The organism is Streptomyces yongxingensis (genome assembly GCF_055597465.1).
The window spans coordinates 11,241,656-11,297,431 of the sequence record NZ_CM145717.1 but is presented as its reverse complement, the minus strand read 5'-3'; the positions used below and the strand labels follow the sequence as shown (position 1 = coordinate 11,297,431).

Genomic DNA, 55,776 nt, shown 5'->3' with positions numbered 1-55,776 from the left:
GCCACGGTGGCAGTCCTCTCGGTGTGGAGTGTGTCGGCACCGCGAGAGCATTATCACGCCGTGATAATCCCCCGGCCTACGTTCTGCCGTGCGTGGCTGTCCCCCGTCTTAAATGATCTGGCTCCGAGTCGGGCTCCTGACCTGCGGCGACCAGTTCAGCTGAGACGCGGAGATGCTGGGAATCTCAGGTGATGTGGTCCTGGGCGGGTGAATGCCGGATGCTGTCTCAGCCGATCTGGTCCGGCTCCGCCGTTTCGAACTGATACCACGCCTGAGTCGTCAGCCACGACTGGTAGTCCCTGAAGGTCCTTGCGAGGCCGTCGGACTGTTCTCGCGCGTCGAAGAACCCGCTGAGGAGCCGGTGGAGCGCGGTCACCGCTGCGGTGTCGGCCTGCTGGGTGAGCGGGTGGACCCATTCCCCGGGGGCGAGGTGGCGGACGAGGATGGGCCAGGTCTGGTCGTGTCCTGTGCCGCGGCGAACTACGAGCCATTCCTGGAAACCTGCGAGCATGTTCCAGTTGCTTCCGGCGTCCAGACAGCTCCGTCCGCGTCGATGAACCGAACCTGGACGTCCGACGCATACTCCCAGGCGGGTAGCGCCTTCGCTGGCTCGCCCACGAGCACCTCCCCGCCGCCCTCGGCCCTGCACTGTGAGGGTGGGGCACCCAGCGGGGTCCCGTGCCCCGGACGCGGAAGGCGTCACCCCAATGAGCGACATCCCTGTGAGAGTCGAGCCGGGCGCTGTTTTACTCGGCCTGGTTCGAGGTCACGCGTCTTGGCCGGCTTCCTGAGCTGCACGCTCCAGCCGGCTTCGGTGGTTCGCCCACCACGCCGAGTCGCCCGGCGGCATGCTGTCGTTGCCCTTGTTCATCCCGACGGCACCGTCTATGAGCTCCCGGAGGATATCGGCGTGCCCGGCGTGCCGGTGCGTATCAGCGATCACTCGCACCACGGCATGATGCAACGTCACCTCGTCCCTGCCGTCGGGCCACCAGGGCACCCTGCCAGTCGTGTCCAGCGCCAGCGCGTCGATTGTCGCGTCCGCGTGCACCCACGCCCGGCGGTAAAGCTCCACGATGTACTCGCGTGACTCATCGGCGGTGGCCCACATATCCGCGTTCGACTCCGCACCGTCATCGAGCCAGGGCAGCGGCTCGCCGGACGGTCGCCCGAAGGTGTCGCCGAGGTAGCCCAGTTCCACACTGGCCACGTGTTTCACCAGGCCCAGGAGGTTCGTGCCGGTCGGCGTCAGCGGGCGGCGGATGTCGTACTCCGAGAGCCCTTCGAGCTTCCACAGCAGGGCATCACGGGCGGACTGCAAGTAAAGGTGAAGGTCAGCCTTGGCATCTGATGCGGTCATGCGGCCAGTCTGCCGCCCGCGCGATCTTTGTCCACCGCCTTTTCCACCGCTCGCGGCGAACCAGATCATCTGCCACGACGAGCGAATCGGACCAGATCACTTGAGACAGGGACCAGATCGACAGAGACGGGACAGTGGCTATCACGGCGTGATAGTTGGGAGCGCCTGTGACCTGTCTCAGTAGACGTGGGCCATCGTGAAGCCGTGACCTGGGGTGGTTCAGGTTGAGCGAGACGGCGAAGGATGGTCTGTCTCACTCAACCTGAGCAGTTGGCGCATGTTGGTTATGCGCCATTGTCGTGGCGGTGAGCGTGCCAGAGGTGTCTCAGGGCTTCGAGTTCGGTTCGAGGAAAGTGCTCGCCCCATTTCCCTCGGTAGGTGCTCTCGCCGTAGGTCCGACACACATCGTCGAAGCAGCGGACCACAGCCCAGGCGAGTGCATCGACGGGGAGTTGGGACGACCAGATCTCGGTGCCCCTCTTGTCGTGGTCGCTGCCGCGACGTAGTTCCAGCAAGCGGATCCAGACATCCGCAGCTGCACGGTAGAAGATCCACCGGTAAGCGGTCGGCTCGGCTTCAAACTGGGCGCGGGTTTCCGTCTCGCCCGCGACGAGCCGGGTCACCGCCATCAGGAAATCTTCGGGTGCGTTGTTGATGGAGGACGCGGTCAGCTCCGCTTTCGCTTGGTGATCCTCGACGACGCAGTCGGCCCACCCATGTGCCCCCAGCGTCCAGGTGATGCGCATGCTGGCTGTCACCGCGGCTCCCTGGTGAGAAAGTGCCGGACATCGGCCGCCAGGGAAGACATCTGCTCACCGGCCTCCAGCCAGGTGGTCACCGAGGCGCTCCAGCCGCCAGCGGCCCTCGGCCACGGCCGCGAAGTCCAGGTCAGCCCGACGTGGCCGCCGGACCGGAAGACGGCTGACACTGCGAGGTCACGGTCGTTGGTCTGCCAGCTCCGTTCGCCGTCCCATCCCTGGTAGTCGGCGGCGAGCTCTTCCAGGAACAGGACCAGATCGCTGTCCCAGAGCCAGGCGACGACCTCATTGACTCGGGCGGCCAAGCCTGGAGCCTGCAGTTCGACGGCGTAGTGCACGGAGTCTTCGTCGAAGCTGAACCGATCGCAGAACCTCACACCGACAGACGAGTTGTCCTGGCAGCGGATCGTCACGCCGGTCTCATCGCCGGTGCTGGTATCTGAGGTGGTCATGGGCGGAACGCTAGGTCAGCAGCACGTTTGGCGTCACTTGGATTCGCTGTCGGTGGGGTGGAGAACGGCTTCGGCGACTTCCTGGACACGCTCCATAGTGATGCCGATCCGCTGTTCGACTGCGAGAGGGTGGTCGGTCGGCTCCAGCTCGATGAAGGGACGCTGTCCGATGGGGCGGGTGTGGACGTGGGTCTTCAAAATTGACGGTGCTGGGCGGATAGAGGAAGAGGTCGGTGGACAGCCAACCGAAATACGGGCCCCGCCAACAGACCCCGAGGCCGGGCGAATGCCACCCGCAACTCTGCTGCCACCGGATCTCGCCGCACCCGCGGATGCCGGTAGCCCGACAATCAGCGCAGATTCGCCGCCAGCACCGGATCGAGCACTCCCACCCGCTCAAAGCCCCAGCCCACCCGTGCGCAGGCCGCTGCCGTGACCTCGAACTTCACCGCATCCTCGGGCTCTATCCGGTCGTCGGGACGCACGTCCAACACCGCACCGGTGCCGTCCCGACGGCGCACAAAATAGTCCGGAGTGTGGCTGACCCGTCGGTTCCGGCCGTCAGACCGCCACGAGAGCCGGAACGGCTGCGACGCCATCGCCACCACGCCCGGATCACAGTCCAGCCGCATCAGCTGACCGAGCTCTACCCACGACTCGTAACCCACCAACTCGGCACCTGTGGCAGCCCAATACCAGCCGGGGAAACTGCGCTGACCCCGGTACGACGGGAATGCCCGCACCTGCCTGGCCGCCTCGAAAGGCGCTGGCCACATCACCTCAAGCGGTCCCTCATGCAGCTCACCGCGAGCGTCGACGTACTCCAGCCGGAAGTCCTCAGCCTCCACCAGCCACCCCCACCCCGCGCTGACCACGTACAACGACCTGTGACTGAATGCTTGAGTCGGCCCCGCTGAACGTCGTCGTGGCCCGCTCGGCGATGTTCGGCTCTCACCTGTGTGCTGATAGGACGTCGCGGAGAGCAAGAGGGGAGCGGCCGGTCAGCTGGGTGTAGTCGTTTCGGACTCGATCCCAGCGCTGTTGGCGCACCGAGGCGAACATGGACGAAAAGGCGTAGAGCCACCAGGGATCCAGTCCGGTCGCCGCCGTCTCGGCAGAGTAGGTGCCAGCCGGGATGTCCACGTAGGCGACAGGCGTTTCCCACACCTCCGCCGTGATCGAGGCGATGCCTGCCAGGTCCACCGACTCGGGTCCCGTGATGTCATGGTGACGGCCGGTCGGCTCACCCACCGCGAGGGCTGCGAGGGCGCGTGCCACGTCGTCGCGCGCCACCAGGGAGACCCGGCCATCCGCTGCCGGAAGCCTCAGCAGCCCGGTCGCGCGCGCCTCGGTGAGCCAGCCTTGGAAGAACTCGATGTACAGCGAAGCCCTGGCGATCGAGCACGGCACGCCGGAGGCCAGAAGCAGATCCTCAGTGAGCCGGTTGACCACGGCGTAACAGAACGGGGACGCCGTGTCGGCGTCGACGCTGCTCAGCGCCGCGACATGGCCGACGCGCTCAGCCGCCACGGCGGCGACAACGTTGCGGTGGTGCAGCAGCACCCGTGCATCGGGCCCGTCACTGGAGACGAAGACCAGAGTGTCCACGCCCTTCAGCGCCGCACGCAGAGCGGGCGCATCGGCGTAGTCGGCGACGGCGACCTCCACCTGCTGCGGAAACGCCTCGGCGGGCAGCTTCCGCCTGGTCATCGCTACGACGTTCACGTCGGCCCGGTCCGCGAGCAACTGCACGACCCGCCCGCCCAGGCTGCCTGCCGCCCCCGTCACCGCGATGCGCATCGTTGCCCCCGTCGCCTTGTCACCAGTCGCACACCCGTAGGCAGTCAAGCGCGGCAGCGGCTCAGAAAGAGCGAGACAGAACAGCAGATGGCCAAGGGTGACTGAGACGCAGGGGTAGATGGCTCAGATAGACCGAGACTGGCCCACCTTCAGCGAGACAGGTCAGCCTGGCTCGGATCCGAGGAAGAAGGAGCGTGATTATCACGCCGTGATAGCTGAAGCCCACTGACTCTACCTAGGTAACGTGTCCGTGCTTGATTCCATCATGCTCGTTAGCAAGGTGTCAGGCATGGCTTCTCCTGCTTCCGCTGGCGACCGCGAGAAGGTCGTCTCCAAACTCCCCGGGTGGCTCCGCCAGGACCTCAAAGTCCGTACCGCCCAACTCGGCACCGAAATCCAGACCGCCGTCACGCAAGGCATCACCTACTGGTGCGACCTCGCATCGACCCCGCCCACTGTCGACACCTCCGGCGCCGACTCCTTCTCCACCTGGCTCCCTACAGGCCAGTGGGAAACCTTCAAGGCCACGGCATCCGACCGCAAGGTCTCGATCATCCAGGGCCTCGCCCAGGCCGTACAGCTCTGGCTGCAGAAACACCCCGCGCCCACCGTGCAGAGACCAGAGATCCCTCGCCGCATCATCACCTGCAACCAAAAAGGCGGCGTCGGGAAGACCGCTGTCGCCGCAGGCACCGGCGAGGCCACGGCGGAAGACTCGAACGCTCTCTACCCGGTGCGCATCTCCAAGCACTTCGCTGCAGCGCTGCTCAAGGAGAGTGCGAGCGACACCAGCGACAACGGTTCAGACCCGCTGGCCATAGAGGACCGGCCCGGCCTCGGCCTGCGCGTCCTGCTCGTGGACTTCGACCCCCAGTGCCACCTCACCCAACAACTCGGGCACACTCCGCTGCCCATGGACGGTGACAGCCTCACCAAGCACATGGGCGGCGAACCCGCCGGCAAGCTCCGCGACCTTATCGTCCCTATCGAAGTCGATCAGTTCGGCGACCGCCTGCACCTCCTGCCCAGCTGCAACGACGCCTTCCTCCTCGACGTCAAACTCGCCGGCGTCCGCGCACGTGAAGCCGCCCTCGAACGAGCCCTCGCACCGATCGAAGCCGACTTCGACGTCATCATCGTCGACTGCCCGCCCAGCCTGGGCCTGAGCATGGATGCCGCCGTCTACTACGGCCGCCGCCGCGAGAACGAACCTCCAGGCTCCTCCGGCGCCCTCGTCGTCGTCCAGGCAGAAGACAGCTCAGCCGACGCCTACACCCTCCTGACCACCCAGATCGAAGACCTCGGAACCGACCTCGGCCTGGACATCGACTACCTCGGCATCGTCGTCAACCACTACGACGCCCGCCGCAGCTACATCGCCACCTCCTCCCTCCAAGCCTGGATGGACATAAGGGACCCCCGAGTCGTCGGCGTCATCGGCGACCTCAAGGAACAAAAAGAAGCAGTCCGCGTGAAACGCCCCCTCCTCGCCTACTCCCCCAAGTGCGACCAGGCAGTCGGCATGCGCGCACTGGCACGGGAGATCTCATGAGCAGCAAAGCCTCGAAACTCGGAGCGAGCGCCTCATTCGGCCAGGCCCGACCCGTCAGCGCCCGCCGCGCTGCGATCAGCGCAGCCACCGGAGCACGCACCGAAGGCGTACCCGACCCCACAGAGCTGCCCGTCGACCAGATCAGCCAGAATCCCGACAACCCCCGCGACCACCTCCGCGACCTCGAGGACATCACGCAGAGCATCAAGGAACTCGGCGTCATCAACGCGATCACTGTCGCCAGCATCGACGCCTACCTACAGGAACGCCCCGACCGCGCCGACGACCTGGACGAAGGCGCCAAGTACGTCGTCGTGGACGGCCACCGGCGCCTCGAAGGTTCCCGCCGCGTAGGCAAGGACACCATCAAAGTGATGGTCGACGACGCCCGCGTGGCAACCGATGAGGCCCTCCTTGAGGCCGCGTTCGTCGCCAACTTCCATCGCGACGACATGACCGACCTCGAGCAAGCCCACGTCCTGGAATCGCTGGTTAAGTTCTACGGCAGCCAGACCAAAGCCTCGCAGCGGCTCGGCCTCCCCCAGGCGACAATCTCCTCCAAGCTGTCACTGCTCAAGCTCTCCCCCGACTCCAGGCCGAACTGGTCAGCGGCCAGCGGCAAGTCGAACACGTCCGGAACCTTGGCAAGCTCAGTCCCGAAGAACAACGGGCTGCGGCGGACACCCGAGCCGCAGAAGCCAAGCGGCGCGCAGAACAGAAGCGAAACAACCAGAAGGCGGCAACACCAGCCGCAACCCCCGGCTCTGCCCCAAAGCAGAAGACTGACGACTATCACGCCGTGATAAGTCAGGACGCAGGCCAGACAACCACAGAGGCATCAGAGGAGGGAGCAACCGCCCAGGCCCCGGCCAAGACGGCGACTGGTACAACTTCCGCCACCGTGCCGGCGCAGCCCGCCGAGCGGGGAAGGAACTCCACGGATCGGAGCGAGGGGCAAGACACTGTCCAGACGGTGCCATGGCGTGATGTACCTGCGGTCGCCAAGCTCATCCACGCTCACATGACGGACGAGGAACGTCGTGAGTTGGTCGCCCTGCTCCAAGCTTGAACCATTGGCACAGCCAGGGAGAAGCGACCTCAACGGCATCCCAGCCGTCCGGATCCGGCGCCGGACGCAGAAGAGTAGCGAGGTGCGCCAGTGCGGCAGACAAACCTCAACCTGGCGACGGGATCGTGCACTCTGGTACGCCGTGGTGCGCACCGATTGACTCGGTGCGCACCACCCGTCCCTTCCTTTGGGAATCAGGCGGGACCGCCTCCCGCGAGGGGAGCGTCGGTGAGGAACGCCTGGCGCCTCACCGGCCGACCCTGCAGGCCATTCCGCTCAAGGTCTCGCTTCGGCTGTTCTTGAGGAAGACGACTCTTTCTGCGCCAGCGTGGGGCACGCTTGGCCGTGGAGGATGTCGCATGTCTGGTACCACGCTCCCGAGACCTTCACAGCGTAGGGGCACTCGGACTTGGCGTACTGGTATCTCCAGGCGCTCTGGTTCGTGCTGCCGTCTTTGCACAGGGCTGTTGTCCGCACATACAGACCGGTGCCATCGCAGTTGACGTGGAAGCGCTCCGCGCCTCCGGGACCTTTCTCATCGAACCATGACGTGCACGCAGCCGCTTGGGCCGAAGCCGGTGTGCTTGCTGCAGCGGGGACCGCAGCGAATGCGGAGCAGAGCAGCGCGGTAGCAGCCAAGCCAGCTGCGATGCGGTGATTCATTCTGTTTCTCCCCTTTGCCTGATCTTTGGCCGGTGAGCGGACCCGGCCCGACATGTACCTGCCTGATCGGCCGGACTTCGAGCGAATGAGCATCGCCATCAGAATGTCGGGGGGATGCTGAGAAGTCCTTGTGCATCCGTGCACGGTTATTGACGATGCGTGTCAGGCCAGCAGCTGTGATGGTCGCTCAGCGTAGATCCCAGCGACCGTACGCATCTGTAGGTCAATCGGGATCGGCAGTGCCCTCCGCCTCCGGCCCGCTACGACGCTGACCTCTTCCGAGGGGGTCTCTTGGTGGATGTTTCTTTCCCGCTGGACGCGACACGGCGGACGGTAGACGCTTCCCCTCGCTCTCCGGCGTCAGCTGCCTGCGGGTTCGGGCTGGGCAGGCTGTACACGCTTCACTGCTCGGCTGGGCGAGTTCGCGTAGCGCCCGGTGGCGGGTGAGGTCCGCGTCGTCGGTCGGTAACCAGGCGGCGTTACCACCACCCTCGCAGCGAACGGTTCCCCCGCCCTGTTCAACAACCGCCTCCAGGCGCTCGCCCCGTGACGTGCGCGGCATCGCTGTCAACGTGCGTTCACACTTCCGCTGCGCGCCCTGCAGCGTGGGAGCTGTGAAAGCCGCTCAGTGCCGATGACCCGTCCCACGGGGTGCTACCCGGAGTCGGCTTTCCGCTGACCTGGTAAGCCGTTAGTTGTCCAGCGGGCAATGAGCCGACCAGGCAGCCTGCGCTAGTTCCCGAGCACGTCTGGCTCACAGACTCGGGAGCGATGCCGTAGAGCGAACGTCAAGAAAGCTGCCACTGAAGGTCAATGACACCCGTAGTCAGGATCCCGCAGGATCAGAACCAGGTGAAACCGGGGAGGAAAGCGAGGAGCGCGTGCTTAAAACACGCATCAAGATCGTTCTTGCCGCTGCGGCGGCCACAACACTTGGCGGCCTCATGTTTCCGTCCCCCGCGTTCGCGGGGGAGAACGGACCGCGTATCTGCACCGCCACTGTCGCGGGTAAGTCATGCCGCGGATACGCAGAATTTCTGCACAACGGGGACAAGTTCCGAGTGGTCGACCAGGATGCCGACGGCCTCGGTGTTGTCCTTTTCTACTGGACCAACGGAAGCGGCTACCGCTACGACTACACAGGCGGTAAGGGCGAGCGAATCTACATTGTTCCCAGGCCGGAGGGAACCAAGATCACCTATCGGGTCGGTCTTCTGAAGAAGGGCGGCATCGTCATCAGCGAGTCCCTCTCACGTGTGGTTTCCGGCGTAGCCTGAGCGCATCTGTTCGAAGCTTCCTGAGGACTGACGTGAGCTGAGCAGGGATAGATGGAGGGCTGGTTTCTTGAGCTTGAGAAACCAGCCCTTGTCCTCACCCGTATGGAACGCTGATGATCTGCCCGAACGAGGCCCGACCGCCGGCCGTGCGCGAGCGGTGCTACCCCACCGACACTACGGACGCCGAATGGGCCGTCCTCGAACCGCTGCTGCCCGTCCCGGCCTGTCGGCTTCCCGCGGGCGGGCGCCCGGAGAAGCATCCGCGCCGCAACGTGGTCGATGCCATTCGCTACGTCAATGACAATGGGATCAAGTGGAGGGCCGTTCCCGTCGACTTCGGGATCCCCTGGCGCACGGTCTACGGGTTTTTCCAGCGATGGCGGGCGAGCGGGGACCTGGCCGTAGACATGCGCGGGATGGCTCTGGCCGTCATGGTCACCCCTGCATCCCCGCACGACAGTATCCCCGCGCGCGATCAGCTTTTCCGTCTGCGTCTGACCCATTCCGAACTCGCCGTCGCCTGGGCGGACTCCGCCTACGGTGGAACCCTCGTCGACTGGTCCCACACCTTTCTCGGGATCACCCTCAAGACGGTGCCCCGCCGCAAGGACCAGGACGGCTTCGCCGTCCTTGCCAAACGGTGGCGTGTCGAGCGCGCGAGTTCGTGGATCATGAGAGCCCGCAGAAACGTGCGCGACTACGAGCGGCTCATCTCCCACAGCGAGGCCCACATCACCTGGACCTTCATCACCCTCATGGTCCGCCGACTCACCCGCCCTCCCCGGCCGCCCCGGACCCAGCCGCACCCCGTTGAACCGGTGGAAGCGGCCGGCAAGCCCATACCCATCCGCATCAGGATGCAGCAGCCACAGACGATCCGATTGGCCCGCACCGCCTTGCGCTGATCGTTGCTTTCAGCCTGCCTCGTGATCGACCCGCCAACTTGTTCAAGTCCGGCTGGATCTCCTTCAAGGAAACAGAAGTGGCCGCCGGGGAGTCTGTCAGCTGTGGATCAGCAAATCCATGATCCCCCAGGTCTCTTTCGATCAACGGGACCGGCGGGTGCAGGGTGAGAAGACGATCACTCTCCAGGAAGGGCCAGCGTGGCGACGGCTTCCTGGAGAGGACCGCTGTCCGCTCCTTGGCGGAAGGCGGCCGTGGTCGGGCCGGCGGCGGGGTCAGATGGCGGGTCCGTCGAGGTAGGTGTAGGTGCTCTGGGAGCTGCCGCCGAGGGTGCTGACGATGATGGTGATTCCGCCGGCGGGGTGGGGCGGGGCGGCTGCGGTGATCATCTGGTCGGAGATGACGGCGAAGGGCGCGGGAGTGTTGTCGAAGGTGACTGCCTGGGTGGTGGCGAGGTTGGCGCCGGTGATGGTGACCTCGGTGCCGCCGGCGGTTGATCCGGTGTCGGGGCTGACGGCAGTCAGGGAGGGGGTGTCGAGGTAGGTGAAGGTCAGGCCGTTGGCGTTTCCGACGGGGGTGATGACGGTGACGGACACCGGGCCGGTGGATGGAGCGCCGGGGATGCCGACCGTGACGGCGGTGTCGGTGACGGACTGGATGGTGGCCACTCTGGAGCCGAAGCGCACCGAGGTGGTCCCGGTCAGGTTGGCTCCGGTGATGACCGCGGTGCCTCCGCCGGCAACGGAACCCATGGTCGGGGTGATCCCGGTCAGCAGTGGGGTGGGGCGGTAGTAGAAGGTGCCGAAGACGCCGGTGCCGCCCGGGGTGGTGACGGTCACGGGGACCGCGCCCTGTCCGGCGGGGGTGCGGACCGTGACCGAGGTCGCGGTGTTGGCCAGGATGGTGGCGAGCCTGTCGCCGAAGTGCACGGCGGTTGCGCCGGCCAGATCGTGGCCTCGAATGGTCACGATGATGCCACCGGCGGTGGTGCCCTGGCTGGGTACGAGCGTCAGGGCGATCACGCTGACGGCGTTGTCGGCGTTGTCCGTCACGTACAGCCGGTTCCCGGCAGGGGTGACCGCGACGCAGACGGGGCCGTTGCCGACCGGGATGCTGCCGGTGGCGGTGTTGGTGGCGGTGTCGATCACGCTCACGGCGTTGTCGGTGAAGTCGGTGGTGTAGACGGCGGTCCCGTCCGGACTCACGGCCACGAAACGCGGCAGGGTGCCGACGCCGATGGTGGCGATGGCGGTGGTGGTGGCGGTGTCGATCACACTGACGCTGTTGCTCCCCGCATTGCAGACATAGGCGCGGGTGCCGTCCGGGCTGAAGGCGACGATCACCGGCACGTCGCCGGCGGTGAAGCTGCCCGTGACGGTGTTGGTCGCGGTGTCGATCACGCTGACGGAGCTGTCGCCGACGCAGCAGACGTAGGCGTGGGCGCCGTCGGGGGTGACGGCGACGCCGACCGGCATGGGGCCGGTGGTCACGGTAGCGGTGACGGTGTTGGTCGCGGTGTCGATCACGCTAAGGGTGTTGGCGCCCTGGCTGGTGACGTAGGCGCGGGCGCCGTCGGGGGAGAGCGCCACCGCGACGGCTGCGGCACCGACCGCGATGGTGGCCGTGAGGGTGTTGGTGGCAGTGTCGATCACCCCGAGGGTGCCGTCGTCGAACAGGGTCACGTAGGCGCGTGTGCCGTCCGGCGAGACCGCCGTGAGGAACGGGCCACCGCCGGTGGTGATGGTCGCGGTGACGGAGTTGGTGACGGTGTCGATCACGCTGATGGTGTTCGATGCCCGGTTCGCGACGTAGCCGCGTCCCCCGTCCGGAGTCAGTGCCACCCCCAGTGGCGAGTTGCCGACGGGGATGGTGGCGTCAGCCGGCGGCAGCACCGTGGAGCGTTGCCGAGGCAGCGCGACGGCGGCCAGCAGGGGATCAGGTCGGGTCAAGACGGTCATGGCGCAGCCTTTCTGAGCGCGTATCGGGGAACCGCAGCCACTGCCCGGGCGGAGACGCAGTCCCGGGCAGGGACGTCGGTTGATGCCACTGCGGGGTTCCGCCTGCGGCAGCGCGGCCCGCGCTCCAGGCGGCAGATGGCCCTCATGGCCGAACGACCACGCCAAAAGAACCGCGGCAACCACCTACAGCACGTTCCCCGGCAAAGGATGGGCGGCCCACCGCCGGCGTCGGGTGTGATGGCCAGGCCCACCGGACCATCCCCCACCGGCACGGTGACGGTGGCCAGCGGCATGGTCCGGGCCGTTGGCGACCAGAGCCTGGGAGGTTGGTGCCCGGCCGCACAGGCGGCTCCCCCCAGGGCTTCCGCCGGCAGTGATGCCATCTGTCACTCTCCCCCTTTGGAGTAAACCGGCTCCCGGAACGTGGCGAGCGACGAGGGCCGCAGGACCCTTAGATCCCGGGTGCCGCCACACGGGTGTAGACGACGTTGTTGCTGGTGCCGCCGGGCGTGGTGACCGTCACGTTCACCGGTCCGGCGGGCCCGGCCGGGGCGAGGGCGGTGACCCAGGTGTCGGAGACGACGGTGAAGGAGGCGGGTGTGGTGCCGAAGCGCACCGAGTTGGTCGTGGTGAGTCCGCTGCCGAAGAGCGTGACCGTGGTCCCGGCGTCGAGCGGCCCCTGGGTCGGCGACAGTCCGGTGAGGACGGGCGTGGCGATGTAGGTATACGGGATGCCGTTGCTGGTGCCGCCCGGGGTCACCACCGTGATCTGCACGGTGCCGGTGCCCGGCGGCGCCACCGCCGTGATCTGCGTGGCCGAGACCACCGTGAACGACGAAGCGGACGCCGCACCGAAGCGTACCGCCGTCGCACCGAGGAGGTTGGTGCCGGTGAGGGTGACGGTGGTGCCGCCGGAGACAGGACCCGTGGCGGGTGAGGAGCCGGTGAGGGTGGGGACGCCGACGTAGAAATACGTGAGCCCGTTGCTGGTGCCGCCCGGTCCGGTCACGGTGATCTGCACCGGCCCGGCGGCCCCCGGCGGGGCCACCGCGCTGATCTGGCTGGCCGAGACGACGGTGAACGACAAGGCGGGCGTGGAGCCGAACGCGACGGCCAAGACGCCTGTGAGGCCGCTACCGCTGAGTGTCACCGTGTTCCCGCCTCCGAGGGGGCCCTGCCCCGGGGAGACAGACGTGAGCACGGGCGCGGGCGCGGATACATAGCTGTATGCCATGCCGTTGCTGGTGCCGCCCGGTCCGGTCACGGTGATCTGTACGGTGCCGCTGCCCGGCGGCGCCACCGCCGTGATCTGCGTAGCCGAGACCACCGTGAAGGAGGTGGCGCTGACGGCTCCGAACCTGACCACCGTCGCACCCAGCAGATTGGTGCCGGTCAGCGTGACCGTCGTACCGCCCGAGGCAGGACCCGAGGCGGGCGAGACTCCTGTGAGAGCGGGGGCGGGGGTGGCGGCATAGCTGTATGCCACGCCGTTGCTCGTCCCGCCCGGCCCGGTCACGGTGATCTGCACGGTGCCGCTGCCGGGCGGGGCCACCGCCGTGATCTGCGTGGCCGACACCACGGTGAACGATGGAGCAAACATCTGGCCGAAGCGGACCGCCGTGATCTGGGTGAAGTTGCTCCCGGTCAACGTGACCGGGGTCCCGCCGCCGGGGGAACCGGCGGCGGGAGTCACGGAACTGATCACAGGAGGGGACGCCACGGCCGTCGAAGGACCGGTGCCTGTACCTGCTTGAGGCGTGTTCAGGATGGATCTCCTTCTGGCGCGTCGTACCACGGTGTGATCAGATCCCCGGACTGGCCAGGTACTGGAACGGGGTCGGGGATGTCGCGCTGCCAGCCACCGTGGTGACCGTGATGTCGGCGGGCCCGGGCGCCCCGTCCGCGGTGGGCGGTGAGACCGCGGAGACGGTGGTGTCGTTGATGACGGTGAAAGGGGCCGGGATACCGCCGAAGGTGACCGACTGGGTGGTGGCGAAGCCGGTGCCCGGGATGGTCACCGCGGTGCCGCCGGAGGCGGGTCCGGAGGTGGGGGTGGCGGTGCCGATGGTGGGCGTGTCGACATAGGTGTAGGAGAAGCCGTTGTTGGTGCCCCCCGTGGTGGTGACGCTGACCCCGACCGCTCCGGCCGCCGCACCCGCCGGTACCGCAACGGTGATGCTGCTGTCGGAGACGACGGTGGGCGTCGCGGTGTTGGCGCCGAAATGCACCGCTGTGGCCGTCGACAGCCCGGTGCCGGTGATGGTGACGATGTTGCCGCCCGCCAGCGGACCGGCGGTGGCGCTCAGAGCGGACTTGAAGGGCGCGCCGACGTAGAAGAAGTTCAGCGGGTTGCTGGTGCCGCCCGGGGTGGTCACGGTCACCGGTACCACTCCGTTGCCGGCCGGTGTGGTGACCGTGACCGAGGTGGGGGTGTCGCCGGTGATGGTGGCCAGCTTGGAGCCGAAGTGCACCGCCGTGGCTCCGCCGAGGTTGCTGCCGGTGATAGTGACGGACTGACCGCCACCACTCGATCCTGAGCTGGGGTTGATGGGCATGACTGCCTCCATGGTCGATCGGGTGGAGCCGCACAACGACGCCCCCTGGGGACCAGGCCGGATACCATCACGGTGCGGATCACAGTCCTCGGCGATGCCGAGTCAGCCGGTGAAGCCGCAACCACGGGCTGAGCGCACAGCGGGTGGTCAGCCGGTACCGCCAGCGCACGTCCGCGCGAGGATGGCTCGGTCCCGAGGGTTGTCGCCGATCGCGGTAGTGGGGCGGGCGCTCACAGCCCGCCGGGAGAATCCACGGCGTCACCGCCGCCGGTACGACGCCGATCAGGCAATACGGCGTCAACCGTCTCCGGGGAAGGGCAACCCACCGGATCGGACGATTCCAGTAATCCATCCGGGTAACCCTGTGCCAATACCCTTGTACTGACAGTCACCCCAATGGCCGGGCGCGCGCATCGCTGTCCGCCACGCGTCACACGCCGGGCTCACAGCCGCCACCCAGGGCACACAGAACGCACCATACGTCTTGCGATCACGCCCTCATGGAGCATCGGCTTCAGCTGAATGATCAAAGAATCAGACGGCGTCGCACACTCCGGCCCTGAGTTCGCAAACAGCTTCCCACTGATCCCGTTCCGCACAGGGACGCCTCCGGAGCCATTCACTCCACGGCGATCGCCGCGTCCTGACGCTCCGAGTTCCGGCACCCCACACGCCCACCAGTTACGTAACGTCACAGATCACCGGTTCTGACACAGCTTCTGAGCTGGTGGAACCAGTGCTGAGCCTCGCGGTCCTCGCCGAGCTCGTAGTGGCGCAGGTGGAGGCAGTAGGCGGCGGCGCGGTGGCCGGCGCCCGCGGCCAGCTTCCACCAGAACTCGGCACTTTCGGGGTGTCCGGTCAGATACAGCAGACAGCCGAAGACCAGGGCGCCGTCGATGTCCAGCTGCTCCGCGACCGCTACGGGGTCCGGCTCTTCCCCGGCCTGGGCGGGATCCTCGGCCAGGCGGTCGACGTGACTGGCAGCCCCCGGCTCGTTGAGGACCCAGCGCGAGACCACGCTCAGGCGCTGCTGGGCCTGGGCGGCCCGGGCGAGGCCCGGGTTCGGGGAGGTGAGAGCGGCGTCGGCGGCCAGTCGGCGAAGACCGGCCGCGACGTCGAAAGACCGGGAAGACGTGGGAATGGCGACCTCGGCCAGGAGAGCATCGAGAGCGGTCACTGTCCGTTTCCTTCCTTGGCTTCCTGGGATTTGGCGGGGAGTCCCAGCTGCACTCGCAGACGTTCCTTGGCTTTGCGGCAGTGGTAGTCCACGGTGCGGTCGCTCAGGCCCATGAACCAGGCGATCCGGGAGGTGGGGTATTGCAGGATCGCTTCCTCCGCTGCTCGGCGGCCGCCGAGCTGGGTCTCGGCGTAGTCGTGGAAGAGCTCCTGGTGTCCGAGCGAGGTAGAAGGCCTCGAAGTCCAGCGGGAGCTGCAGCGGAGTGCGCACCGGCTGAGGCGCTCCTGCGTCCGGAGACGCGGCGCTTTCGGAAGTGCTGTCACCGATCACATCGGCCTCCCGGCAGCGTCACGCATCGCGGGGACATCCATCGCACGGTTCCTCTTCGCCGAGGTTGGGGTGGACACGACGCACAACAGGTGTACGTCGAAGGCTTCTTGGGCCTCGTGTTCCACCTAAGCGATTTCCGGGCCGAACCACGCATCCGCAACCCGAGAAAAACTACTCAGTGATCTCTAACCGGCACGGTAAGTAATTTTATGTGAAAGTACATGACACGTGATCAAATCCCTGACCAGCGCAAGTGCAGACACGCCATCCACGGGGACGGCCAGGGTCGACCACGTAGGTGGCCGACGTCACACACGAGCAGGCGTCGCGCAGACCGGAACGAACGGCCCCGTCACGCCGGGCGACAACGCCGAGCACGAGGCGTGCATCGCCCGCACAGAGGGAGATGGTCTCGGTTGGGGTGGCGCGTCGAAAGGGTTTGTCACGCGGTCGGATGTCGACGATGATCACCTCATGACGACCAGAAAGGGCCATGCCGTCTAGGCGCCCCGCTCCGCTCTCCACCGCTCGCGCGCCGCCGATCGCCACTGACCGCAGTGCCCGATGGCCGTGACCGCCCACCCAGGAGAGCCCGCCCGTGCAGAAGACCGCCCTCGTTCCCTACGCCCACCTGCCCCGAGCGCACCACGGTCGCCACGTTCTGGCCAGCACCATCGACATCTTTGGCGCCGCACACTGGCTGCTCGCCGAACGTGCTCCGGAGCCCGGCGGCGATGTCCTGCCCTTCGACGCGCTGGTCGTTTCCGTCGGTCCGGGCGGCAACGTCGAACTCACCGAGTTGAGCGCCGTACGGGCCCGCTGGCCGCACCTGGACCGCCTGCCCGACGGCGGGTTCGTTGTTGCCGCGTCTCGCTCCCGCCGGTACGAGGACGCGGACCAGGTCCAGGTCTTCGACGCGCTCGGCCGCGAGACCTCATCCTTCTCCGTCGGGGACGCCATCGAGCACCTGCTCGTGGACGAATCCGCCCATATCTGGGTCGGGCACTTCGACGAGAACCCGGCCGGAATCCGCCGCTGGAGCGCCACAGGCCGGCTCGCCTGGACCTCAGACGGCGCCCGCATCCCCGGTCTCTTCGACTGCTACGCCCTGAACGTGTCGGGCACCGCCGCCTGGGCATGCCCATACACGGACTTCCCACTCGTCGAGATACGCCCCAACCGCCCCGACCAGCCCGTGAGAGTGTGGACGAACCGCGTACGGGGCGCCCATGCGGTGGCCGTCCACGGCGATCGGGTCGCCTTCTACGGCGGCTACGGCGAGGAGCGGGACCGACTCGCCCACGGAGAGCTCACCGAAACATCCGTGGAGCCGACGGACGTCGGCCTGCTCGCCCTGCCCGATGGCGCTGCCCCCGGCCGCCGGCGGGTCGTCGGCCGAGGAAGCAGGATCTACGTCCAGGCCGAGCACGTTCACCGCGTGGGGGGGGTGTTCGACCTCAGCAGCTGATTTCCAGCACCGGAAAGACCATTTCTACCCGGTAGCCGACCATCAGACGGCCAGTCCTGCAAGCAGCTTGCCGCAGCGCGGGCCGACGAGGACCAGACGGTCTTCGACCAGGTGATCGAAATCTTCGACGAGCAGGTGCCCGGCGCTCTTCTGCTGCGCAGGTCTCCTCACGCCGGGGCGGGACCCACGGCCCCGGCGCGGGTTCCACCACCCGACACGAGCAGGCGCGCTGGCTTGCGCCCGGCGTCGGTCAGGCCGATTCTGAGCACCAGAGCTGTCCATCCGGGCCAGGTGCCGCGCTCAGTCACAAGTCACCGGGCATCCCAACCAGCCGGTCCTACAGTCAGGCGGGCTGATCCGAGGAGCCGAGCACGCCACGCTCGCGCAGTTGGGCAATGTGTTCCAGTCCGCCGGGCCGGTACAGCGGCGCCGCATTGATGTCGGCCTCGGCGACGCTCATCCGGCGGACGCTGCCCGTCTCGAGCCGGGCAGCAGCAGGAGGCTGTGGCTGCGGGCCGTGGCCGAGCGGCCGACGCGTGATGCTCATAGCAGCTGATCGTATGTCCACGCACCGGCTCGACCGCGCCGTCGCACACAGATCCGCGCACTGTGTGCCCACCGGCCCGGAGCGGCGTCCGAAGCCCGCGGCTTCACCCCCGAGACCAATACCGGGAAATCCACGGGGTGTTGTCTCCTTACGACGCTGTCAGGTGTCGCTGGCCATGGCGTCGGCGTGCTCACCCGGCGCTCGTGCTCCGGCTTTTGGCCGGTGGCCCGTCTCGACGCACTATCCAAGCCGAGCCAGCCATCTGGTGTGGCCGGATGCAGCCGAATGCTGATCTTCTGCTGCGCTGGCCGGGCACGCCGGGATGAAACTTCCGCTCCCCGAGGACTGATCGGCGATCATCTCCGATGATGGGGACCGCCCCGGGGCAATTGGATCAAGCAACGCTGGGAGTACGTTCATGGCGGTAGAGGCCGGCGCATGGCAGGAGGACCGCGTCGCGGGGCGGGTATGGACAGTACGCCTGGACCCCTACGGCCGCCCTTCCGCCGGCTCGGTCCGGCTCTCCTGCTCCCGCCCGGCCTGCGCCGATCAACGCTTTCCCGGCTCTGCTACGGGACGCAAGGCCGCGGTCGAACACGTCAACATGCACCTGGCCCGCATTCGCACAGGCGGCGGGCCGCGCAGCGAGGCGTGGTGTGCCTGCCGCGCCGCCGACTGCGCATGGCACACCCCCACCGACACCGTCGTCGGACCGCGCGGAGGGGTGCGGCCGGTGGTGGAGGCGGTGCGGTGCGGCGGTCCGATGGTCCTGACGGTGTACGCGGACCGTGCGGGGAGGCTGTGGCGGATCGCGGAGATGTGCGCGCGGTGCGCGGCCGCCACGCCCGGCTGCCGTGTCCTGGACACCGCCCCGCCGGCCCGTACCGCCCCGGCCGGGACGGACCAGGCGGCCGGGAAACCAGCCGCGGAAGGGGATCCCTCGGGCGGCACGGTCGGTAATGGTGCGGCGGCGGTCTTCTCCGACCATGGCCCCTCCCCCGCCGCCGGCGCTTCGTCTCCGCCAACGTCGGTCCCTCGTGCCCGCGCCGCCTCACCCAGGGCGTCCCGGCGGGCGAAGCGGTGGGGGAAGATCGCGCAGCGGATCGTGCCGCACGACCTTCAGCCCGACGCTCTGCGGATGGAGCTCATCGAACTCGGGGACGCGTTCCGCGCCTACCAGCAGCGCACGAGCCCGACCTCGCCCTCCTCGCCGGACTCCACGAGCGCAAGGCCCGAGCCTTCGCCTCCTGGGCCGACGTCAGTGGCGACGGCTCCCTGCGCCACGAGGCGAAGCGTGCCGAGAAGGCCGCGCCGACCACCCGCGAGATGCACGCCAACCGTGGCTGGCCAGACCGTCGGTGACACGGCAGGCAGCAACCAGCTGGCGGTCGGTGACAGGGTGAGCGGCAACCAGCTGGTGGAACGGCTGCTGACCCGGCAGCAGGCCGCCCACGCCCGGGCCGTGCTGGACTACGTCGCCGCCCACTCCCACCCGGAGGCCGAGGTGCGCCTGGCGGTGCTCATGCTCACCCTGCGGGCCGCGCGCGCCGGCACCGGGAACGTCACCGGCCAGGACTTGACCGGCTGGCTCCAAGACGATGCCGAGCGGGTGCTTGGGCAGCTGGTCGCGGACGGCTGGCTGCGCCTGCCCGGCACCGTCGCCGCGGTGATGGCCTCCCGCCCCGAGGACCCCGTCGAGGTCACCGTCCCCACGCTGCTGCCTGAGCAGCCCCGCCCGTTCACTTTCGGCAAGACCATCCGCGCGAGGATCTCCGGCTGGGCCCAGAAAGTCGTGGGTGACCGGAAGATCCGCAAGAAGAAGCTGGGCGCCGCCACCCGGCTCCTGGCCCTGTACACCGCCGCCCACGCCCGCCCCGAGGGCCGCCTCGGACGCGCCGAGGACGGCAGGCCGCACCTGGACCAGGCCGCCGCGTTCACCGCCCTGCCACCCGAGGAAGTCACCGAGCACGCCGGACTGCTGATCACTGCCGACTGGCTCGCCGAAACCGACACCGCCGGAGACCGGCTGCGCGGACAGCTTGCTGAGCACGTCCTGCCGCTGGGAGGGCTGCTGTAGCCCGCCGAGGTCTCCGCCCCCGCCCCACCTCTCGCGCTCGACCGCCCCGGGGCTCCACGTCTTCGCCGCGCTCGCAGAGTTCATCCGAGAACTGATCGTGCAGGGCACCCACGAGGGCCTGGCGGCAGCGCGGGCCCGGGGGAACGCATCGGGCGGCCGCCAGCCATGGATGCGGAACAGATTCGGCACGCCCGCGCGCTGCTCGCGCAGCCGGACAACACGATCATGTCGATCGTGAAGCTGCTCGGAGTCTCCCGCACGACGCTGTACAAGTACGTGCCGGAGCTGGCCACAGGGCGGGGCTCCCTCATCGCTGGTTCGGCGCCAGCTCTCCCCTCTCCTCGCGCCTGACACCGCGCAGCCTCCGCACGGGGCCCGGCTTGTTGGCAGGGCCCCGTGCGCCTACGGGCTCTTCTCCCGTTTCCACAGCAGTGATCCGTGCTCTGACCCTGTCATCCGCAGCAAGGTGCGGGGGTAGGGAAGTGCTCTCTTTGGGGCGGGCAGATACCAGTTGCTCAACCGTCAGACCTTGCGCCTTCTCCAGGTGGGCCCCGCTCAGGTGCACCTTCTCCAGGTGGGCCCCGCTCAGGTGCGCCTTCTCCAGATGGGCCCCGCTCAGAGCTGCTCTCTCCAGGTGGGCCGCGATCAGGAACGCTCTCTCCAGGTGGGCTCCGATCAGGAGCGCCCCCTCCAGGTGGGCTCTGATCAGGAGCGCTTCCTCTAGGCGGGCCTCGGACAGGTCCGCCCCCTTGAGGTGGGCCCCGCGCAGGTCCGCCCTCATGAGGTGGGCCCCGCGCAGGTCCGCCCGGCGTAGGTTGGTGTATCGAAGGTTGGGCCCGAAGGGCTCGTCACGGTCCTGCGGCCGACGGCCGAGCACAGTTAGTGCTGCCTGGACAGATTCTGTCGGGCGCGGGTCCCCATTGTGCTCAGCGGCGTGTCCGTGTGGCCGCACGGCGACTCGCGCCACCGCCTGCCAGAGCTGGCGGGCAGGCCACAAAGGCTTGTGCGTGGAGGGCTCAGTCGGGGCGGTGGCGTGCTCGCGGACGAATGCGGCAAGGACCTCAACGATGGTGGCATGATCCTTCGCCGAGTCCCGCATGATGCGCTCCAGCGCGTAGATCCCTCCGAGTTGCTCGACTGGCTTGTCGGAGGCGATTTGGCTGATGGCCTTGGTGTAGCGGTCGGTGACCTGTCCTTCGCGGTTCTGGTGCAAGGTGCGGTGGGTGTAGAGGATGCCGACTGCCGCTAGGCCGCCAGCGCCCATGGCCAGGAGTGCCGTGCGCACACCGGTAACGGCGGTCGCTTGAGGCTGGGTGATCTTGGGGAGGTAGTGAGCATCGAGCCACCAGGGAACTTGCCACAGCGCCATCCCTACAGCGCCGATTCCGCCGAGTGCCGTCAGGATGCCCCACACCCACATCCATGGCTTCCGCAGCCACCACCGGTTCTTCATGCCCTCCAGGCAATGTATTTCTAGCCTTACCGGACTGCTCGACTCGGCCGTCCGCTCGCGCAGATCACCCAGACGGAGGCCGCCGCGGTCCGCGAGAACACCGAGGCCCGGCAGGAGCAAGGCCCGCGCCTGAGCACGGCAAGCGCAACTGTGACGCCGTGCCGGGCTGGTTGAACGGCCTTCCTTAGGTCGTAAGGAGCTCCTCGAACAGCTGGCCATCGTAGTCGCGGCTCCATCGCACGCTGTTCGCGTCGGTGAACTCAAAGGACACTGGTGTGGCCGTGGGGGAACTTGGTTCAGGGGTCTGGTCCAAGACGGGCGTCGGCGGGGTTCATGCCGCAGTCGACGAGGCGCGTGTACGGCATCGCGCGGTGCAGGGCCTCGACGGCCGGGTCCAGCGCCTCGAGCGCGGCGACCGGCTGGTCGGCCGACCAGGACAACGCGGTGCGCAGCTCATCGACCAGGGCGGCAAGCTCCGTGCCGTCAGCCGCTGCGCCAAAGAGCACGAAGTCCGGACGGGCCAGGTAGGCGACGGCGCCGAACTCGCGCAGGTACGCCGTGTACACGCCGTCCCCGTCGTTGACGTCCTGGCCGAGCCGCACGATGCGGCAGCCGAGCCGGTCGAGGAAGGTCAGCTGATCCGCGGTGAGCGCCGGGGGTGCAGACGAGGGTGAAGCCGCGCCCGACGACGTCGTCGAACCGCCCGGTCCGAGCGCCGGCGGTGACGCGTCCCAGCGGGACGAGGTCGCCGACGGGGCGCTTCACGGTACCGTCCGCCTCATGATGGAGAACGCCCTCGGTGACCATGGCACCACGCTCCATCGGCGGCGGTCCTCCGGGTCGAGACATACAGCGGCGTGGTGGAGGGCGCGCACACGGAACTGAAGGCGCTGGAACACGGGTTCTTGGCGATCTTCACTGCCGAGATCCTCTTACGGATGGTGGCCCACGGGGACCGGCCTCGGGACTTCTTCCGCGATCCCTGGAACCTGTTCAACGTGGCGGTCGTGGCGCTGGCCTTCCTCCCCATCACCCGTGAGAACGCGACGGTTCTGCGGCTGCTGCGCATGGCACGGGTACCGCGGGCCGCGCGGTTCCTGCCACAGATACGGGTGGTGATCACGGCCACCGGCAAGGGCCTGCCCGGCACACTGAGTTTCCTGCTGGTCGGCACGCTGCTGCTGTATGTGTACGCCATGGTCGGCTGGGTGTTCTTCGCCGATGACGACCCGGAACACTACGGCTCGATCGGCCGGGCCGTCCTGACGCTCTTCCTGCTCATCACCCTGGACGGGCTGGGGGACGCGGCACGGGCGGGAGACGAACTCGCAGCGGACCTGGGCGGCACAAGCAGCACCTGCCGATGCCTGGCGCCTGCCGACGAGGATGGGGGCGGTGGGCTCGCGTCCCGGGCGGATAGGCCGACCGAATCAGCGCGGTCCAGTGCCGCCGCTCGCACCGCCCGGCTCGGTGTCCGTCACCCGGGAGCTGATCACAGCGTTGATTGCTAGACTTTGAAAGTCTAGTCTTGACTGGATACATCGTGACCGGCCCCCGATGGAGGAAGCGTGAGAGCCGCCGACAGCAGGGCACGCGTCGGCCGCCTGGTCTGGATGGACACGGACCTGTGGAAGCGGCGGGTGAAGCAGCGTGCCGAGGGCAACGGCCTGGCCCGAGCCCGCTCGCGGGTACTCGAGGCACTCCTGGCGGCGTACGCCGAAGGGTCGCTCGGCGCGCCCGTGCCGGCTGGCAGCACGTTCGGCACGGTGGAACGGGGCGGGTGCCGTGTCTACCTCGATGACAGCGTGTGCGAGAGAGCAGAGGCCAGGTGGAAGATTCAAGAGCAGGCCCGTCGGGGAGGCGACCCCGGGTTCGGGCTGCTGTGTGAGGTGCTGCTGAGGGAGTATGCCGAGGGGCGCGTCGAGCTGCGGATCACGGCGGCTCCCGCCGGGAGCGCTGGAAGCGTGGCGGCATGAGCGAGGCAGCAGCGGACGGGCACGAAGCCCTCATTCCGCAGCCCAATACCACGGCGGAGGACCTGCGCGCGGCTGTGGTGCAGATCGCGCCGAACCAGGTGGCCGTATTCGACGCCGAGCGGACGGCAGCGGTGGAGGCGGCCCGCAGCCAGGTCGACGCAGCCCCCATGCGCCGGTTCCTGAGGCGGTGGGCGCTCACGGTGGCGATCGAGCGCGTTCCGGCGCGGGCGGCGCGACTGAGCGAGCTGGAGGCCCGAGCAGGGCAGGTGGAGAGTCTGGCCGAGGGACGTGCCATCGCCGCCGAGGTGGCGGCCATCCACGCGGAGGCAGCGGCCGAGGCCGGGATCGACGGGCGGACCGCCGGGTGACCGAAGACGCCCGACAGGGGTGGCGCTGGGAGTACGAGCCCGACTACGAGCACGTAGCGAAGGGGCTGTCCGAACGCGTGGTCGGGGAGGTGGAGCGGCTCGCCGGGCAACTCGTGGACCTGGCCGAGATGGGCATCGACGTCACGGCCATCGGAGAAGGCCCGAGGCCGGGAGCCGCAGGCGGTGTGCGGCGCCTACCGGTCCTGGACGACGGGTTCATGCTGGTCCTGCCACTCCCCCGCCTGCAACTCGTCGCCGTCACATACATCTGCCCGCCATTCGCCGACCTGTAGCCCCTTTCGCGCCCCGAACTGCCGGCCGTCGCCGTGCCAACCGTCAGGGGCGAGGTCGGCGGCAATGGGGGGACCCCGGCACACTCATCGCGTTCGCGGACGACTTGGCCACCGCACGCTCGGTCAGCTACCGCGACCTGGACCGGAGTCGGCCAGCACGCCGACGCGACACAGACCGAACACGCCATCGCCGCCCTGTACGCGCTCACCGGCTGCTACGACGCGCCCGGTGGGCACGTCGTCTTGCCGCAGCAATCGCTCGCCAGGGTGGCCCTGCCGCCGACACCCGAGCAGGCGGCGAAGGCGTTGGGTCTCGGCGAGCACCCTCTGGGCCCCCGGGCATCCGGCTGGGTCACCGCACGGGCCCTGTGCAGGTCGATCATCGACGGGGATCCGTACCGGGTGCGGGCCCTGGTCTCCTTCGACGGGAACCTGCTGCTCTCCCGGCCCGATCCGGTGCGCACGGCTTAGGCCCTGCGGCGGCCCGAATTCGGCGCGCACATCGATCTGTTCGAGAATCCCACGCGCGGTTCGCCGACATCCTCCTGCCCGCCAATACTCCCTGGGAGCGAGAAGGTCTGCGAGCGGGCTTCGAAGGTCTCGCACCGTGCCCAGCAGCGCGTGCAGCTGCGCCCCCGCATGCTCGACCCGCTCGGCGAGTCCCGCTCCGACCTCGGCATCGTCTTCGGCCTCGCCGACCGGCTGGGTCTTGGAGACGAGTTCTTCGGCGGTGACATCCAGACGGCGTGGAACCATCAGCTCGAGCCCCTCGGCCTGACCGTGGACGAGCTCCGCGCGGCCCCCGGCGGCGTGGACGTGCCGCTGCCGACACCGTACCGGAAGTACGCCGAGACCGCGCCCGACGGGCAGGTCACCACATTCGCGACACCGACCGAGCGGGTGGAGCTGTACTCACAGCGGCTGCGAGACCACGGCTACTCCCCGGTGCCCACATCCGCCGGACCAGCCACCGACCCCGACTTGTCACTCACCTTGAGCTGCGCCAAGAACGGCTACTTCCGCCACAGCCAGCACCGCGGGCTGTCGTCACTGCGCAAGCGCTTCCCCGAACCCCTCGTCGACATCTGCGAGCAGGCTGCCGCAGACCGGGGCATCGCCGAGGGTGACCTGGTGGAGATCACGACGCGCAACGCCGTCGTGCGGTGCCCGGGTCGACCCCGGCCTGCACTCCGACACGGTGGTCGCCGAGTACGGGTGGTGGCAGAGCGCTCCCGACCTCGCACTACCCGGATCGGCGCCGCTGGCAGGCGGCGGACAGAACTACAACCCGCTCATCGACGGCACCTCGCACGATCCGATCAGCGGCTCGGTACCGATGCGCTCGACACCCTGTGACGTCCGTCGGATATCGACCGCGACATGGGCCGGGCCGCACGAGTTCGTCGTGGAGTCGGCCGACGACGTGACCGAGGACATCCGGGAGCTGCTCCGTCCGGGCGACGGAGGTCCGCTGCCGGAGTTCCGGCCCGGCCGGCACATCACCCTCGCCGAGGCCGGCGCCCCGGGCACCACCCGCACGTGCTCGCTGACCGGCGCGGCACGGAGCAATGGACTCGAAACGCATCGGCTTGCCGTCCGACGGGTCGACGGCGGCGCGTTCTCCCCGACCGTGCACCACAGCTTCACCGCCGGAGCCCGGGTATGGGTGACCGCGCCGTCCGGCCTGTTCGCGATCCCGGTCGACCACGACCAACCGGTGGTGCTGCTCGCGGCCGGGGTCGGCATCACCCCCTTCCTCGGCTACCTCGAGACACTGGCGGGCCGTCGGCGGCTCGGTCCCCGAGGTGACCTGGACCCGGGCTGACGGCACACTGCTCGAACTCGGTGACAAGGCAGGTCTGACGCACCGAGTGGATGCCGCATCGGCCAGTGCGAGAGCTGCGCCGTCACCGTCCTGAACGGCCAGGTCGCCCACCTGGTGGCTCCGGCCGACGACCTGCCCGGCCATCAAGCCCTGACATGCCAGGCCATGCCGGTCATGGACGTCGTGCTTGATATCCAGGGGCAGTCGGCCAGGAGGTCGACCCCCGTGCCCGCCCGGCATCGCTGTCTCCTTGTGTTTGTGAGGATGCTGTGGGTGACAGGACATAGGGGCTTCCGGCCTCCGGCGCCCTTCCCTACCCTCCGTTGTTCATGGCAATGAACAACGCGCAGCAGTCCCAAGGGCACAACGGACACAGCCGCAGACGCTTCCTGACGGCGACCGGGGGCGCCGTCGCCGGAGTCGTCGGCGGGGGAACGGTCGGCGCCTTGGGGGCCGCCGGCAGCGCGGCCGCGGCCTCCTCCGGCAAACGCGTCGCGGTCCTCGGCGGTGGAGTCTCCGGCCTCAGTGCCGCCCACGAACTCGCCGAACGCGGCTACGAGGTCACGGTCTACGAGTACTACGACGCCCTCGGCGGCAAGGCCCGCTCAATGGACGTCCCCGGGACCGGAACGGGCGGCCGCAAGCCGCTTCCCGGCGAGCACGGCTTCCGTTTCTTCCCCGGCTTCTACCGGAATCTGCCGGACACCATGCGCCGCATCCCCTTCCCGGGCAACGCGAACGGCGTCCACGGCAACCTCCGCGGTGGTACGGAGGAGTTGTTCGCGCGCGGCTCGGGCCGCCCGGATCTGCACTTCCCGCTCCGCCGGGCCACCACCCCACCCGCCCCCGGCGACCTCACCCCGTCCTGGATCCGCGACCAGATCCTGTCGGTGCTGGATCTCGCCACTCACCTGCCCGCCGACGAGGCCGCCTACTTCGCCGGCCGCCTCCTGGTCCACCTCACCAGTTGCGACGCCCGCCGCGAGGGGCAGTGGGAAAAGGTCCCATGGTGGGACTTCATCCGGGCCGGCGAGATGAGCCGCGAGTACCAGGTGCTTCTCGGCATCGGTCAGACCCGCAACCTCGTCGCCACCCGCGCCGAGATCGCCTCCACGCGCACCGTCGGCCGCGTCATCATCGAGGCCCTCATCCTGTGGGGCCTGCTCGGCCGCGGCATGGACGGCGACGCGGACATCGACCGGGTGCTGAACGCCCCGACCAGCGAGGCGTGGATCGACCCCTGGGAGCGGCATCTGCGCTCCCTGAGCGTCGAGTTCGTGCTCGGCACCGAGGTCCGGGAGGTGGTGTACGACGGCGGTCGGGTGACCGGCGTACGGGTGGCGGCTCGCGACGGCGGCCGGCAGCGCACCATCACCGCCGACCATTACATCTCCGCCCTCCCGGTCGAGCACGCGCGCGTGACCTGGGGCCCGGCCCTGCGGGCCGCCGACCCGCAGCTCGGGCGGTGCGACGCGCTGAAGACGGACTGGATGACCGGCGTGATGTTCTACCTGCGCACGCCCACCCCCGTCGTGCACGGCCACATCAACTGTCTCGACTCCCCGTGGGCGGTCACCGGAATCGGCCAGACACAGTTCTGGGACGTACGGGACTTCTCACGCGACTACGGGGACGGGCGGGCCCACGAGTGCCTGTCCGCGATCATCTCCGAGTGGGACAAGCCCGGCATCCTGTACGGCAAGACGGCCCGTGAGTGCACCAAGGACGAGATCGTCACCGAACTGTGGGCCCAGCTGAAGGACGGGCTGAACGACTCCGGCAAGACGGCGCTCAGGGACGATGACCGGCTCGGCTGGTTCATGGACCCGGCGGTGACGGGCCTCGGCGGCCCCGATCCGCAGAACCGCGAACAGCTCCTCATCCACCCCACCGGCACCCTCCACAACCGCCCGTCGGCGAGGACAGCGGTGCCGAACTTCTTCCTCGCGGGTGACTACGTCCGTACGGATGTGGACCTGGCGACCATGGAGGGCGCCAACGAGTCCGCGCGACGTGCCGTCAACGCACTCCTGGACGCGGACAATTCGGGCGCCGAGCGGTGTCACATCTGGGAGTTGTTCCGGCCGCCGGAGATGGAGCCCCTGAAGCGGATCGACGAAGTGCGCTATCGGCTGGGGCTGCCCAACACCTTCGACCTGGCGTAGCCGCCGGCATCGAAATCCCCGGCGACGAGCACGGCTTCCAATGGGGCTCCGTCCAGGCCCAGCCTCCTGTGGAGCGGGCCTGTCCGGTAGTCCGCTACAGACGCGGGGTGCGCGCCTCGATCCGGTAGTCGAAGGCGGCACCGCCGACACCGACCGTGGTCACCCCGCCGTCGACGGTAAGGACGGCCCCGTTGACGTAGGACGCGGCGGGCGACAGCAGCCAGTTGATCGCCTCGGCGACCTCCTCCGGATCACCCGGCATCGGGTCGCAGTGCCACCGCAACGGGGCAGCCCGGATGGCGCCCCGCCGCGGTGTCCCCGCGTGCCGGTCAGTCGGCCGGGGTCAGGGCGACCTCGGCGCTGCCCGAGAGGGACGGCAGGCCGTCCGGGGGCGTGTCCGTGTAGGTGGCGTTGAAGACCGCCTTGAGGTTGTCCGAACCGGAGTGACCGCCGTCCACGAACGTCTTGAACGATCCGGAGCAGCCGTTGCTCGTCGACAGCGGGTGGCCGTGCGAGTCGTGGCCGAGGATGAACGAGACGCTGACCTTCGAGCAGTCCACCGGCTGGTCATCGGTGACGGTGACCTGCCAGGTGACCGTGTCGCCCCAGTGGAACGCCGTGCCGCCGTGCGGAGCCGGGTCGGTGGTGAGTGAGACGACCGGCGCCTTGTTGCCGACGACGACGGGAACGGACGCGGAGGCCGAGCGCCCGGTGCTGTCGGTGACCTTCAGCGTGGCGTCGTAGACGCCGTTCTTGGTGAACGTGTGCTTCGGGTTCGCCTCCCTGGAGTCCACGGTGCCGTCGGCGTCGAAGTCCCACGCGTAGCGGAGGGCGTCACCGTCGGCGTCCTTCGTGCCGGCGCTGGAGAGCTGGACCGTCAGCGGGCTGGTGCCGTTGACCACGTCCGCGGCGACCTTGGGCTCCGGGGTGCGGTTGCCCCGAGTGAAGTCGATGCGGGAGAGCTGGGCCTCGGGCAGTTCCGCGAAGTACCCGGTGCCGTACTCGAGGACGTACAGCGCGCCGTCCGGGCCGAATTCGGCGTCGATCGGGCCGTCCGTTTTGATCGAGGGCATCGCGTCCTCGATCTTCTGGACCTCGTTCTTCTTGCCGAGGGTGATGGCCTTCATCTGGTCGCGGGTCCACTCGTAGAAGAGCGGCTTGCCGTCGAAGTACTGGGGCCAGCGGTTCTGGGCCTTGTTCCGCTGGTCGTAGCGGTACGCCGGGCCGCCCATGGGGCCGATGCCGCCCGTGCCGAGCTCGGGGAACGTCGGGGAGGCGTCGTAGCCGTATACGATCTCCGCGTCCGTGACCGGGGGCAGCACGCTCCGGCCGGTGTTGTGGCGCGAGTCGTTGACCGGCTTGGCGCAGTTGAACGCGCCGCTGGAGGTCTTGGTCGCGAAGTCGTAGTCCTGGTACGGCTTGTCCTGAGTCACGCAGAACGGCCAGCCGTAGTTGGCGGGGCGGTCGATGACCATCCAGCGCCCCTGGCCGGCGGGGCCGCGGTCGGGACTGGCGGTTTTGGCGTCGGGTGAGTAGTCGCCGACGTAGACCTCGCCCGTCTTGTCGTCCACCCCGAAGCGGAACGGGTTGCGCAGACCCATGGCGTAGATCTCCGGACGGGTCTTCGGGGTGCCCGGCGCGAAGAGGTTGCCGTCCGGTATCGCGTAGCCGCCGTCGCGCTTGGCCTTGATGCGCAGGACCTTGCCGCGCAGGTCGTTGGTGCTGCCCGCGGTGCGCCGCGCGTCGTAGGCCGGGTTGCGGTCGGGTCGGTCGTCGAGCGGGGCGTAGCCGTCGGAGGAGAACGGATTGGTGTCGTCGCCGGTCGACAGGAACAGGTTGCCCTTGTGGTCGAAGTCGATCTTGCCGCCGACGTGGCAGCAGAGGCCGCGGTCGGCCGGCACATCGATGATCTTCTGCTCGGTGGCGTAGTCGAGCTTGTCGCCCACGAGCTTGAACCGCGACAGCCGTGTGACGCCCTTGTACTTGGCGAAGTCCTCAGCCGTGCCGGACTGCGGTGCGTCCCCTTCGTTGACGCCCGGGGTGGCCGGGTCGTCCATGGGGGTGTCGAGGCGGGGCGAGTAGTAGAGGTAGACCCAGTGGTTCTTGGCGAATCCGGGGTCGACGGCGATGCCCTGCACGCCTTCTTCGTCGTGCTGGTAGAGCCCGGCGGGGCTCTTCTTCATGTCGGCGGCGAGGAAGTTCACGCCGCTCTTGGGGTCGTGGATGCGGACCTCTCCCGTACGCGCCGTGTGCAGCACCCGCCGGTCGGGCAGGACCGCCAGGGCCATGGGCTCGCCTGGGCGGTCGTTGAGGGTGACCTTCTGGAAGTCCGACGAAGCCGGCGGCATGGGGTCTGATGGGGCGGCTTGGGCTACGGAGAGGGGCAGGAGCCCGACGGCTCCGGCCAACGCAGCCGCAACGAATGTGACGATCCGTCTGTTGCGCACTCAGAACTCCTTTGGTTCGGCCAGAGGGTGATAGCCAGGCGGATGGGCGGGCACGGCGTATGGCGCCGCGTCAGCTACGGGCGCGCAGGGCCGCGAGGTTGTTGTAGCCGACCCGGGCATACTCCAGGGACTGACCGGGAACGCTCGCGCTCGGTGCGGTGTCCTGCTCGACCATCGGGTTGTGGTAGTTCTTCGCACCCACCCGGGTGAAGAACGTCCGGTAGTCGATGTCGCCTGTGCCGAAGGGCACCATGTCGTAGCCCAGGCCGCTCTGCGGATTGACCACGCCGTCCTTCGCGTGGAAGAGCGGGAAGCGATTGGTGTTGCGGACCACGAGTCCGGCCGGATCGAAGACACTCTCACGCTGCGAGCCGTCGTGGGCGGTGTACGTGTGGAACTTGTACTGGGCCACGTGCGCCCAGAAGACGTCCAGCTCCAGATAGACGCTCTTGCGGTCCGTCGCCTTCAGGAAGTACTCCAGCTTCCGGATACCGGAGCTGCGGGTCGGCCGGCCCTGGGCGTCGAGCGGGCCGCCGTCGAACAGGAAGTCGTAGGCACTGTCGTGGTTGTGGGTGTAGAGCTTGATGCCTTCACGGCGGGCGATGGCGCCCAGGGTGTTCCACTTCTGCGCGGCGACGTCCCAGTCGGCCCGGTAGGGGGTGTTGGTGGGGTCACCGCCGGTCCCCATGTGCTCCATGCCAAGGATGTTGGCGATCTCCAGGAAGCGCTTGAAGGTGTCCAGGTCGGACGGGGTCAGCGGCCAGGACGAGGGGATGAAGCCGTGGCTGCCCTGCGCCCGCAGGCCGTACTCGTCGAGCCAGGAGCGCAGCAGCTTCGCGCCCTGGACGGTACCCAGATCGGCGCCGCCCGGCGCGTTGGCGTGCTGACCGTAGCCGGCGAACTCCACCTGGCGGTAGCCGTAGCGCGACAGCTGCTTGAACACCTCACGGAAACCGGAGGGCAGATCGGAGGCCAACGGGTCACGGCCGATCGCGTCACGCACGGTGTAGAGGATGATGCCGCGCTTGTGCGGCGGGACCAGAGCGGAACGCCCACCGTCATGGCCGGCGGCTTCCGCTCCGTCCTGCGCCAGAGCGGGCGCGGCGCCGAAGACGGGGGCGGCCACCGCCGCGGCGGCGGCCGCCGTGCAGGTGCTGAGGAAACGGCGGCGGCTGACGCCGAGTGCGCGGCGCAGGGCGTCGCCGGTGACGGCTTCGTCGTTGAACGCGGTCACAGTGGTTCTCTCTTTCGTTGTCGCAGTACTGCGGGTGCCCGACGGCTACCGCCTCAGGAGAGTCCGGCGAGCCGCAGGAGCAGGGACTTCACCTCGGTGGCCGCTACGCGGCCGGATACTGCGGGGGGTGGAGACCAGGACGAGCGGACCTTCTTCGTCGCTCGTGGGGAGGCGGCCGTGGCTGCCGCGTAGGGATGAGGCGTCAAGGGATAAGACGGCGAGCCGGTAGCACATGCCGAGCTTCTTGCGGGCCACGGGGGCGGCAGGCCTGTGCCGTCGTACGGCGGAGTCTCGGTGACCATGCCGGTCGGCGGCTGCAGTCCGGCGGTGATCGCCGCGCATCCCGGCGACGGCGGTGGCGGCAACCGATCCGCGGGCTGCGACGAACCAGACACCGGTGCGTGCGGTCCGCCCGCCGATGCGGGGCTCCGATGCGTTCCCGTCGTTGCTCACGGGCTGCCTCCCTGCCATGTCGATGTTCCGATGTGGTTGGAGGACGGTGGGTGGGGGCTCGGGGGCCTCCCGCCCACCGCCGGCATTGGGGCGGCTTCGGCCGCGACCGAGGAGGGCTGCTCCGTGGTTGGCGCGGTGACGGCGTGTGAGTGGGCGGCAACGGGCCGCCGGTGAGAAATGCGGGGTACCTGAGAGTTCTCGGCCCTGCGCGGTATCGGGCCGGCCTCCGTAGGCCGGTCAAACGAGCGGCGCGCCGCGCGACCTGAACGCGCCGTCAGTCTCGAACCACTGTGTGGTCCCTGTGCAGAAGGGACCGTAGCCTTGTTCGTCCTTGACCGGAACCCCTTGCGCGACGAAGACGGCAAACTTCTTCCCGAGTCAGGACAAAGCCGTGTCCGGGCAGCCCGGACCAGCCCGGCGGAGCGTCTAGTTGTCGCTGCCTCCGAAGGCGGCGTCGAAGGATGCCGAAGGCGGGTCGAAGTCGAATCGCTTCAGATGGGCGAGTGCCTGCGGCGCACCGACGAGGCGGTCCATGCCGACGTCCTCCCACTCGACGGAGATCGGCCCGTCGTAGCGGATCGAGCGCAGCATCCGGAACACGTCCTCCCAAGGGACGTCGCCGTGCCCGGCGGAGACGAAGTCCCAACCCCGCCGCGGGTCACCCCAGGGCAGATGGGAGCCGAGCCGCCCGTTGCGCCCGTCCAGACGCTTGCGGGCCTCCTTGCAGTCGACGTGGTAGATCCGGTCCCGGAAGTCGTAGAGGAAGCCGACCGGGTCCAGGTCCTGCCAGACGAAGTGGCTGGGGTCGAAGTTGAGCCCGAAGGCCGGGCGGTTGTCCACCGCCTCCAAGGCGCGTTTGGTGGTCCAGTAGTCGTAGGCGATCTCGCTCGGATGGACTTCGTGGGCGAAGCGGACGCCCTCGGCGTCGAACACGTCCAGGATCGGATTCCAGCGCTCCGCGAAGTCCTCGTAACCGCGCTCGATCATCCGCTCCGGTACCGGCGGGAACATCGCCACCAGATGCCAGATCGACGATCCGGTGAAACCGACGACCGTGTCGACGCCGAAGGCGGCCGCGGCCCGCGCCGTGTTCCCGATCTCGGCCGCGGCCCGTCGGCGTACGCCCTCTGGCTCCCCGTCGCCCCAGATCCGGGCGGGCAGGATGCCCTGGTGCCGTTCGTCGATGGGATGGTCACAGACGGCCTGGCCGACGAGGTGGTTGGAGATCGCCCAGCACTTCAGGCCGTACTTCTCCAGCAGAGCGTGCCGACCGGCCAGGTAGGACGGATCGGTCAGGGCTTTGTCGATCTCGAAATGGTCGCCCCAGCAGGCGAGTTCGAGGCCGTCGTAGCCGAAGTCGGCGGCCAGTCGGCAGACCTCCTCCAACGGCAGATCGGCCCACTGACCGGTGAACAGGGTGAACGGGCGTGGCATGGTGCCTCCGAGCGGGGTTCCTTGCCGGATCTCTACCGGACTTCGGCCTCGACGGCCTGGACAGGGGTGTAGACGGAGTTCTTCTGCGCGCTCTCCTCCACCGCGGCGAGCACCCGCTGCACCTGCAGACCGTCGGCGAACGACGGCATCGGGTCGGTGCCGGACGCGATGGCCTCGACCAGGTCGCGGGCCTGGTGGGCGAAGGTGTGCTCGTAGCCGAGCGCGTGACCCGGCGGCCACCAGCCCTCCAGGTACGGGTGCTCGGCCTCGGTGACGACGATCCTGCGGAACCCCGCCGTGGCGGCGGGCTCCCGATGGTCGTGGAAGGACAGCTCGTTGAGCCGCTCCAGGTCGAAGGCGATCGAACCGAACTCGCCGTTCACCTCCAGCCTCAGGGCGTTCTTACGCCCCGACGCCATCCGCGTCGCCTCGAACGTGGCGAGCGCCCCCGACGCGAGCCGGCCGGTGAAGAGGGCCGCGTCGTCGACCGTGACCGGCCCACGCCGGGTGCCGCCGGAGGCGGTCAGGCCGGAGGAGGCACCGTCGAGGCGGGGGCGTTCCTTGACGAAGGTCTCCATCTGGGCGGAGACCCCGACCAGCACCTCACCCGTCAGGTACTGGGCGAGGTCGACGATGTGCGCGCCGAGGTCGCCGAGCGCCCCCGACCCCGCGTGCTCCCGCTGCAGCCGCCACGTCAGCGGGAAGTCGGGGTCGACCAGCCAGTCCTGGAGATAGCTGACGCGTACGTGGCGCAACGTGCCGAGCCTGCTGTCGGCGATGAGCCGGCGGGCGTAGGTGAGGGCGGGCACGCGCCGATAGTTGAAACCCACCATGGCCAACTGGCCGCGCGAGCGGGCCGCTTCGGCGGCCGTGACCATGGCCTCCGCCTCGGCGACCGAATTGGCCAGCGGCTTCTCACACAGTACGTGCTTACCCGCCTCCAGCGCCGCGATCGCGATCTCCGCATGGCTGTCGCCCGGGGTGCAGATGTCGACGAGTTGCACATCGTCGCGGGCTATGAGGGCGCGCCAGTCGGTCTCCGCCGCGGCCCAGCCATGCTTGTCGGCCGCAGCCCGCACGGCGTGCGCGTCGCGTCCGGCGATCGCGGCCAGGACCGGCCGCAGCGGCAGATCGAACACGTGACCTACGGTGCGCCACCCTTGTGAGTGCGCGGCGCCCATGAACGCGTAACCGACCATGCCCACGCCGAGTGCCGGCGGTGCGGTCCGACTGTCCCTCTGTTCCATACGGATTCCTCCTCGTCGGAGTGTCAACTGACTCATCGCCGTGTTCGCGGGGCGCACGGCACGGACCGGTCAGATGAAGCCGGTCGGCAGGTACTGGTCGACGTTGTCCTTGGTGACCACGGCCGAGTAAAGGGTCAGCGAGGTCGGGATCTCGAACTCGGCGAGGCCGCCGACGCCCTTGCCCTGGCCCAGCGCACGGGCGAGATCGATGGCGGAAGCGGCCATCGTCGGCGGATACAGGACGGTCGCCTTGAGCACGCTGTTGCCGGCCTTGATGGCGTCCATCGCGGACTTGGCTCCCGCGCCGCCGACCATCAGGAAGTCGTCGCGACCGGCCTGGTCGATGGCGCGCAGCGCGCCTACGCCCTGATCGTCGTCGTGGTTCCACAGCGCGTCGAAGCTCGACTGGGCCTGCAGCAGTTGCGCCATCTTGGCCTGGCCGGACTCGACCGTGAAGTCGGCCGCCTGCCGGGCCACCTTCTTGATGTTCGGGTAGTTCTTCAAAGCGTCGTTGAAGCCCTTGGTGCGCTGCTGGGTCAGCTCGAGGTTGTCGACGCCGGCGAGTTCCACGACCTTGGCGTTCTTCTTGCCCTTGAGCTGTTCGCCGATGTAGTGGCCGGCGTTGAGTCCCATGCCGTAGTTGTCGCCGCCGATCCAGCAGCGGTACGCCTGCGGGGAGGCGAACACACGGTCCAGGTTGACGACGGGGATACCCGCCCTCATGGCCTGCAGGCCGACCTGGGTGAGCGCCTTGCCGTCGGCCGGCAGGACCACCAGGACGTCGACCTTCTTGTTGATCAGCGTCTGGATCTGGCCGATCTGCTGGGCGGTGTCGTTGGACCCCTCGGTGATCTCCAGCGTGACGTCGGAGTATTTCTTCGCTCGCGACTTGGCGTTGTCGTTGATGGCGTTGAGCCAGCCGTGGTCGGCCTGGGGGCCGGCGAAGCCGATGGTGACAGGCTTGCCCGGCTTGTCGTCCGCGACCGGGGCGGCGTTGTCCGCGGCCTTTCCCTGGTTCGTGGGCTCATTGCTGGTGCAGGCCGTCAGCAGCACACCGGCGGAAACGGCTGCGGTGCCGAACAGGAGTGATCTGCGGCTGGTGGCGGGGGTTCGTGCCATGGCGGGTGGATCCTTCGACTGGGCGGTGTGCGTCGGGTGGAGGACGTGGGGGGCCGGACGGCGGTGTCAGGGGCCGCCATCCGGCGGCGATGCACGGTGTCAGGCGTCGCCCCCGCGCATCGAGCGGCGCTGGACCAGGACGGCGGCGACGATGATGGCGCCCTTCGCGATCTGCTGGACAGCGGTCTCGAGGTTGTTCAGGGCGAAGATGTTGGTGATCGTGGTGAAGACCAGGACACCGAGGACGGAGCCGATGATGGTGCCGCGACCGCCGCTGAGCAGGGTGCCGCCGATGATCGCGGCGGCGATGGCGTCCAGCTCGTAGAGGTTGCCGTTGGTGTTCTGACCGGAGCCGGAGAGGACGATCAGCATGAACGCGGCGATACCGCAGCACAGTCCGGACAGCAGGTACAGGTACAGGCGCTGGCGCCGGACGTCGATGCCGGCGAGGCGTGCCGCTTCCGCGTTGCCGCCGACCGCGACGGTGCGCCGACCGAAGGTGGTGCGGTTGAGCAGCAGCCAGCCAATGACGGTGACAGCGGCGAAGATCAGAACAAGGGGCGGGATGCCGAGGATGTAGGCGTCCCTGGCACCGAGATCGAGCACCGACCCGACGGTCACGACCTGGGTACTGCCGTCCGTGATCTGCAACGCCAGGCCACGAGCGGAGGCGAGCATGGCCAGCGTCGCGATGAACGGCACCATCCTGCCGTAGGCGATCAGCAGACCGTTGACGAGACCACAGCCCACACCGACGATCACCGCGGTGAAGAGGATGCCCGCAAAGCCGAACTCCTGCGTGGCCACGGTCGTCGCCCACACCGAGGCGAGCGCCACCATCGCGCCGACCGACAGGTCGATCCCTCCGCTGGTGATGACGAACGTCATACCGACGGTGACGACGCCGATCACGGACGCCTGGGTGAGGACGAGCTGCAGATTGCTCGTCGCCAGGAACTGGTCCGGTGCGGTGATCCCACCGACCGCGACGAGGACGGCGAGGACTCCGAGCAAGGACAGAATGCGCACGTCCCACCGCAGTCCGGGTCGGCGCGAACTCTCCTGTTCCCCCGCGGACTCGGCGGCGGACGTCGGCGCTTGCTTCTGCGCCGCAGTGGCCGGCTGCGTCATGGCGTCAGGCTCCCTTCCATCACAAGATCAAGTACACGGTGCTCGTCGAGCTCCCGGGCGTCCGCCGTGTGCACGACGCTGCCTTCACGGAGCACCAGCACCCGGTCGGCGAGACCCAGCACTTCGGGCACCTCACTGGACACGAGAAGTACGGCCAGGCCCTCGTCGGCCAGCCGGCGAATCACCGCGTAAAGCTCCGCCCGGGCGCCGATGTCGACACCCCTGGTCGGCTCGTCCAGCAACAGCACCTTGCAGCCCCGCAACAGCCACCGTGCGAGCACCGCCTTCTGCTGGTTGCCACCGGACAGGGTCCTGATCGCGGCATCGGGATTGTCCGGCCGGAGGGACAGTTCCCGAACCGCCCGGTGCGCCGCAGCTCGTTCGTTACGCCGGTCGAGCCAGCCCGCGCGGGCGAACCGGGACAGGGTGGAGATCGAGACGTTGCTGCTGACGGACTCCCGCATCAGCAGACCCTGCGCCTTGCGTTCCTCGGGCGCGAGGCCGACGCCGGCGCGGACGGCGGCGCGGACACTTCCGGGGCGCAGGGGTGTGCGGTCGACGAGGACACGGCCGCCGTCGGGCTTACGGGCCCCGTAGATCGTCTCCAGGATCTCGCTGCGCCCGGACCCTACGAGCCCGGCCAGACCGACGATCTCACCGGGCCGCAGTTCCAGATCGACGGGCGCGAACTCCCCTCGCCGGGTCAGTCCTTCGACCTTCAGCACTGGCTCTCTCTCTGCGGCGAACCCGGCCTTGGGGCGCTCGGGGAAGACGTACTCCACGTTCCGCCCGGTCATCAGGGCCACGATCTCATCGGTCGGCGTCGACTCGGCAGGCAGCCCGTCCGCGACCGACCGGCCCTCCTTCAGGACCGTGACCCGGTCGCCGATGCGCCGGATCTCCTCAAGACGGTGGGAGATGTAGATGACGGAGACACCGTCCGCCGTCAGATCGCCCACGATCCTGAAAAGGTTGTCCACCTCTTCCGGGTCGAGCGCTGCCGACGGCTCGTCCATCACGATCAACCGAACCTCGTGGGACAGCGCGCGGGCCATCGAGACGATCTGCTGCTGCGCCGCGGACAGGTCGCCGACGAGCGTCGTCGGATCGATCTCCGGGTGCCCCAGACGTTTCAGCAACTCCGCGGTCGCCGTGCGGGCGGCAGAGGCGCGCACGACGAACCCGGCGGAGGTGGGTTCGTGCCCGAGGAAGACGTTCTCCGCGACGGACAGCCCCTCGATCAGGTCGAGTTCCTGGTAGATGGTGGCGATGCCGAGACGCATGGCGGCGATCGGTGACCCCAGGGTCACGTGCTCATCGCGCCAGGTGATCTCACCGCTGTCCGGCTGGTGAGCTCCGGCGAGCACTTTGATCAAAGTGGACTTGCCGGCCCCGTTCTGGCCGAGCAGGCAATGGACCTCGCCGGCCTGGACCTCGAGATCCACGCCGTCAAGGGCGCGAACGCCCGGGAAGGACTTCGTGATACCGGACATGGTGAGCAGGGGTGGTTGTGGTGCCATGAGGATTCCCCTCGGCATGCGGGCCGTGAGCGGGCAGGTCTGGGCAGGGTTGTTCAGGTACGCGAGCGGCTCTGGAATGCCCCTGGCGTCGTGTGCGCTGGGGCGTAGGGACTGAGGTGGCAGGGCATGCCTGATGGCCGGCAACCATGCAGTGGTGGCGGCCGCCGACGCTTCATGCGGGGGTTACGGCGGTGATGTGGGTGTCGCGGTAGCTCTACGGGTGTTGCGAGGACGCCGTGGGGTTGCCGAGGCGCGAGGGTCCGCGTGATCGCCAATGGGGTGGCGGTGACGCTCGGTTCCAGTGGCGCCACGGGGTTGTAGTGGCGCCACTGGTGGCCCGTTGCCGACGGGTGCGGGCAGCGGTCAGGCCGGTGAGAAGACGTGGTCGCTGATGAGCCGGGCCGCGCCGATGGCTCCGGCGGCCGGCCCCAACTCGCCCAACACGATCGGCAGATTGCCCGTGGCCAGCGGCAACGACTGCCGGTACACCTGGGTCCGGACACTGGCCAGCAACGTGTGCCCGAGCCCGGTCACACCTCCGCCGATCACCACCAGCCCCGGATTGAAGAAACTGACAAGACCGGCGATGACCTGCCCCAGACGCTTCCCGCCCTCCCGGATCAGCTCCAGAGCCACCGCGTCCCCTGCCGCCGCGGCAGCCGACACGTCCTCGGCCGTCAGACGCCCGGCCGTCTCGAGCCGGGCAGCGAGCTGTACCGACCGGCCCTCACGCGCGGCCTGCTCCGCGTCATCGGCCAGCGCGGCACCGCTGAAGTGGGCTTCCAGACAGCCTCGGTTGCCGCACGCACACGCGCGACCTCCCGGTTCCACCTGAATATGACCGATGTCGCCGGCACTGCCGGTCGTCCCCCGGTAGACCTCACCGCCGACGACGATGCCGCAGCCGATGCCGGTGCCGATCTTGACGCACAGGAAGTCACCCACGGAGCGTGCGACGCCCGCGTGCTGCTCCCCCATCGCCATCAGGTTCACGTCGTTGTCGACCATGGCCGGGCAGCCGAGTTCCTGGCTGAGTACCTCCCGTATGGGAAAGCCGTCCCAGCCCGGCATGATCGGCGGCGCGACCGGTACACCCTCGGGGAAGCGGACTGGTCCCGGGACGCCGATGCCGGCGCCGTCGAAGCCCTCCGCGACACCGGATGCCTTCAGCTTGGCAGCCACCGACAGCACCTGCTCGAAGACCGCCACCGGCCCCTCTCGGACATCCATCGGTTGATTCAGATGCCCCAGGACCTCCAACTCCGCGTTCGTCACGGCGACATCGATCGATGTGGCACCGATATCGACACCGAGAAAACGCAGTGTCGGCGCGAGACGGATGTTGTGCGACCGCCGGCCGCCCCGGGACGGGGCCAGCCCGTCCGCGACAACCAGCCCCGTCTCCAGCAGCCGGTCCACTTCGACTGCCAGCTTCGAACGGGACAGGTCCACCAGATCACCCATCTGGGCACGAGAGTTGGACCCGTTGTCACGCAGGAGACGAAGCAGCAGCGCCTGATGCGCGTTCTCAGGTCGAGCAGTCATCCGTCTCATGATCCCTCCTCTTCCCTCACCCACGGCTGGGGCCCAGACGCCTGTTTCCGCCGACTGCGCCGTCAGGCTGTCGGGAAGGAACGTAACAACGATTTTCCAGAGTGGGAAGTACTTACGCCTGAATCGGCGCTTCTTTTTCCACACACAGGACAAAGTCTGGACGGTTACCCTCCGAAAGCGCTGCTCCAGTACGGCCGCCGGGCCGAGCACGGCCGTCATCACCCCTGAAACGCCCTGGTGTGCCCGCTTGTCGCTGCGCACTCCACATGCGAGGTCACCGGGAAGGCGTCACGCGAAGCGGAAGTCGACATAACCGCAGGTCAGAGCAGTTTCAGAGTCGCCCAGAACGGCCACCGGCCACCCGGAGCGTCGAATGAGCGCCAGGATCAGTCGAGGGGTGCGGGAGTCGGCCGAAGTTTGCGCGGTGGCGCGTTCGGAGTCGAGCACACGAACGGACAGTTCCCGGCGGTGCGGGGCGGGCCTGCCAGGCAACGCCGGCTGATGGACCTGGCCACCGACGGCCGAACCATCGCCGCGGGTCGGTCCCTCTCGTCCCTCGTCGGCGCGCAGCACCTCCGGGAGTCAGTCCTCATCGGCGTGCACCAGCTCCGCAAGCGCGCGGGGGGCGGGGGCATCGGCGGAGTCGTGGTCGAGGAGGACGCTGCCCGTCGCGGCGGTGAGGGTGAGAGTGCCGACGTGGCGGGCACCCATCCACCACTCCTCGATGATCCGCGCGAGCCGGTCGCGGGCCGGGCCCGGGACACCAGTGAGCGGGACGACCACCTGGCCAGGCGTCGTGAACCGCAGCTCGCCGTTGCGTACACCCGCATCCATGATGAGCCGGGCCAGCTCCCACATCAGGTCGCGGTCCACGCGGCGGGGGCCACAGCGAACGCTGAGGTGGTACTCCGTGCGACGCACCGCTTCCTGAGCCGCGACCATCATGGGCGACTCCCAGGACTCCGCGGGCGTCGGCGGGCGCTGCAAGGTGAGGCGTACCCCGGAGTCGTCCTGCGGGCCCAGCCGGACGGCGAGAGGGCTCTCGGCCGTGCCGATCGGGACGAACGCCGTCGCGTCCGCCTCCGCGTCGCGCAGGGCCACCCGTCGACGCCACTTCGAGGCCCTGCCACAGACACAGCCATCCGCTCGTGCTGCGACGCCCTCGGTCCGACCGCCGCGTCTCCAGCGTGGCGTCCGTCGCGACGCCGCCGGCCTCACCCTGCCGTGGAGTCCGGGAGTTGTCGAAGGGCACGTGAACCGGGTGATTCTGTGGAATCAGAATTGTCAAGCTTGCTGTGCTTTGCCCTGGCGGACGTCGAGCTGTCGGGGTGTTGGTCCGGCCGGGGTGAGGGTGTCGGCGAGTGTGTCGAGGAGGCGGTCGAGCGCGCTCTGGCCGTCAGCGACGGCTGCTTGCTCGTCTTCGGTGAGTGGGATCGAGACGGCCATCTTCTGCAAGTTGCCCTTAGCTTCGAGGAGTTGGGCTCTCGTGGAGTCCTTGGGGATGTAGAAGTCGGAGCGTGCGCAGGCCATGCGGTGCTGGCACTTCTCGAAGAAGGTGTAGGTGCAGTAGCCGTGTGCGAGGTCGTAGTGCTGCCAGGGATCGCCGGTCGCGGCGGCGCCGGAGGTGACCGCGTCCCGGTCGACCAGGACCTCGATGGTGCGGACGTTCCGCTCGAAATAGCCCGCCTCGGAATACGCCTTGGACAGAGTGTTCGGGGTGATCTTCGCGTAGTACTGGGTGGATTGCGGAGACCGGTGTCCGAGCCAAGCTTGCAGCTCGAACAGCGTCATCGGTTCCTTGGCGTTGTAGAGCTGGCTGGCGATGGTGGACCTGGCTCGGTGGCTGGTGATGTTCCCGCGGACGTCGGCGTCCGGGACGCCGGCCTTGCGGCAGAGCATCGGGATGATCGTGTTGTTGATGTAGCTGGTGGAGACGCGGCGGGCGCGGACGGCGAACAGCAGATCGACGTGCTCGCCGGTGCGGCGGTCGGTGAACTTCGGCTGGTCCGGGCGGACGGCCTGCCAGGCGTCGATGGCCTGGCCGAGGATCGGGTCGACCGGTTTGGTGAAGGCGGTGCCGGTCTTGTGGGTCGGGACGTCGAGGAGGCAGACCGCGTCGCGGGCCAGTACATGCTGTGAGTCGCCGGCGATGGGTGCTCCGTCGTGCTGCCAGCGGACGCAGCCGAGTCTCAACCGGGCGATCTCGTTGCTGCGTTGGCCGGAGAACAGCCAGGTCAGCGTGACCGCGCGGACCAGTTCGAAGGGGTAGAAGTGCCCGGACCGGGTTTGCGGAAGATCCGCGGGATCGAGGCTGAGACCGGCCCACAACAGCTTCGCCCAGATCTCGTCGGCGATCACCCGTGGGTCGGGGCCGAGGAGGGTGGTGATGCTGCGAGGGATCGCCAGAGCGCGGCGGCGGGGCAGCCACTCCCATTCCTGGCAGTCCCGAAAGAACGTCCGCAGCGCGGTGATCTGTCCGGCCTTGGTGGGCGCCTCCAGCGGCTTGCCGAGCCGGTCCTTAAGGCCGGCCGTGCGCTGGACGTAGACGCCGACTTTCATCCGGTCCAGTGCGGCGATCCGGGTAGCGCAGGTCTGGCGGGTCCAGTCGGTGGGGTCGGCGGCGTCGGGCTGTTCGGCGGCGATCCACCGGCCGACTCGCAGGAGCGTGGAGCGGACGCTGCCGCGGACGCGCGGGGTCAAGGTGGAGGTGTCGTGCCAGCGGTCGGCCCACTGTTGTGGCCCGTGCCGAGTGGCGGCCGGTGCTCTGCAGTGGTGGATCACAGAAGCCGAGCGCGGCGACCGCCCGCTGCAGAGCGTGCAGGGTGTTGAGCTGGGAGCCCTCCAGCAGCTGTTCGCGGCCTACCCGCTCGAAGAGCGCGGTGTCCATGTCTTCCAGGTGTGGGCTGTGGTTGAGCAGGAACAGCTGGCAGGCGACCGACGGCAGCAGAGTGTCGTCCGCCTGGCCCAGCTGATAGCCCCAGGCGCCAAGGACCATGCGGATGCGGGCGATCTCGCTGGTGACGCGCTCGCGTCCGAAGATCCGCCAGGACAGCGTGAGGCGTTGGAAGCTGCCGAGCTGGTGGAACTCGTCGAAGGAGCCGACCAGGTAGGCGTGTGCCGCGAGGTAGGGGCGGACTTCGTCCCCGGCCCGGGCGGGTGCGTGCTGCCGGTATTCGGCCTGGGTGCGGCCGAGTAGACGGGTCCAATCCTGCATGGTCCAGCCCCAGTAGGTCCGGCCGGTCTGCGTGCTGCGTGTCAGCAGAAGAGCGATCACATCGAGCATGGCCCGCCGGCGGTGCGGAGTGGGCGGCGAGTCGAGTGCGGCGTTGACCGCCTCCAGCGGATCCAACAGCCGTGTGATCACGCGCCAGCCCGGTGCAGCCGGGTCGTGGTACTGAAGCCGGCGCAGATTGCGGACACCGAGTCCGAGGACGGCTTGTGTCTCAGCAGATCGGACCGCGACGGCCATGTCGTAGCGGTCCGGGACGATCGGCCAGGACCAGCGACCATCGGTCTCCTCGGTGACGATGACCAGCGACGATGCCCTCACAGCGACACCTCAGCCGTCGCACTGGCCGGGGCGGTGAGCATCTGTATTCGCCAGGCATGAATGTGGTCCATGCCGCGGGCCAGTTTGTCGGCCAGGTCCCGGCCGGAGAGGTGGATGTACCGCAGGGTGGAGTCGGTGTGACGGTGTCCGGCAAAGGACGCGATCGCGTGCAACTCCCAGCCCATGCGGGCCAGATCGGTCAGACATAGGTGCCGGGTGGTATGCGTGGAGAACCGCTCGACACCGGAGGCCAGGGCGAGCTTGCGGACCACCTTCGACCAGGCCCACAGACTCAGCGGCTGGGCGTGATTGCGGCGCGATTCCGACAGGAACAGCGGCCCGCGGGCCCGGCTGATCCGGGCGCGGTGGGCGAGGTAGTCCGACAGCAGCACCCCCGTTGGCGCCGAGTAGGGCACCACCCGCTCCAGCCGGTTCTTCGTCGTTTCCGCCCGTATCCGCAGCGTGCGGTGGGCCGGATCGACGTCGTCGGTCCGCAGCGAGCACAGTTCCTCACGGCGCAGGGCGGCGTCGTAGGCCAGGGCGAGCATCACGCGGTTGCGTACTGGCTCGTGCTTGGCGACCTCCAGGACACTCAGCCACTGCCGTTCTCCGGGAATCCCGGCAGCTTCGTCAGCCGGGGCACCAGGCCGCGCTGCTGACCGCCGCTGCGTCGGCCGGGGGTGTACCGACCGCGGCCGACCGGGTTGGAATCCCGCAGCCCCTCCTCCATGAGGAAGTCGTAGAACAGACGGACCGGCACCAGCCGCTGCTGGATCGTCGCGTTCGCCAGTCCCGCCCCCGAATCGATCGAGATCACGTTCGCACCCCGGCGATGCGGCCGCGAGCTCAACTCCCGTACGTAGACGGCGATATGGGCGCGGTTCGCGGCGACCGGGTCGACGCTCTCCCGCTCGCACATCAGCAGGTACTCGGCCAGTCCCCGGCCGTAGGCATCGATCGTGCGCGGAGCACGTCCGAGATCCGTCCAGACCGTCAGCCAGGCCGCAGCCTGCTCGTGCCGGCCGAGCACCGGCCGCTTCTCCGTGAGCACCGTCGTGCCGCTCAAGCCATCTCCCAAGTCCGTGGTTGTGCCGGGGAGACATGATCACCCCGGCAGATTCCACGTAACTTTTAAGATGCTCAAACGCCAAATGTTCGGCCGAGCCGGCTTCCAGCTCCTCCGGAAGCGAGTTCTGCTCGCCTGACGACGGCGGCTCCAAACGTAAGCTGCAGGACAGCGGGCCCGATCGAGTCTTGGAGGCGGTGGTGCCGGAGTGACATCGTCACTGAGCTTGTGGAAGCACAACCTTGGAGAACTGCCAGAGTCGCTATGGCAGCGGACCGAACTGCACGTGCTGATACTCGCGGACAATGAACTGACACAGATATCAACCCAGATCACACGGTTACGGCAGTTGCACACCCTGGACCTGGGCCACAACAAACTCGCCTCGGTCCCAGATGAGCTGGCCGAACTACCGCTTACCGAGTACCTATACCTGCACGACAACCAGCTGAACGAGCTTCCCCGATCGCTGGGCCGGCTCACCGCGCTCCGCTACCTCAACGTCGGCGACAACCACCTCACCAGTCTCCCAGACACCATCGGCGCGATGACGGGACTGGTAGAGCTTCGCGCCGAGCACAACCGACTAACTGCACTGCCCGAAACGATCGGCCAGCTCAGCAAGCTGCGCGAGCTATGGCTGCGTGGCAACACACTCACGTGCCTACCAGAATCTGTCACCGACCTGACCGAACTGCGCCACCTTGACCTACGAGAGAACGCGCTGACGGACCTCCCGGAGGCGCTGGCGGGACTCCCTCTGCTCCGCCACCTCGACCTGCGGAGCAACCAACTCCGCGCACTGCCGGACTGGCTACTCGAACTGCCCTCACTCGAGAAACTGGACCTACGCTGGAACCACATCGAGCCCGCGCCACGCCTGCTCGACCACCTCGCACAACGAGGATGCATCACCTGGACATAGAGAGCGCGGCCAGGTCGGCACGCACTCAACGTCACCACTCCACAGTTATTGAGCCAGAACCACTTCTCGTGAACATCAGCCTCGTCGCCGGTGTCCTCGCCGCGGCTCTTCTTGGCGGCGCGCACGCTGTCCTGGAGGGCGGCCATGAGGTCGGACTTGGCGCGAGAAGCAGCTACCCGGGCGACCGTGCTCCGTCAAAGGATGTAGCGGCGATTCCTCCGCGACTACGAGATTGTGACGGGAGCAGCAGGCGAGACTGGGCAGGCACCTGAAATCGGATATCAGCTACTGAACCGGGAGATGCCGTGCCTACTCTTCGTCTTCGTGCGGCTGCCCCCGCACCCGCATCCGGACGGAACCGGGTCCTGGCCCGGGCGCTGGGCGGAGGCCTAGTCATGGCTGTGGCGCTCGGCGCAGGCACCGCGCTCGGTCCCGCCCTGGCAGACGCACTCGGTGTCGGAGGCTTGCTTGCACGACTGATCCCGGCGGCATTGGTTACCGCACTCGCCGTACCGCTGATTCTTCGCCTTGCGAGCCCCGGCTCCCTCGGGTTCGGCGGTGCGGCCCGGAGCGGGCGCGCCTTCCTCACCGGCGTGGGAGTGACGGCCACTGCGGCGGCGCTCGTACTGGGCGCTGGCACGGCCGGCGGCATGCTGCAGTGGGGTCGGTTCGCCCCCGCGTCCCTCGCCGGATTCCTCGTCACCAACGCCGCGGTGGCATTCCTGCTCGAAGCCCTGCCGGAGGAAACCACACTGCGCGGCTACACGTGGACCTCGCTGCGTGAACGCTTCGGTGCCACGGCCTCGGCCCTGGGCACGACGGTAGTCTTCCTGCTGGTGCCGGGAGCCGCGACGGTGGTACAAGCCGGAGTGTCGCGGCTGATCGGTGACGAATCCAGGCCGGTCGGGCTGGCCCCCGAGGGACAGAACCCGGTCGATTATGTCATCCTGCTAACCGCGTTCGGGCTGATGCTTGTCGCCGCCAGGACCGCGTTGGCAGGCGCGCCGTTGTGGGCCGCGATCGGGGCACACCTCACCTTCCTGACGGTTAACCGGATCGTGTTGGAGGGCAGCGAACGCGACGCGGGCTGGTCCGTGGACCAGATGACACCCGATGCGACGCTGCTCATCCCGGCATACGTGCTGCTCGCCGCCGCCGGGTTCGTCGCGTACGGCCGAATCGCACTCCGCGGCTCCTGACCGACACGCGAATACACAGGTCATGCCACGTGGTAAGCGATCCCTGGCGTGGGTCGGGTCATGCCTGAGCAGCGACTTTCGTCGGCACCCCGCCAGTGGTGTCCGGGGTGACCTCGACTCGCGGACCGGGGCGAGGTCATCCGCGTTGGTTCAGAACCCGGGGCAGGTCACGATTGGCCTCTCTCGCCGCATCGAGGTCGGATCGGGCCTCATCCAGTGCAGAGGTCAGTTCCACGTTCTGTTGCTCCAACCTCGTTATCTTCCGCTGGAGTTCATCGATGCCCGCCGGGGCTCCGAGCCCTGATTCCTGCCATGCCTGGCCGCGCAGGACCTGCGAGAGCCGTTTCTCCAGCTGTTGGAGGCGGGCGGTCAGACGGGTGTTGTGGGCTTAGGCATTGGTGAGATCCGCTTGGAGCGAGGCCCGGCTCACCGGTGATCCGCCGGCCGGATCCTGCGCCACTGGCTCGAGCTCGGCAGCGTGAACGATCTCGAGGAGGTCGCGGTGACGATAGAGGAAGCTCCGGTCCACTCCGGCTTGCCGGGCGATCGCCGAGACGCTGATCGGGGTGCCGTTCATCGCGGCGTTCTTCACCGCGGCGGCCACTCGCTGGCGGCGGCGTTCGGTAACCGGCTTAAGGGCTTCATAAGCATTCTTTTTGTTATTTTCGCCATGTAGCCCACCCTGCCCAAAAAGCCGAAGAAAACCTTCCCCGCAAAAACCGCCGAACACCCTCTCGAAACCACCCCACGGGAACAGCGAACCCCCCTCCCAAGGGGCTGATAGGCCTGCCGTAAAACACCACCGGCCCGCCCCGCGGCGGCGCTGGCCCTTGGCATGCCCTCACACCACGGCACACCGGTGCCGCCTCTCCCCGTCCCAGCCGTCCCCGCACGGCTCGTTCAGGCATGAGGCGGCCCAGCCGTCACGTGCTGGAAGGGCATCCACGCGATGAACTCGTCCTCCCTCGCCCCCCTCACCGGCCTCCTGGCCGGACTCCCCGCCGCCCTGGGCGGCGCACCCTGGTGGGCCGTAGGAGCGACCGTCATCACGGCATACCTCGCCGTCCCCCTCACCAGCCTGATCCTCGAACACGCCCGACAACGAAAAGGAACACACCTCGACGAGAAATTCGCAGCCACACTCGACCAGATAACAGACCCCGAGAAAAGAATCCAAGCCATCATCAGCTAAGTGTTGTCCCGCAATCGGGGCAGCGGGCCTGGCGCGTATTACTCGCCTGTTGCCCCATCGATGAGCTCTCGGGCGACGTCGAGCTGGCCGACGTGGCGGGCGTACTCCTGGAGCAGGTGGAAGAGGATCCGTCCGAGGGAGGGAGCCTGGTCGGGTGTTCGGAAGCGACCGCCGAGGCTCGCCTTGTCGGGCAGGTCGGCAGCCGCGGCCAGCGAGGTCGACGTGGTCACTTCGCTGCGATAGGTGGCCATGATCTCAGCGGTAGGTGTCCCGACAGGGATTATCCATTCGGCCTCATCGCCCCCAGGCGGGTATGCGAGGACGTCTTCGGCTGCGAATCCCCAGCGCATCCAACGGCGTTCGACCCAGCTCAGGTGCTGGACCAGGCCGAGCGGTGACCAGCCCAGCGGCTGCACGGGCGTCCGGAGCTGGGCGTCGGACAGCCCGGAGAGCTTCCGCATCAAGGCTTCGCGATACCACGCAAGGTAACCGATGAGGAGGTCACGGGCATCGGAGACGTTGACGCCGGGCCCGTCAAGGAGCGCGGGGACCTGCCGCGGAGACTGCTGCATCCTTCGAAGGTAGCGTGGCACCCCCCGATCCAACGTGCTGCGTTGAACCCAACGATCAAGACTCCGGGCCGCTGGCATGATCTTGGAATGGCAGCAGTGATCACCGCTTCGGAGCCGTCGTGGATAGCCCCGTTCACCGGGCTGAGCCCGCGCCAGTTCGGCAAGCTGATCACCGCGCTCCGGCGTGAGGGAGCGGACCCGGTGCGCAAGGGCCGACCGTGGAGCCTGCCGCTGGAAGACCGCGTACTCCTGGTCGCCGCCTATTGGCGGACGAACCTCACGCTGCGACAGTTGGCCCCGCTCTTCGGCGTCTCGAAGTCGGCCGCGGACCGCATCATCGACCACCTCGGGCCGCAACTCGCGCTCCAGCAGCGCAAGCGGTTCCGCAGGGACACGGTGCTGATCGCGGACGGCACCCTGGTCCCCACCCGCGACCACGCCATCGCCGAGCAGTCGAAGAACTATCGGTACTCCACCAACCACCAGGTCGTCATCGACGCCGACACCCGGCTCGTCGTCGCAGTCGGCCGGCCGGTCACAGGCAACCGCAACGACTGCAAGGCGTGGGAACTGTCCGGCGCCAAGGACGCCGTCGGCAACACCACGGTGATCGCAGACGGCGGCTACCGGGGCACCGGCCTGGTCATCCCACACCGCCGCGAGCGCGGACAGGTGGAGCTCCCGGCTTGGAAACAGGAGCACAACGCCTCACACCGTAAGGTCCACGCCCGCGTCGAGCACGTCTTCGCCCGGATGAAGACATGGAAGATCCTCCGCGACTGCCGTCTGAAAGGAGACGGCGTGCACCACGCCATGCTCGGCATCGCTCGCCTGCACAACCTCACCCTGGCCGAGTGAGGGAGAAACGACCAGGTCACCCAGCACGCCGCAGATCATTTACGGGACATCCCTTAGCCTTGGCCGACCGGCTGAATATCAAGGATGTACCATCCACCTGGTCCGCCTTTCAGCGCTGGATGCGTGCCTTCGAGCGCACCCACTTCGCACCCACGCCCCAAGCGCGCCTCCTTTGGCAGGCCACCCGCAGCACGTTCGCCGATCGCGTGCCAGCTGCACTGCGCCTGTTCGCGGAAGCGGCCATTGACAGCCTCCTCGACCAATCCCGGTGCCATGCACTTAGCGTTCGCAGACCCTCAGCCGGTACGAGCAATGCTCAAGACCTGTGGATCAGCGGGTGGGACGCGGAGGGCGTACCTTCCCGATGATCCCGTGACGGTCATCGAGTAGGCCCGCGTCGCAGCGCGGGCCGGGAAGGCACGCCCTTGCTCAGCGTAGTCACCGAAGACGGCACCACCCAGTCCAGCTCCCTGATCGACGAGATCGTGCGCGAGGGCGCCCGCCGAATGCTCGCTGCCGCGTTGGAAGCCGAAGTCAACCAGTACATAGCCGAGTTGGCAGGCGAGCGGGACGAGCGTGGGCACCGTCTGGTCGTCCGCAACGGCCACCACCGGGCCCCGGACTGTGGTCACTGCGGCTGGCTCGGTCGAGGTCACCGCGCCGCGGGTCAACGATCGCCGCGTCGACGACGAGACCGGTGAGCGCAAGCGGTTCTCTTCCAAGATCCTGGCCCCGTGGTGCCGCAAGTCCCCGAAGATCTCCGAAGTCCTGCCGCTCCTGTACCTGCACGGACTGTCCTCCGGGGACTTCGTGCCCGCGCTGGAGCAGTTCCTCGGCTCCGCGGCCGGCCTGTCGCCCGCGACGGTGACCCGGCTGACGAAGCAGTGGAGCGACGACCACACGGCCTTCCAGCAGCGAGACCTGTCGGACCGGGACTACGTCTACGTGTGGGCGGACGGCGTCCACCCCAAGGTCCGACTCGGGCAGGCGCACTCGTGCGTCCTGGTCCTGCTCGGGGTCCGCCTCGACGGATCCAAGGAGCTGATCGCGCTGGCCGAGGGGCTTCGGGAGAGCACGGAGTCATGGGCCGACCTGCTGCGCGACTGCCGCCGCCGCGGGATGCGCGACCCGGAGCTCGTGGTCGGAGACGGTGCGATGGGGCTCTGGCGGGCTCTGGCCGAGGTGTTCCCCGCCGCCCGGCATCAACGCTGCTGGGTCCACAAGGCCCGGAATGTGTCGAACTGCCTGCCGAAGTCGGCACAGCCGAGCGCGACGAAAGCGTTGCAGGAGATCTACAACGCCGAAGACCGCGCCCACGCCGAGAAGGGTCACGAAGACCTACGGCACGAAGTGGCCCAAGGCCGTCGCGAAGATCACCGACGACGCCGAGGAGCTTTTGACGTTCTACGACTTCCCGGCCGAGCACTGGGTCCACCTGCGGACCACGAACCCGATTGAGCCGACGTTCTCCACGGTCAAGCTCCGCACGAAGGTCACCCGCGGGGCGGGCAGCCCTGCTGCGGCCCTTGCGATGGTGTTCAAGCTGGTCGAGTCCGCCCAGGCCCGCTGGCGCGCGATCACTGGAGCTCACCTCGTGCCCCTGGTCCGCGCTGGTGCTCTGTTCGAGAACGGCATCCTCGTCGAGCGCGAGGAGCAGGCAGCTTGATCACGTCAGAGAGCGCCCGGCCGGGCCATGGCGGGGCAGTCCAATTGCCCCAAGCCCGTGGAATTGTTCAGTCGCCTGACACTCCCCAAAATGCAAGTGCGCATGGGACGCCGTCCTCGTAGAGGGCCATGCAGTGGCCGCTCCACCTCGGAGCTTCCTCCAAGGCATCCAGGTCTCCGGGATCCATGCCGTTGAAGTCCGCAAGGCTTGGTTGATCGGAGCCGAACCCAGCGCGGATTGCCGCCACACTCAGCGGCCGGACAGTCCCGAAATCATGCTCGTCCTCCGTGGCGATCACCCGGTCAACGTCCAGCACCGAATGGGTGCCGCTGATGCCCATGAACTCCCAGTAGACCGGATTCTCAAACAGTTCACCCGGCGAGGCCGGCGCAGGCAACCCCCACTCCGTCGGACTGAAGTACTCGCCAGACGCCAGAACCTGCGCCCGCACAGTCCGTAGCGCGGCGCCGAAGTCGCTCTGGTACGGCGTGACATACCTCCAGCCCGACGCCCCCACGTGTGGCCCCTCCCGCCTTGCCCCAAACCGGTGCCACATTCTAAGTGAGGGTCCAGCCACTACGACGCTGGCCCTCGAAGGTCATGGCTTGACCCACAGGTCTTGACTATTGCTCTCGGTACCCTATCTGACTCATGCTGCCCTGTCTTTACACGCCCGGCGCACACCATGGCTGCAGCGCAAGAGGCTCCTAGAATGGCCTTGAGATCCACGGTCAGTCCCGTGGACTTGCCGTCCCCTTGACCGAGAACTTGCCCTCCTGCGCTGCCCACAGGGTCGCGCAGACAGCGGCGAACTGCACCAGAGCGTGGTACGCCGCGAAGTCCTTGCCCGCTCTGAGTGAGGGTGAGAGTGCCAGGCCGAAGGTCGATGCCAACGTGGACCTGAGAGAACCTCGATGTGCTGTCCGGGCCGGGCCTGCGCGGCGATGCGCCGCCGCTCCGTCCCGGAGGTAACGAACAGCGCCGCGAGGCGGTCCCGGGCGGCGGCGACCCGGCTGGCCACGGAACAGATGACGCCGTACGGGGTCATCCCGACGTACACCGGCACGCCCATGGCGAACTCGGCGGCGCCGCCGTCCTCTATGAACGAATGGATGCCGGTCTCTCGGCGCACGAACTCGAAGGCTGCTTTCTCCAGGGCAGCCTGCCGTTCGAGTAGAGCGTGAATGGCCGCCTCGTGATTAACGCGCGCCCTGGCCCGCTCCCGGCCCTCCCGCCGCTGGCGCTCTTGGAACTGCTCCCACGGGACTCGCTCCTCCTCCTGGAGGCGGCGCTTCTCCTCCTTGTCCCGTGGTGCCGGGTCGGCCGCCAGTCTGCTGTGCCACCGCGACATCTGGGAGCTCATCACCGCCCACGCCGGGCGGCACCCGCACTTTCGAGTGCCGCCGCAGGTCGCCAATAAGGAAGGTGGTAGAACTCCGTCCGCCGCTCGCCCTCGAGCGCGGCCGCGATGCCCTCCGCGTTCCGCGGCACCCGGTCCGCCTCCGAATGCCAGTGAATCGGCTGTGCGCTCATGCTGCCCCTTCCACTGCCCCCGAGTCTGCCGCATCCCGTCGACCGGATCAGTGCCACGGTGCAGAGAGCACGGGCTGTGCTGACTCGAGGCCTGGCGCAAGCACGCTGAGTCATCGGACAATCACGACACAGCGCCTGAAGAAGGCGCCGACGGACCCGTCTTGACGACACCCGAGGGAGATCGTGATGAGATTCGTCTGGCTGGGCGCGCTCGGTGTGCTCGCGGTCCTGATGGCAGTGTTCACGCCGTACGTGTTCCGCACCGAATCGACGTGGCAGGCCATCGCGTGGTCGGCCATGCTCACCGGACGGTCGCCTTCATCGCCGTGCTCATCCGCGCCGAACTGCTGATCTGCCGCCTGGACCGGCGCACGAACAGCAACGTCTCCGAGACCTGAGCCGCACTCCGAGCGTGACGAGGTCCGGCCAGGCCGAGCCTGCTCGGGGCTGGCTGATCATCTGGCTGACACAGCATCACCCTGCGTGGCAGGGCAGCGTGGATCTGTTGCGACAGCCGGACAGGGGACTTCCGCTGCGATGTCATCCGGGGATTGCAAGGGGACCCTCGAGTGTGCTGTTGCCGCAGGAGGGGCGCCCGCAGGTCGGTGCCCGGGCGCCCAGTGAGGCGCCGTTCCTGTCTACCGTGACCCCATGACGTTACTTACCTACCTCCACCGTTTCAATCAGCGGCACCCATGGAGCCACAACGACCATTACGGCCCCTGGATCGCCGGCCGGGTGGCCGCATCCAAGGCCCACCACGTCCTCGACATCGGGTGCGGTGCGGGGAATCTTGCCGCGCTTCTGCGTCGTCGAGCGGTCACCGTCACCGGGCTTGAACCCGACCCCGGGATGGCCCGCGCCGCAGCGAAGCGCTTCGCCGACGACCCGGCGGTCACCATCGTGGAAGCCGACTTCACCGGGCGCGACCCGCACCGACGCTTCGACGCCATCACCCTGGTCGCCGTCCTGCACCACCTGCCGCTGGTGCCCACCCTGCGGGAACTTCGCAGCTGTCTCGCTCCCGGCGGGCGTCTTGTGGTCATCGGCTGCTATCGGGAGGCAGGGCGCGTCGATCTGCTCATCTCCCTGCTGGCCGCGCTCTTGAATCCGGTCATGGGACTGGTCAAGCATCCCACCCGCGCCGCCGCACTCCCCTTGCACATGACGGCGCCCACCACCGCTCCGCAGGAGACCCTGGGGGACATCCGGGCTGCGGCCGCGCAGGAACTGCCCGGCGCACGGATCCGACGTCGCCTGTTCTGGCGGTACAGCCTGGTCTACGACGCCCCCGTCGGGCACAGCCCGGCCTCACCCCCGCGAGCCGCTTGAGGGGCCCCTTCCCCCGGTTTCCCACCATGCCGCCGAGTGAGCCCTTGGATGTGGACGGCCCCGTGACATCAATCGCGACCGCCCGGGCGTGGCCGGAGAGTTCGAGCGCGGCCGCGGCGAGGATGCCGTCCCACTGCGCGAGGACGCCGCCACCGGCGGCCGGGGCGACCATGCCGCGCTCGGTCATCATCCAGCTGATCGCGGCGAATCGAGCCCGATCGGCTCGCGCCCGTTCCGCCGTACGACCTGGCTGGTACGCCACTTCGGCCTTCTCTTGCGCGTGGAGCCGTTCTTCCTCGCCTGCTCACGGGCGGCGACCAGGGGCCTGGCACGCGAGGTCGACGCCGCTGAGCTCGGTGGTCATGCGATCACCGCCCCGGCCGCGTCGCCATCGAGGAACCGGGCGGCGAGCTCGCGCAACCGATCCGGCCACCGCACGACCGCGGCCGTCTCGGTCCCGGCGTGAGGCGCGGTCTGCTCGCGCAACTGCCCCAGCCGCGTGGCCAGGAAGTACCGGGCTCGTGCGTTCCCGGGCGGCATCGGCGGCCTTCCGCCCGCGCCATTCGAGTTCACACGGAACCAGCGGCCGTTTTGCCCGGTCACGTGCGCCCACCGCCCCTCCGCCTCGGCTTCCTCGGCCCGGCCCAGCACCGCCAAGGCGCCCCGCCGGTACTCCGGCACCGACTGCTGCACCGCCTGGAGCACAGCGAAGGCGAGCGCGGCCGCCGCCGCGACCGGGTCCGCGTCCAGCTCGCCCGGCTCCACCAGTTCCATGCGGTTCCGACGAGGGGGCGCTGATCCGCACGGCCGGCCTCTCCACACCCGATGCGGCGCCTGCGCGGAGTCAGAGGTGACGCTCCCCTGGGACTCACCAGTCGGTGAGGTCGGTCAAACGGGAGCAGCGCGGGTCGTCGATGTCGCCCGGCACGGTCCGTTCCACCTCCTCGATCAGGGAGTGAAGTGCCGCGAGCAGGGCTGTCAGGGCACCGGACGGTTGTACGTCGGCGGCGACCACATCGGTGTCTTCTTCGTGGTCGACATACAGGCGCATCCGGTCGGGGCTCTGGAGGAGGAAACCCCGCAGCCGCGGGTCGGGCTGTGCTTCGGTCCAGGGGCAGGTAAGGGTGCGCAGGATGGTGAACGCGTTGTCGCACTCCCCTGGGCCGGCGGGAGCGACCTGCGCCGGATCCACATGGATGAGAGCCATGCCCATCACCGTGTCGACACGGCTGCTGGAGAAGATCTGGGTGCCGGTGGTCAAGGCGCGCACGATGCCGAGGACGTCATTCGGGCCCGCTAGCTAGGCGACCTGCGAACGCTAGGTCTGGGCGCGCGGAGGGGAGATCGCCATGGATGTTATTTTGCTGACCGCCGAAATTTCCTTGCGCTCCCCCACGCTTTGTGGGAACCCCATGCCCATCAGCAGACGCCGCATGATCGGCGGCGCACTCGCCGCGACCGCCGGACTCGGCACCGCGTTCGGCCTGAACCGGGCCGGCGCCGCGGAGACGGATTCGGCCGCGGCGCCCGCCGAGAGCAGTCCCGGCGATGTCGTCAGCAAGGGTATCGGTCGGAGCACGGTGGAAAACCCGCCTGCCGTCACCAGCACACCCGCGCCAAGGAACCCGTCAGCGCCTGACATCTCTGCTCTCCGCCGAACCCGGAACGGTTCACTCCTGCGTACTCTTCCGACGCCGGGCCACTCAAGCAGTTGCCGC

Annotated in this window: 58 protein-coding genes and 4 pseudogenes; 23 read left to right on the top strand and 39 right to left on the bottom strand. The window is 68.3% G+C overall.

Annotation, left to right across the window (positions count from 1 at the left end; all coding sequences use genetic code 11):
• Positions 1-226: 226 nt before the first annotated feature.
• The 7 genes from ACZ6TD_RS48115 to ACZ6TD_RS48085 form a co-directional block, all read right to left on the bottom strand.
• Positions 227-511 (bottom strand): hypothetical protein, encoded by a 285-nt coding sequence (locus ACZ6TD_RS48115; RefSeq protein WP_471348611.1) that lies wholly within the window; start codon positions 509-511, stop codon positions 227-229.
• Positions 512-766: 255 nt separating this feature from the next.
• Positions 767-1,360 (bottom strand): DinB family protein, encoded by a 594-nt coding sequence (locus tag ACZ6TD_RS48110; protein ID WP_471348609.1) that lies wholly within the window; start codon positions 1,358-1,360, stop codon positions 767-769.
• A 284-nt stretch (positions 1,361-1,644) separates the two neighbouring features.
• Positions 1,645-2,118, bottom strand: coding sequence for a hypothetical protein (locus tag ACZ6TD_RS48105; protein WP_471348606.1), 474 nt, complete (start codon positions 2,116-2,118; stop codon positions 1,645-1,647).
• The gene (locus ACZ6TD_RS48100; protein ID WP_471348603.1) at positions 2,115-2,570 is read right to left on the bottom strand and encodes a DUF6228 family protein; all 456 of its coding nucleotides are present in this window, start codon (positions 2,568-2,570) and stop codon (positions 2,115-2,117) included. The genes ACZ6TD_RS48105 and ACZ6TD_RS48100 overlap by 4 nt, the downstream gene beginning before the upstream one ends.
• A 33-nt stretch (positions 2,571-2,603) precedes the next feature.
• Positions 2,604-2,768, bottom strand: coding sequence for a DUF2199 domain-containing protein (locus ACZ6TD_RS48095; RefSeq protein WP_471348600.1), 165 nt, complete (start codon positions 2,766-2,768; stop codon positions 2,604-2,606).
• Between the two features lie 152 nt (positions 2,769-2,920).
• On the bottom strand, positions 2,921-3,418 hold the full coding sequence (locus ACZ6TD_RS48090) for a TnsA-like heteromeric transposase endonuclease subunit (protein ID WP_471348597.1): 498 nt from the start codon (positions 3,416-3,418) through the stop codon (positions 2,921-2,923).
• Between the two features lie 103 nt (positions 3,419-3,521).
• Positions 3,522-4,370 (bottom strand): NAD(P)H-binding protein, encoded by an 849-nt coding sequence (locus ACZ6TD_RS48085; RefSeq protein WP_471348594.1) that lies wholly within the window; start codon positions 4,368-4,370, stop codon positions 3,522-3,524.
• A 289-nt stretch (positions 4,371-4,659) separates the two neighbouring features.
• Here ACZ6TD_RS48085 and ACZ6TD_RS48080 point away from each other — a divergent pair, with 289 nt between their 5' ends.
• From ACZ6TD_RS48080 to ACZ6TD_RS48065, 4 genes are all read left to right on the top strand, one after another.
• Entirely contained in the window at positions 4,660-5,922 is a 1,263-nt protein-coding gene (locus ACZ6TD_RS48080; RefSeq protein ID WP_471348591.1) for a ParA family protein, read from the top strand.
• Complete coding sequence (locus ACZ6TD_RS48075) at positions 5,919-6,725, top strand: ParB/RepB/Spo0J family partition protein (RefSeq protein WP_471348588.1); 807 nt, start codon at positions 5,919-5,921, stop codon at positions 6,723-6,725. The genes ACZ6TD_RS48080 and ACZ6TD_RS48075 overlap by 4 nt, the downstream gene beginning before the upstream one ends.
• 1,810 nt (positions 6,726-8,535) lie before the next feature.
• On the top strand, positions 8,536-8,931 hold the full coding sequence (locus ACZ6TD_RS48070) for a hypothetical protein (protein WP_471348585.1): 396 nt from the start codon (positions 8,536-8,538) through the stop codon (positions 8,929-8,931).
• Between the two features lie 113 nt (positions 8,932-9,044).
• On the top strand, positions 9,045-9,836 hold the full coding sequence (locus ACZ6TD_RS48065) for a transposase (RefSeq protein ID WP_471348583.1): 792 nt from the start codon (positions 9,045-9,047) through the stop codon (positions 9,834-9,836).
• 273 nt (positions 9,837-10,109) lie between these two features.
• Here the strand turns inward: ACZ6TD_RS48065 and ACZ6TD_RS48060 are convergent, their stop codons facing one another.
• From ACZ6TD_RS48060 to ACZ6TD_RS48045, 4 genes are all read right to left on the bottom strand, one after another.
• Positions 10,110-11,792, bottom strand: a complete 1,683-nt coding sequence (locus ACZ6TD_RS48060) for an IPT/TIG domain-containing protein (RefSeq protein ID WP_471348581.1) — start codon at positions 11,790-11,792, stop codon at positions 10,110-10,112.
• A gap of 451 nt (positions 11,793-12,243) precedes the next feature.
• Positions 12,244-13,485, bottom strand: coding sequence for an IPT/TIG domain-containing protein (locus ACZ6TD_RS48055; RefSeq protein WP_471348579.1), 1,242 nt, complete (start codon positions 13,483-13,485; stop codon positions 12,244-12,246).
• Between the two features lie 109 nt (positions 13,486-13,594).
• Positions 13,595-14,347 (bottom strand): IPT/TIG domain-containing protein, encoded by a 753-nt coding sequence (locus ACZ6TD_RS48050; RefSeq protein ID WP_471348577.1) that lies wholly within the window; start codon positions 14,345-14,347, stop codon positions 13,595-13,597.
• 691 nt (positions 14,348-15,038) lie between these two features.
• Entirely contained in the window at positions 15,039-15,524 is a 486-nt protein-coding gene (locus ACZ6TD_RS48045; protein ID WP_471348575.1) for a hypothetical protein, read from the bottom strand.
• A gap of 928 nt (positions 15,525-16,452) precedes the next feature.
• Here ACZ6TD_RS48045 and ACZ6TD_RS48040 point away from each other — a divergent pair.
• Positions 16,453-17,322, top strand: coding sequence for a hypothetical protein (locus ACZ6TD_RS48040; protein ID WP_471348573.1), 870 nt, complete (start codon positions 16,453-16,455; stop codon positions 17,320-17,322).
• Between the two features lie 42 nt (positions 17,323-17,364).
• On the opposite strand, the gene ACZ6TD_RS48035 is transcribed toward ACZ6TD_RS48040, so the two are convergent.
• A complete protein-coding gene (locus ACZ6TD_RS48035; RefSeq protein WP_471348571.1) occupies positions 17,365-17,493 on the bottom strand; it encodes a hypothetical protein in 129 nt (42 codons plus the stop codon).
• Positions 17,494-17,665: 172 nt separating this feature from the next.
• Positions 17,666-17,869, bottom strand: coding sequence for a hypothetical protein (locus tag ACZ6TD_RS48030; RefSeq protein WP_471348569.1), 204 nt, complete (start codon positions 17,867-17,869; stop codon positions 17,666-17,668).
• Between the two features lie 1,339 nt (positions 17,870-19,208).
• On the opposite strand from ACZ6TD_RS48030, the gene ACZ6TD_RS48025 reads away from it, so the two are divergent.
• Positions 19,209-19,946 (top strand): hypothetical protein, encoded by a 738-nt coding sequence (locus ACZ6TD_RS48025; RefSeq protein WP_471348567.1) that lies wholly within the window; start codon positions 19,209-19,211, stop codon positions 19,944-19,946.
• A 165-nt stretch (positions 19,947-20,111) separates the two neighbouring features.
• Positions 20,112-20,297 (top strand): helix-turn-helix domain-containing protein, encoded by a 186-nt coding sequence (locus ACZ6TD_RS48020; RefSeq protein ID WP_471348565.1) that lies wholly within the window; start codon positions 20,112-20,114, stop codon positions 20,295-20,297.
• Here the strand turns inward: ACZ6TD_RS48020 and ACZ6TD_RS48015 are convergent.
• Together ACZ6TD_RS48015 and ACZ6TD_RS48010 are read right to left on the bottom strand one after the other, a co-directional pair.
• Positions 20,254-21,519 (bottom strand): pentapeptide repeat-containing protein, encoded by a 1,266-nt coding sequence (locus ACZ6TD_RS48015; protein ID WP_471348563.1) that lies wholly within the window; start codon positions 21,517-21,519, stop codon positions 20,254-20,256. The two genes, ACZ6TD_RS48020 and ACZ6TD_RS48015, sit on opposite strands and share 44 nt — an antisense overlap.
• A 176-nt stretch (positions 21,520-21,695) precedes the next feature.
• Positions 21,696-22,001 (bottom strand): hypothetical protein, encoded by a 306-nt coding sequence (locus ACZ6TD_RS48010; RefSeq protein ID WP_471348562.1) that lies wholly within the window; start codon positions 21,999-22,001, stop codon positions 21,696-21,698.
• Positions 22,002-22,220: 219 nt separating this feature from the next.
• Here ACZ6TD_RS48010 and ACZ6TD_RS48005 point away from each other — a divergent pair.
• From ACZ6TD_RS48005 to ACZ6TD_RS47965, 9 genes and pseudogenes are all read left to right on the top strand, one after another.
• Positions 22,221-22,730, top strand: a pseudogene (locus ACZ6TD_RS48005) (ion transporter); the annotation flags it as partial.
• Between the two features lie 237 nt (positions 22,731-22,967).
• Entirely contained in the window at positions 22,968-23,375 is a 408-nt protein-coding gene (locus ACZ6TD_RS48000; RefSeq protein WP_471348561.1) for a hypothetical protein, read from the top strand.
• Positions 23,372-23,743, top strand: a complete 372-nt coding sequence (locus ACZ6TD_RS47995; RefSeq protein ID WP_471348559.1) for a hypothetical protein — start codon at positions 23,372-23,374, stop codon at positions 23,741-23,743. Before ACZ6TD_RS48000 ends, ACZ6TD_RS47995 begins: the two co-directional genes overlap by 4 nt.
• Complete coding sequence (locus ACZ6TD_RS47990; RefSeq protein ID WP_471348557.1) at positions 23,740-24,036, top strand: hypothetical protein; 297 nt, start codon at positions 23,740-23,742, stop codon at positions 24,034-24,036. The genes ACZ6TD_RS47995 and ACZ6TD_RS47990 overlap by 4 nt, the downstream gene beginning before the upstream one ends.
• A 243-nt stretch (positions 24,037-24,279) precedes the next feature.
• Positions 24,280-24,507, top strand: coding sequence for a hypothetical protein (locus ACZ6TD_RS47985; RefSeq protein ID WP_471348555.1), 228 nt, complete (start codon positions 24,280-24,282; stop codon positions 24,505-24,507).
• 150 nt (positions 24,508-24,657) lie between these two features.
• Positions 24,658-25,392, top strand: a complete 735-nt coding sequence (locus tag ACZ6TD_RS47980; RefSeq protein WP_471348554.1) for a molybdopterin dinucleotide binding domain-containing protein — start codon at positions 24,658-24,660, stop codon at positions 25,390-25,392.
• A 49-nt stretch (positions 25,393-25,441) separates the two neighbouring features.
• Positions 25,442-25,861, top strand: coding sequence for a ferredoxin reductase domain-containing protein (locus ACZ6TD_RS47975; protein WP_471348552.1), 420 nt, complete (start codon positions 25,442-25,444; stop codon positions 25,859-25,861).
• 57 nt (positions 25,862-25,918) lie between these two features.
• Entirely contained in the window at positions 25,919-26,200 is a 282-nt protein-coding gene (locus ACZ6TD_RS47970) for a 2Fe-2S iron-sulfur cluster-binding protein (protein ID WP_471358712.1), read from the top strand.
• Positions 26,191-28,026: a hydroxysqualene dehydroxylase gene (locus ACZ6TD_RS47965; RefSeq protein ID WP_471348550.1), complete on the top strand. Its 1,836-nt coding sequence runs from the start codon at positions 26,191-26,193 to the stop codon at positions 28,024-28,026. Before ACZ6TD_RS47970 ends, ACZ6TD_RS47965 begins: the two co-directional genes overlap by 10 nt.
• Positions 28,027-28,120: 94 nt before the next feature.
• Here ACZ6TD_RS47965 and ACZ6TD_RS47960 read toward each other — a convergent pair whose 3' ends face one another.
• The 16 genes and pseudogenes from ACZ6TD_RS47960 to ACZ6TD_RS47885 all read right to left on the bottom strand — a co-directional run bounded on the left by ACZ6TD_RS47960 (position 28,121) and on the right by ACZ6TD_RS47885 (position 44,781).
• The gene (locus ACZ6TD_RS47960; RefSeq protein ID WP_471358709.1) at positions 28,121-28,324 is read right to left on the bottom strand and encodes an SDR family oxidoreductase; all 204 of its coding nucleotides are present in this window, start codon (positions 28,322-28,324) and stop codon (positions 28,121-28,123) included.
• A gap of 31 nt (positions 28,325-28,355) precedes the next feature.
• A complete protein-coding gene (locus ACZ6TD_RS47955; RefSeq protein ID WP_471348548.1) occupies positions 28,356-30,374 on the bottom strand; it encodes a PQQ-dependent sugar dehydrogenase in 2,019 nt (672 codons plus the stop codon).
• A 169-nt stretch (positions 30,375-30,543) separates the two neighbouring features.
• Complete coding sequence (locus ACZ6TD_RS47950) at positions 30,544-31,707, bottom strand: sugar phosphate isomerase/epimerase family protein (protein ID WP_471348545.1); 1,164 nt, start codon at positions 31,705-31,707, stop codon at positions 30,544-30,546.
• A 53-nt stretch (positions 31,708-31,760) separates the two neighbouring features.
• A pseudogene (locus ACZ6TD_RS47945) lies at positions 31,761-31,971 on the bottom strand (alkaline phosphatase family protein); the annotation flags it as partial.
• Positions 31,968-32,178 (bottom strand): annotated as a pseudogene (locus ACZ6TD_RS47940) (inositol-3-phosphate synthase); the annotation flags it as partial. The pseudogenes ACZ6TD_RS47940 and ACZ6TD_RS47945, both read right to left, overlap by 4 nt.
• 408 nt (positions 32,179-32,586) lie before the next feature.
• On the bottom strand, positions 32,587-33,594 hold the full coding sequence (locus ACZ6TD_RS47935; protein WP_471348543.1) for a sugar phosphate isomerase/epimerase family protein: 1,008 nt from the start codon (positions 33,592-33,594) through the stop codon (positions 32,587-32,589).
• 32 nt (positions 33,595-33,626) lie between these two features.
• A complete protein-coding gene (locus ACZ6TD_RS47930) occupies positions 33,627-34,841 on the bottom strand; it encodes a Gfo/Idh/MocA family protein (protein WP_471348541.1) in 1,215 nt (404 codons plus the stop codon).
• Positions 34,842-34,910: 69 nt separating this feature from the next.
• The gene (locus tag ACZ6TD_RS47925; protein ID WP_471348538.1) at positions 34,911-35,960 is read right to left on the bottom strand and encodes a substrate-binding domain-containing protein; all 1,050 of its coding nucleotides are present in this window, start codon (positions 35,958-35,960) and stop codon (positions 34,911-34,913) included.
• A 99-nt stretch (positions 35,961-36,059) separates the two neighbouring features.
• Positions 36,060-37,091 carry an ABC transporter permease gene (locus ACZ6TD_RS47920; protein WP_471348536.1) on the bottom strand — a complete coding sequence of 344 codons (1,032 nt, stop codon included), beginning with the start codon at positions 37,089-37,091 and terminating at the stop codon, positions 36,060-36,062.
• Complete coding sequence (locus ACZ6TD_RS47915) at positions 37,088-38,611, bottom strand: sugar ABC transporter ATP-binding protein (RefSeq protein WP_471348534.1); 1,524 nt, start codon at positions 38,609-38,611, stop codon at positions 37,088-37,090. Before ACZ6TD_RS47915 ends, ACZ6TD_RS47920 begins: the two co-directional genes overlap by 4 nt.
• 363 nt (positions 38,612-38,974) lie before the next feature.
• On the bottom strand, positions 38,975-40,156 hold the full coding sequence (locus tag ACZ6TD_RS47910) for an ROK family protein (protein WP_471358706.1): 1,182 nt from the start codon (positions 40,154-40,156) through the stop codon (positions 38,975-38,977).
• A 591-nt stretch (positions 40,157-40,747) separates the two neighbouring features.
• Positions 40,748-41,266, bottom strand: coding sequence for a hypothetical protein (locus ACZ6TD_RS47905; RefSeq protein ID WP_471348532.1), 519 nt, complete (start codon positions 41,264-41,266; stop codon positions 40,748-40,750).
• Between the two features lie 183 nt (positions 41,267-41,449).
• Positions 41,450-42,724 carry a tyrosine-type recombinase/integrase gene (locus ACZ6TD_RS47900; RefSeq protein WP_471358704.1) on the bottom strand — a complete coding sequence of 425 codons (1,275 nt, stop codon included), beginning with the start codon at positions 42,722-42,724 and terminating at the stop codon, positions 41,450-41,452.
• Positions 42,684-43,715 carry a hypothetical protein gene (locus ACZ6TD_RS47895; RefSeq protein WP_471348530.1) on the bottom strand — a complete coding sequence of 344 codons (1,032 nt, stop codon included), beginning with the start codon at positions 43,713-43,715 and terminating at the stop codon, positions 42,684-42,686. The genes ACZ6TD_RS47900 and ACZ6TD_RS47895 overlap by 41 nt, the downstream gene beginning before the upstream one ends.
• On the bottom strand, positions 43,712-44,263 hold the full coding sequence (locus ACZ6TD_RS47890) for a site-specific integrase (RefSeq protein ID WP_471348528.1): 552 nt from the start codon (positions 44,261-44,263) through the stop codon (positions 43,712-43,714). Before ACZ6TD_RS47890 ends, ACZ6TD_RS47895 begins: the two co-directional genes overlap by 4 nt.
• Positions 44,264-44,307: 44 nt before the next feature.
• Complete coding sequence (locus ACZ6TD_RS47885; protein WP_471348526.1) at positions 44,308-44,781, bottom strand: hypothetical protein; 474 nt, start codon at positions 44,779-44,781, stop codon at positions 44,308-44,310.
• A 208-nt stretch (positions 44,782-44,989) separates the two neighbouring features.
• On the opposite strand from ACZ6TD_RS47885, the gene ACZ6TD_RS47880 reads away from it, so the two are divergent.
• Together ACZ6TD_RS47880 and ACZ6TD_RS47875 are read left to right on the top strand one after the other, a co-directional pair.
• Positions 44,990-45,706, top strand: coding sequence for a leucine-rich repeat domain-containing protein (locus tag ACZ6TD_RS47880; RefSeq protein WP_471348525.1), 717 nt, complete (start codon positions 44,990-44,992; stop codon positions 45,704-45,706).
• Positions 45,707-46,101: 395 nt separating this feature from the next.
• Entirely contained in the window at positions 46,102-46,905 is an 804-nt protein-coding gene (locus ACZ6TD_RS47875; RefSeq protein WP_471348523.1) for a CPBP family glutamic-type intramembrane protease, read from the top strand.
• Between the two features lie 388 nt (positions 46,906-47,293).
• Here ACZ6TD_RS47875 and ACZ6TD_RS47870 read toward each other — a convergent pair whose 3' ends face one another.
• The gene (locus tag ACZ6TD_RS47870) at positions 47,294-47,635 is read right to left on the bottom strand and encodes a hypothetical protein (protein ID WP_471348521.1); all 342 of its coding nucleotides are present in this window, start codon (positions 47,633-47,635) and stop codon (positions 47,294-47,296) included.
• Between the two features lie 500 nt (positions 47,636-48,135).
• Positions 48,136-48,669 (bottom strand): DinB family protein, encoded by a 534-nt coding sequence (locus ACZ6TD_RS47865; RefSeq protein WP_471348520.1) that lies wholly within the window; start codon positions 48,667-48,669, stop codon positions 48,136-48,138.
• An 87-nt stretch (positions 48,670-48,756) separates the two neighbouring features.
• Here ACZ6TD_RS47865 and ACZ6TD_RS47860 point away from each other — a divergent pair, with 87 nt between their 5' ends.
• On the top strand, positions 48,757-49,527 hold the full coding sequence (locus tag ACZ6TD_RS47860) for a transposase (protein WP_471348519.1): 771 nt from the start codon (positions 48,757-48,759) through the stop codon (positions 49,525-49,527).
• A 296-nt stretch (positions 49,528-49,823) separates the two neighbouring features.
• Here the strand turns inward: ACZ6TD_RS47860 and ACZ6TD_RS47855 are convergent, their stop codons facing one another.
• Positions 49,824-50,135 (bottom strand): hypothetical protein, encoded by a 312-nt coding sequence (locus tag ACZ6TD_RS47855; protein WP_471358884.1) that lies wholly within the window; start codon positions 50,133-50,135, stop codon positions 49,824-49,826.
• Between ACZ6TD_RS47855 and ACZ6TD_RS47850 the strand changes: the two are divergent.
• Positions 50,104-51,193, top strand: a pseudogene (locus tag ACZ6TD_RS47850) (IS256 family transposase). The gene ACZ6TD_RS47855 and the pseudogene ACZ6TD_RS47850 overlap by 32 nt on opposite strands.
• 67 nt (positions 51,194-51,260) lie before the next feature.
• Here ACZ6TD_RS47850 and ACZ6TD_RS47845 read toward each other — a convergent pair.
• Positions 51,261-51,710: a hypothetical protein gene (locus ACZ6TD_RS47845; protein WP_471348517.1), complete on the bottom strand. Its 450-nt coding sequence runs from the start codon at positions 51,708-51,710 to the stop codon at positions 51,261-51,263.
• Between the two features lie 399 nt (positions 51,711-52,109).
• Between ACZ6TD_RS47845 and ACZ6TD_RS47840 the strand changes: the two genes are divergently transcribed.
• Positions 52,110-52,370: a hypothetical protein gene (locus ACZ6TD_RS47840; protein WP_471348515.1), complete on the top strand. Its 261-nt coding sequence runs from the start codon at positions 52,110-52,112 to the stop codon at positions 52,368-52,370.
• Between the two features lie 185 nt (positions 52,371-52,555).
• On the opposite strand, the gene ACZ6TD_RS47835 is transcribed toward ACZ6TD_RS47840, so the two are convergent.
• Entirely contained in the window at positions 52,556-52,726 is a 171-nt protein-coding gene (locus tag ACZ6TD_RS47835; RefSeq protein WP_471348513.1) for a hypothetical protein, read from the bottom strand.
• Between the two features lie 272 nt (positions 52,727-52,998).
• On the opposite strand from ACZ6TD_RS47835, the gene ACZ6TD_RS47830 reads away from it, so the two are divergent.
• Together ACZ6TD_RS47830 and ACZ6TD_RS47825 are read left to right on the top strand one after the other, a co-directional pair.
• Positions 52,999-53,124 carry a hypothetical protein gene (locus ACZ6TD_RS47830; protein ID WP_471348512.1) on the top strand — a complete coding sequence of 42 codons (126 nt, stop codon included), beginning with the start codon at positions 52,999-53,001 and terminating at the stop codon, positions 53,122-53,124.
• A gap of 253 nt (positions 53,125-53,377) precedes the next feature.
• Positions 53,378-54,058, top strand: a complete 681-nt coding sequence (locus ACZ6TD_RS47825) for a class I SAM-dependent methyltransferase (RefSeq protein WP_471348510.1) — start codon at positions 53,378-53,380, stop codon at positions 54,056-54,058.
• A 360-nt stretch (positions 54,059-54,418) separates the two neighbouring features.
• Here ACZ6TD_RS47825 and ACZ6TD_RS47820 read toward each other — a convergent pair whose 3' ends face one another.
• The 3 genes from ACZ6TD_RS47820 to ACZ6TD_RS47810 form a co-directional block, all read right to left on the bottom strand.
• A complete protein-coding gene (locus tag ACZ6TD_RS47820) occupies positions 54,419-54,832 on the bottom strand; it encodes a hypothetical protein (RefSeq protein WP_471348508.1) in 414 nt (137 codons plus the stop codon).
• 94 nt (positions 54,833-54,926) lie between these two features.
• Entirely contained in the window at positions 54,927-55,319 is a 393-nt protein-coding gene (locus ACZ6TD_RS47815) for a hypothetical protein (RefSeq protein WP_471348506.1), read from the bottom strand.
• Positions 55,320-55,376: 57 nt separating this feature from the next.
• A complete protein-coding gene (locus ACZ6TD_RS47810; RefSeq protein ID WP_471348504.1) occupies positions 55,377-55,700 on the bottom strand; it encodes a hypothetical protein in 324 nt (107 codons plus the stop codon).
• Positions 55,701-55,776 lie beyond the last annotated feature (76 nt).

What these genes read in the sequence shown, in the direction of transcription:
- ACZ6TD_RS48115 (WP_471348611.1), bottom strand. Translation starts at nt 511, where the DNA reads ATGCTCGCAGGTTTCCAGGAATGGCTCGTAGTTCGCCGCGGCACAGGA.
- ACZ6TD_RS48110 (WP_471348609.1), bottom strand. Translation starts at nt 1,360, where the DNA reads ATGACCGCATCAGATGCCAAGGCTGACCTTCACCTTTACTTGCAGTCC.
- ACZ6TD_RS48100 (WP_471348603.1), bottom strand. Translation starts at nt 2,570, where the DNA reads ATGACCACCTCAGATACCAGCACCGGCGATGAGACCGGCGTGACGATC.
- ACZ6TD_RS48085 (WP_471348594.1), bottom strand. Translation starts at nt 4,370, where the DNA reads ATGCGCATCGCGGTGACGGGGGCGGCAGGCAGCCTGGGCGGGCGGGTC.
- ACZ6TD_RS48080 (WP_471348591.1), top strand. Translation starts at nt 4,660, where the DNA reads ATGGCTTCTCCTGCTTCCGCTGGCGACCGCGAGAAGGTCGTCTCCAAA.
- ACZ6TD_RS48075 (WP_471348588.1), top strand. Translation starts at nt 5,919, where the DNA reads ATGAGCAGCAAAGCCTCGAAACTCGGAGCGAGCGCCTCATTCGGCCAG.
- ACZ6TD_RS48065 (WP_471348583.1), top strand. Translation starts at nt 9,045, where the DNA reads ATGATCTGCCCGAACGAGGCCCGACCGCCGGCCGTGCGCGAGCGGTGC.
- ACZ6TD_RS48060 (WP_471348581.1), bottom strand. Translation starts at nt 11,792, where the DNA reads ATGACCGTCTTGACCCGACCTGATCCCCTGCTGGCCGCCGTCGCGCTG.
- ACZ6TD_RS48050 (WP_471348577.1), bottom strand. Translation starts at nt 14,347, where the DNA reads ATGCCCATCAACCCCAGCTCAGGATCGAGTGGTGGCGGTCAGTCCGTC.
- ACZ6TD_RS48030 (WP_471348569.1), bottom strand. Translation starts at nt 17,869, where the DNA reads ATGAGCATCACGCGTCGGCCGCTCGGCCACGGCCCGCAGCCACAGCCT.
- ACZ6TD_RS48020 (WP_471348565.1), top strand. Translation starts at nt 20,112, where the DNA reads ATGGATGCGGAACAGATTCGGCACGCCCGCGCGCTGCTCGCGCAGCCG.
- ACZ6TD_RS47995 (WP_471348559.1), top strand. Translation starts at nt 23,372, where the DNA reads ATGAGCGAGGCAGCAGCGGACGGGCACGAAGCCCTCATTCCGCAGCCC.
- ACZ6TD_RS47965 (WP_471348550.1), top strand. Translation starts at nt 26,191, where the DNA reads ATGGCAATGAACAACGCGCAGCAGTCCCAAGGGCACAACGGACACAGC.
- ACZ6TD_RS47955 (WP_471348548.1), bottom strand. Translation starts at nt 30,374, where the DNA reads ATGCCGCCGGCTTCGTCGGACTTCCAGAAGGTCACCCTCAACGACCGC.
- ACZ6TD_RS47935 (WP_471348543.1), bottom strand. Translation starts at nt 33,594, where the DNA reads ATGCCACGCCCGTTCACCCTGTTCACCGGTCAGTGGGCCGATCTGCCG.
- ACZ6TD_RS47930 (WP_471348541.1), bottom strand. Translation starts at nt 34,841, where the DNA reads ATGGAACAGAGGGACAGTCGGACCGCACCGCCGGCACTCGGCGTGGGC.
- ACZ6TD_RS47925 (WP_471348538.1), bottom strand. Translation starts at nt 35,960, where the DNA reads ATGGCACGAACCCCCGCCACCAGCCGCAGATCACTCCTGTTCGGCACC.
- ACZ6TD_RS47920 (WP_471348536.1), bottom strand. Translation starts at nt 37,091, where the DNA reads ATGACGCAGCCGGCCACTGCGGCGCAGAAGCAAGCGCCGACGTCCGCC.
- ACZ6TD_RS47915 (WP_471348534.1), bottom strand. Translation starts at nt 38,611, where the DNA reads ATGGCACCACAACCACCCCTGCTCACCATGTCCGGTATCACGAAGTCC.
- ACZ6TD_RS47910 (WP_471358706.1), bottom strand. Translation starts at nt 40,156, where the DNA reads ATGACTGCTCGACCTGAGAACGCGCATCAGGCGCTGCTGCTTCGTCTC.
- ACZ6TD_RS47900 (WP_471358704.1), bottom strand. Translation starts at nt 42,724, where the DNA reads ATGAAAGTCGGCGTCTACGTCCAGCGCACGGCCGGCCTTAAGGACCGG.
- ACZ6TD_RS47890 (WP_471348528.1), bottom strand. Translation starts at nt 44,263, where the DNA reads ATGCTCGCCCTGGCCTACGACGCCGCCCTGCGCCGTGAGGAACTGTGC.
- ACZ6TD_RS47875 (WP_471348523.1), top strand. Translation starts at nt 46,102, where the DNA reads ATGGCTGTGGCGCTCGGCGCAGGCACCGCGCTCGGTCCCGCCCTGGCA.
- ACZ6TD_RS47865 (WP_471348520.1), bottom strand. Translation starts at nt 48,669, where the DNA reads ATGCAGCAGTCTCCGCGGCAGGTCCCCGCGCTCCTTGACGGGCCCGGC.
- ACZ6TD_RS47860 (WP_471348519.1), top strand. Translation starts at nt 48,757, where the DNA reads ATGGCAGCAGTGATCACCGCTTCGGAGCCGTCGTGGATAGCCCCGTTC.
- ACZ6TD_RS47835 (WP_471348513.1), bottom strand. Translation starts at nt 52,726, where the DNA reads ATGAGCGCACAGCCGATTCACTGGCATTCGGAGGCGGACCGGGTGCCG.
- ACZ6TD_RS47825 (WP_471348510.1), top strand. Translation starts at nt 53,378, where the DNA reads ATGACGTTACTTACCTACCTCCACCGTTTCAATCAGCGGCACCCATGG.
- ACZ6TD_RS47820 (WP_471348508.1), bottom strand. Translation starts at nt 54,832, where the DNA reads ATGGAACTGGTGGAGCCGGGCGAGCTGGACGCGGACCCGGTCGCGGCG.
- ACZ6TD_RS47810 (WP_471348504.1), bottom strand. Translation starts at nt 55,700, where the DNA reads ATGTCAGGCGCTGACGGGTTCCTTGGCGCGGGTGTGCTGGTGACGGCA.